Source organism: Paenibacillus albidus (genome assembly GCF_014644435.1).
GTDB classification, from domain to species: Bacteria; Bacillota; Bacilli; order Paenibacillales; family Paenibacillaceae; genus Paenibacillus_AQ; species Paenibacillus_AQ albidus.
This window is the reverse complement of record NZ_BMKR01000025.1, coordinates 1-57,671: the sequence shown is the minus strand read 5'-3', so window position 1 is coordinate 57,671 and position 57,671 is coordinate 1. Positions and strand designations below refer to the sequence as shown.

Here is a 57,671-nt window from a genome sequence, read left to right as displayed (position 1 = left end):
CACAATATCCGGCTGGATGATTTGTATCTTCTTCGGATCTCCATATTCCTTGCGAATGTGTTCTGCGCTATCCCCATTAAGAATCCCTTCAGCGATAAGGGTGTCCAGACATTCGTCCGACCAATCCAGGCCCGCAAGATGAGCCAGCATGCCTGCGGTTCCGCTATGGGCAACCGCAGGCAAATTCCAGCCGGACATCCCGAAGCTGTGGTCCCAATGCCAATGGGTTAATGCCAGAAGATCCGGCTGCCGGTAGCCGCGCCTGGATAATTCTTCGCGAAACAGCGCGGCATGGGCAGGCGAATTGCCTGCATCCATCAGAAGCGTACGCCGCTCCCCCATAATAGCTGCCACAATCGGCCGGTCTGTCTCATGTGTGGCATGCATCAGCAGAATATGCGGGCTCAGCTGCTCAAATTCAGGTTTCATCTCTAACTCCCTTTCCATAATGTTGGAGAACGGGCTCACTCCCCGCCCACGTTTGTTTGATTTTTCATGACAGGGGTAAGTTCTTGATAAGACATCATGACAACTATTCTACTGTAGAGACCCGTACAACCGGACAGTTGTTCCGCCTCTCTTTTTGATCCAAACGGCTCCCAGACGGTATAATCGGTTTGGGAGTCTTTGCTGCGTTTCCCGTTATATACATGCTCAAGTATATCAGATTCATAATGTTTAACTAAGGCTCATTAATCGTGCAGAACAGGAGGGAGATGCTATGATAAAGATTGGGCTCACCGGCTTCGGCGACCACGAGGAGCTGTATGGCAAAATCAAAGCACAGGACCGTCTGCCCACCTACAGCGGACATTTTTCCATTGTGGAAATCGACAGCTCCTTTTATGCCGTGCAGCCGGTCAAAAACTATGCCAAGTGGGTCAGCCAGACCCCGGACGGATTTGAATTCATCGTTAAAGCCTATCAAGGCATGACAGGACATCTCCGCGGCAAAAAAAATTATTTTAAGACCACAGATGAAATGTTCCAGGCCTTTCATACTTCCATCCAGCCGGTTAGGGAAGCGGGCAAGCTGGCGATGGCCTTGTTTCAATTCCCGCCCTGGTTCGCCTGCACCAAGGAGAATGTGGAGCTGCTCCGGGAGACCAAAGAGCGGATGCTTGATGTGCCCTGCGCCCTCGAATTCCGCAACGAATCCTGGTACAATCCCGAGTTCCGGGAACGGACCCTGCAGTTCATGGAACGGGAGGGCTGGATTCATACAGTCGTGGATGAACCCCAAGCGGGCTCGGGCTCCATTCCCATTGTAGCGGTTGCCACTTCACCGGAACGAACCTATGTGCGTCTGCATGGCCGCAATGTCGGCGGCTGGCATCAGAGCAGCCATCCGGACTGGCGCAAGCTGCGCTACCTCTACCGGTACAGCACCGAAGAGCTGACTGAGTGGAAAGATCGGCTGCTGGAACTGGAAAAGAGCTGCCGCGAGCTGTACGTGGTCTTCAATAATAACTCCGGCGGTGACGCAACGGACAATGCCAAAGAGCTTCAGACACTGCTCGGAGTAGACGGTGGACTGGCTCCGCGTCAGATGGATCTATTCTGAATTATAGCCTGTATTCGGCGGACAACCCCCCACTATCGCAGTCGGCCAATAACGCAAAACAGCGATTCTCCGGGTAACGTGAGAATCGCTGTTTTGCTGACTACGGTTTCCAAAATGACGAAGGTTATTTTCCCGGCTGCTAGTATAGATATGATTTTCCTTGCAGGGCTTGGCGGAGTAAATATTTTTCCAGATATTGCAGCTCCTTTTGGATATAATACTCTTGTCTGTGCGAGCCTTCCACTTCGGCGCCAACACCAGCTGCCAGGACCACTTCGCGTACTTCCAGAAATTTATACAGATTCCCATGCAGATCTCCTTAATAGACGCACTTCCTTTTATTGTAGCCCAATTCCATAAGAGCACATCCTTGAGCGTACCCAAGCTAAAGATGCAACAATATTCGCGGCAGATGATTAAAAACCGGTTCTGCAAGGGTATTAGTAGGTTAGGAATCGCTCTTGCTTCGGCGAGTGCCTGTCCGCTCTTCATATTCCTTATCCAACAAAACAGCTTTTATAGATTAGAACGATACAAGGAGGCATGGCATATGAAGAGAAATCATACAATGATGCAGTTCTTTGAGTGGCATGTGGCCGCAGACGGAAAACACTGGAAGCGTCTGGCTGAAATGGCGCCTGAACTAAAGGCCATAGGCATCGATTCGGTATGGGTCCCTCCGGTTACGAAGGCCATCTCGGCCGAGGATACAGGTTATGGCGTGTATGACCTGTACGATCTGGGCGAATTCAATCAAAAGGGGACTGTGCGCACCAAATACGGTACCAAGCAGGAACTGGTTGAAGCCATAGCCGAATGCCAAAAAAACGGCATCGCCGTTTATGTAGATTTGGTGATGAATCACAAAGCAGGAGCCGATGAGACGGAAGTTTTTAAAGTAATCGAGGTGGACCCGCAGAATCGGCTCAAGGAAATCTCGAAACCGTTTGAGATAGATGGCTGGACCAAGTTCACATTTCCCGGCCGGGGAGATACCTATTCCGCATTTAAATGGAACTTCAAGCATTTCAACGGTACCGATTTCGATGCCCGTGAAGGGCGGAGAGGGGTATTCCGCATTGCCGCCGAGAACAAGACCTGGAACGAAAATGTCGATGATGAGTTCGGCAATTACGATTACCTGATGTTCGCCAATATTGATTACAGCCACCCGGATGTCAACAAAGAGATGAAGGAATGGGGCAAATGGCTGGTCGATACCCTGCAGTGCAGCGGTTACCGTCTTGACGCCATCAAACACATCAACCATGAATTCATTAAAGAATTTGCTGCGGAAATGATTGAAAAGCGCGGTAAGGACTTCTACATTGTAGGCGAATTCTGGAACTCCAATCTGGATGCCTGCCGCGAATTCCTTGATACAATCGATTATCAGATTGATCTGTTTGATGTGTCTCTTCATTACAAGCTGCATGAAGCTTCCCTGGCGGGCAGAGACTTTGATCTATCCAAGATTTTTGAGGACACACTGGTACAGACTCACCCCACCCACGCTGTAACCTTTGTGGATAATCATGATTCACAGCCGCATGAAGCGCTGGAATCCTGGATTGACGACTGGTTCAAGCCAAGCGCGTATGCTCTGACCCTGCTGCGGCGTGACGGATATCCGGTTGTCTTCTACGGAGATTATTTCGGTATTGGCGGCCCCATGCCGATAGAGGGCAAACAAGACGCCCTGAATCCTCTATTGTATGCCCGCCGCCACAAGGCCTACGGGGAACAGGATGATTACTTCGACCATGCCAATACGATTGGCTGGGTCCGCCATGGCGCTCCGGAATTCGAGGGCTCCGGCTGCGCCGTAGTCATCTCAAACGGGGCTGACGGCGAGAAAAGAATGTTCGTCGGGGAGCAGCGTGCCGGTGAAGTCTGGATCGATCTGACCCATAACCGTGAAGAGGGCATATCCATTGAGGAAAACGGATGGGCCACCTTCCATGTCAATGGGGGGAGCGTCTCCGTATGGGCTTTGCCCGATGAGGAAGAAGCATAGGACAGCCCAGAGGCCCGGAAACAATAATAAAGAGGGGTGCCCCCACGGCCATGAATGAAGTGGCTGTGGGAACATCCCTCTTTGTGCCGCACCGGAACCGCATGGTTCCAGCCGCTTTAGTGCCCGGGTTTAACGGATAACCCGTGCTTTCTCCTCATCCAGCCAGACGCCGTGGCTGCTGTCCAGGATACGCTCGATCGGATATACCTTCCAGACGGCCGATACGACAGAGGCACAGAGCAGTGCCTTCACGGTATCACCCGGCAGAAACGGCCACATGCCCGCAGTCAGAGCTTTGCCCCAGCTATCCATTCCGGTAGAATACGCAAGCCAGGACACTCCCCCCGGGTAGACCAGCAGAGCTCCAAAGATAAAATTAACGAAGGCCAATTTGACGAATGTAAGGTTGTTCTGCTTCATGCGCTGGGCCAACAGACCAATCAGGAAGGCTGCGAACGGCCAGGAGAAAATATAACCGCCCGTCGGACCCGCAAGCACGGCCAAGCCTCCTCTTCCGCCCAGCACCGGGAACCCCGCAGCGGCAAGTCCTATAACTATAAGGACCGCCAGCGTACCGTAACGCGCGCCCAGAATCGAACCGGCCAGCATTACCGCCAGTGTCTGAAGCGTGATGGGTACGGCGGAGAAGGGCAATGCGAATTTGATATAGCTCATGGCTATCATCACCCCGGCGAATAAAGCACTGAATATTAAACCCCGTGTCGACCATTTGTTCATGTCAGGAATCTCTCCATTGTACAGTAAATTTAAGATGAATCCGCTGAAGGAGGGTACCTCTGCTTCTTCTAGGGACCAATATATCACCCTGCTCCATATACATCAATCTTTATATATTTGCTATAATCTATATCAAATATGGAGACTACAGTTATGAAGAGAGCAGGCTGAAGATGATTGAAGCACACAACTTGAGCTTATCCTTCCCAGACGGGCAGCAAAGGCTGGCGGTATTGCAGGGGATTTCTATACGGATCGGCCGGGGAGAGTGGGTTGCGCTCACAGGCGGGAACGGCAGCGGCAAATCATCTTTGATCCGCATCTTCAACGGCCTGAACCGGCCTTCCGGAGGCAGCCTTACAGCTGCCGGACTGGACCTGCGAACTCCGGCAGCCAGAACCGCAGTTAAACAGAAGATCCAACTGGTCTTTCAGAATCCCGAAGCCCAGACGGTCGGCTCTACGCCATTTGAGGATGTCGCGTTTGGATTGGAGAACCGCGGTCTGGCCTATGGTGAGATGAAAGAACGGATCGAGCGGGTCCTGCAGCAGGTGGGGTTATCCCATAAATCGGCGCACAAGGTGTCCACACTCTCCGGGGGGGAGCGGCAGCGGCTGGCCATAGCAAGCTGCATCGCGCTGGAGGCGGAGATGATTGTCTTTGACGAGGCCACCTCAATGCTGGACCCTGGCGGAAGACAGGATATTCTGGACCTGGCCCGGCAACTATGGCACCAGGGCACCACGGTGCTTTGGGTGACCCAGCAGATGGAGGAGCTCGCTGACAGCCCGCGTATCGCTGTCATGGAAACCGGCAGACTCGTCTATGACGGTGACCCCCGCACTCTGTTCTACGGCAGTGAAATTCCCGACAGGCTGAACTGGACACCGTCCCCGGTCATCACCATCGGGCGTCTGCTGCAGACACAGGGCTGGCCTCTTCGGCACTTGCCGCTGACCGAGGCGGATCTGGAGGGTATTCTATGAGAATTCAGCTGGAGAATGTCTTCTATCAATACGACCGCAAGCCTGCCTTGCACGGGATCTGCCTGAATATCGAACAAGGAAGCCTTACCGTCCTGTGCGGGGTCACCGGCAGCGGCAAATCCACCCTGCTGCGTTTAATTGCGGGGCTGGAGCAGCCGGACTCGGGCAGCATCAGCTGCGGGGAGAATGATGAAGAGTCTGCCCGGCCGATCGCCTCAATGGTGTTCCAGCAGCCGGAAACCCAGTTGTTTGCAAGCACTGTCTATAAAGATATAGAATACGGGCTGGAGCAGCACAGAGTACCCAAGCCGCTATGGCAAGAACGGGTTCGCAGCGCCTTGGCACAGGTGGGACTGCCCTATGAATCCTACAGCCGCCGCTCTCCCTTCCTGCTCAGCGGCGGGGAGAAGCGGCGCGTCTGTATTGCCGGAGCCATCGCTGCCCACCCGGGGCTGCTGGTTCTTGATGAACCTACAGCCGGGCTTGACCCTCCAGCTGCTGCGGCATTACTGGACAAGGTGCAGCAGCTTAGAGCAGACGGACTTACGATTGTGATCGGCACTCACGATCTGGACAGCTTCCTGCCCCTTGCTGATCAGGTTGTTCTGCTATCACAGGGTGCAGTCTGCTATAGCGGCTCTGTGGACCCGCTGAACGCTGATCCGGGCCCGCTGTACGCTGCAGGCCTTACGGCCCCTGCCTACATCAGAATCGGGCGAACGCTCCGGGAGCGGGGCCGGCTTGAACCGCAACACAAGCCGCGCAGCCTGGACGAGCTGCTGAGCGGGCTCCGCAGCCATCCGCTGCCGATCCCGGGCAGCAGCAGGGAACCAGGAACAACAATCAGTGCCGGACACCTGCTTTCTGGGGAAAAACGGCAGCTGCCCCCCATTCCGCCCAAAGCTCCGGAACCCGAAACAGCCGCCCGTACAGACCGCTGGCTTTCGCTCGATCCGCGCGTCAAATGGCTGGGCATGGCTCTGGGCTCCATCGTCATTTTAAGGATGGGGGCACTTCTTCCACTGCTCCTGGCCACTGCCATGATAGGGGGACTGCTTCTCTCAGCAGAAATCCCCTGGAAGCGGATGCTCCGGTTCTTCCGTCCGTTTCTTGTGATGTTCCTCTTTCTATGGCTGCTGTCGGCGTTATCCTGGGATTCTCCGGACTTTACACTTGGCCCTCTGGGCTTCTCCGGTGAAGGGTTCCTACAAGGAGGCCTTGCTGTGCTCCGCTTCCTGTTGCTGATCGCCATAGGTTTCCTGTTCACAGAGACGACTACAGGCGCTCCGCTGCGCGAAGGGCTTGAGTGGGCCATCGCCCCTCTGGAGCGCCTGGGCATTCGCACACGTAACTGGTCGCTGGCGATATCCATTACGCTCCAGTTCGTTCCCTGGATACTCGAAAGACTGGCCCAGCTGCAGCTGGCGCTTCGCTCGCGCGGGAGGCAAAAGGGCCGACTGGCACACTGGACTCCCCGTCAGATCTCGCTGCTGATCGTACCGCTGCTGATCCTGGTCATCAGCATGGGCGACGAGCTGGCAACAGCCATTGATTCACGCGGTTATGACCCCAGGAAGAAACGGACCCCGTCCTATGTTCTCGTCTGGCTTACCCGCGATACAATCGCCTTGGTCTGTATTGTACTAAGCGCCGCCGTTCTATGGGTATGCTCCTGAATGGACCACGCTCCGCGGGATGGGCGCCTCCCTTAGTCCCTGCGCCGGAAAAACTTCCGCCCTTGCAGCCCAATCTCCAATGCGGCCAGTACAAGTCCGATGAGCCAAGGAACGATATAATAGAACATCCGGTAAATGACAAGCACCGCCACCGCCTGATCGGGTTCATAGCCCATCTGAGTAAGCCCAAGCAGCGCAATCAGATCAAATGCGCCGATGCCGCCAGGCGCCATGCTCAGCATACCGGCGATGGCGGCAACAATAAAAATACCGAAAATAGGTATGAAGGGTACACCACCGAGCAAACAGTTTCCAATGGTCCAGAAGGTCACACCGGCAAAGGCCCATTCCAGAAGTGAAGCGCCTAAAGATGCGGCCACTGTCACCCAAGGGGTTCTTTGCCGATCCTTGTTCATCCATTTGGCAAAAAGCGATGAACGCTGCACTAGCACAAACAAAGGCAAATAAAGCGCCATTCCCCATACGGCAAATCCAAGCCAATAATGCTCTTTGAATAACATGCCAGCCGGAAGAAGCCCGATGAGATTGCCCCAGGCGAGCAAGGACAAGCCCGAGACCATAAGCGGCGACAGAAATACTATGGCTGGCGTCAGCACCGACAGAGGCACACCACTTTTTCTGTACAGCAGTGTCCGCAGACCCACGCCGGCCACCCCGGCGAAGCCGATCAAATTATTAAATGTATTGGCAATCCACGCATAATGGAAGGTACGCCACAGCCCTATTTTTATCCGGAATTGGGCCCTGATTAAATAATCATAGGCACTCATCACAGCCACTGCGAGCAGGCCCATGCCCATCATCTGCATAATCAACGGGGCAGGCACCAGCTTCAGTTCATACAACGTACGCCCCAGATGAACCCGCTTCAGTTCATGCTGCCCTTGCAAATATACCAATGCTATGATGGAGAGCGGAAAAAGAACCTTGAACGCCCTCATCCGGTAGATAGATAACATCAGTTTCACTATTCTGAACCGCTTTAATGTCAGTCTTTCAGATTGCATGCTTTCACCCAACCTCACTGCCGGGGAACCCCGGATTTGTCCATTATAACAAGATCCGTTATAAAAAACCCCATTTAAATGACACTATTAGGTTAGACAGCCGTGGCGGACAAACCCCTGCAAGTTTCCTGAAAAAAATGACAAATTTCAAAAAACAGCAAAACATCCTTCATCTTGGACTGAATGGCGGAAGCTCCCTGTAAGGTTATCTACGCGGATCATACTCGGACAGAGCCTGTTCGATAGCCGTTATATCCAGCTCACGGTCCTCGATAATTGCTTTGCGTTTGGCCTTCAGCACAATCTGCTCCAGATCGGCAAAGCTGCATCCATCCAGCAGCTCCGCCGCCTTGGCCGCCAGCCCGGTATCAGTCAGCTCCGGTCCGATCAGCAGCCCAATATACTGAAGCCGCTCGGCCCGGGTGGGAAGAGCGTAAGTCATTTTGGTATCGAACCGGCGCCAGATCGCCGGGTCCAGCTCTTCCTCCAAATTCGTGGCGGCGACAAATATACTGTCTCCCCCGAACTCATCCAGGCATTGCAGCAGCGTATTCACGACCCGGGCCATCTCCTTCACCTCATCGCTCGAATCACGCATCCGTCCCAGAGCATCGAATTCATCGAGAAACAGCACACAAGGCGTAGCCTTGGCAAAATCAAAAATCTTCCGCACGTTGCTGCCCGTCTCCCCCAGATGGCTGTGAATAATCGCGTCCAGACGGACCAGCACAAGCGGAAGCTCGAGAAGATGCGCTATATAAAAAGCGGTTAAGGTTTTGCCGGTTCCCGGAGGTCCAAACATAACAACTTTATTCGGCAGCGGCACATCCTGCGCTTCAAACTTCTCTTTCATACCCAAAATGGTAATGAACTCCTGGACAATCGTCCGGTTCATATCGCTCAGTACGATACGCTTCACTTTGCGTGCGCATTCCTTGGGGGCATATACAGTAGCCATATCAATGCCTTTGGCGCGGGGAAGCCGGGCAGCCGCATTGGTTTTGGATTTGCTGTTCACGTGTAGGCCAGCTCCTTGTTTTTATTTAATAGTAACATTTACGATTAACAGTGTACCAAGGATCCGGAGCATTCGCCACTTTTAATTATCGAGCCGAGCTCCCGGAAGGCTTCGCGGTGATTAGTACAGGCTAAATGACCTGCATTCTGCAAAAAAAAACCGCCTGCAGGAGCTATTTCCGGGCATTGTCATGCCTGACCCTAGCGATTCCTGCAAGCGGTGCTTTTCCTTAGTTGTGCTGTGACGCCATTTTTTGCTCCAGCCAATGCCTTGCGGCTTCGGCTTCGGCCGCACTCAGGCGGTGCCCCTGGTTGCCCCAATGTGCTGTTACCTCTGCGCCCGCTCCCTGCAGCAGGCTTTCCAGCTCCCGTGTCTCGGTCGATGGAATAATCGGATCGTTGGTACCTGCTCCGATGAAGACCGACACGCCTTCCAAGGAAGGGAGCTTAAGCCCCCGCAGCGGCACCATCGGATGCAGCAGCACTGCGAAGCGGAAAATGTCCTTGTAGTGGAACAGCAGGCTGCCGGCAATATTCGCACCGTTCGAATAGCCTACGGCCACCAGGTTGCCGGCATCGAAGCCGTACCGGCCCGCAGCCTCCTCCAGAAATCCCTTTGTTTCCCGGGTACGGAAGATCAAATCCTCTTCATCGAATATGCCTTCAGCAAGCCGCCGGAAGAAACGGGGCATCCCGTTCTCCAGCACATTGCCCCGGACGCCCAGTACCGAAGAACCGGGGGACAGCATTTCAGCAAGCGGAAGCAAATCGTGCTCATTGCCGCCGGTGCCATGGAATAACACAAGCGTCGGTTTGGACAGGTCTGTGCCCTTTTTAAAAATATGAATCATCCTTGCTTCACCTCAATTTCACGAATGGTAAACGGGCTCAGGTTCTCTTCAATCACCGCACGGTGCGGCTCAAACCAAGTAGGGAGCATCAATTTCTCGCCCAGCTTGTCAGGGTCCTCATCACGGGCAAAGCCCGGAGGGTCAGTCGCAATCTCGAACAGGATACCGCCTTCTTCACGGAAGTAGATGGCATTGAAGTATTGCCGGTCCTGCACCGGTGTCGGCTGATATCCATGGCTTTGGACCCGGCGGCCCCATTCCAGCTGCTGCGAATCATCGACAGCACGCCAGGCAATGTGATGGACCGTACCCGAACCTCCTGCTCCGTGTGGCATAGCTTCGGCTCTCAGATCGATAATGTTGCCGATGTCGGCTGTAGATTGGTAACGGATATATCCATCCCCCTCTGCAATACGCGTCAGGCCCAGTGTGCGGCTAAGGGTATCTGCGGTTTTGTCCGGATCGGTACTGTAAAGAACGGCCCCTCCGAAACCCTTGATCGCATGTTCCACAGGAATTCCGGCGAACGACCAGGTGCTCAGTGCCCCTTGTTCCCGTTCCACAAGCTCAATACGCAAGCCGTCATAGTCGGCAAAGGAGAGATAGTTCTCGTTAATCCGGCTGACCTTGGTCACCGGAATCCGGTAAGCGGCCAGGCGCTGCTCCCAGAATGCCAGTGATCCCGCCGGCACGGCGTAAGTTGTTACACCAACCTGCCCGCCGCCGATTCTGCCCTTACGGCCGCCGGCAAAAGGGAAAAACGTAATAATCGTTCCCGGTGTACCGGATTCGTCCCCGAAGTACAGATGATAAACTTCCGGCGCATCAAAGTTAATGGTCTTCTTGACCAGACGCAGCCCCAGGATACCGGCATAAAAGTCAGCATTGCGTTGTGGATCGCCTACAAAGGCAGTAATGTGGTGAATTCCGGCAGTTTGCATAGTCATGATTATATTCCTCCTAAAGTTGGGTAAATTCAAGTTTCGTATAAGTTGAACAAAAGAAATGCACAATCAGCATAAGTGTAACTACGGTGAATGTTTGGACTTCCGGCCGCTGTTGTCCCCCGATTTCTTCAATCTAACCGCTTCTAGCGGTTGAAATCCGGGGACAAAGGCGGACGCTACCGCTCCTACAGTTCCAAAATCCCCCTCCGTTACTTTCTCCTTGTTATTGTATTTTTTAGTTCAAGATCAGTTGAACAGCAGGGCATCCAGCGAGATTGAACCCGGACCGGCCAGTGCCACTCCGATAGCCACTACCAGCAGAATCAGCGGAAACTCAATTCCGTTGGCTGTAGACCAGAACCCGTTGGGTGCATGCACCTTCACGATCGCCCCCAGCATCGCAGCGGCAATCAGCACGGCGGCAACCGGAGTCAGAAGTCCAAGGGTGAACAGCAATCCGCCCACCAGCTCCATCAACCCCGCCAGCACAGCCATGACAACCCCGGGTTTAATGCCGATAGATTCCATCCAGCCGCCGGTCCCTTTGGGGCCATAACCTCCGAACCAGCCAAACAATTTCTGGGCTCCGTGCCCTATGAATACTACCCCAATAACCAATCTCATCAATAACAATCCTAATCCTACACTAACCATCTTGAATCCTCTCCATTCTCTTTGTTTTAAGTATCTTAACCTTAAGATATTAGCAAAAAAATTTTTGGTTTTTCTATTTATGAAATAAGGCCGGCAAAGGGCTGGACGCACTGTTCTATCGCTGCAAAACCATCCTATACGCCTTTGCCGAGTTTCTTGAGCAGCGTGATTGCCTGATCCTTCTCTTCCTTGTTCAGTCCGCCCATCAGTTGATGAATGGAAGACACATGCTGCGGAAAAATATCATCGAACAGCTCACGCCCCGCTTCTGTGATCTCCGCAAACGTCACACGCCGGTCCTCACTGCAAGGGACACGTTTCAACAGCCCTTTATTCTCCAGCTTGTCGATATTATACGTAATGCTGCCGCTGGTCACCAGAATCTTCTCGCCGATCTGCTGGAGCGGAATTCGCGTTCTGTGATACAGTACTTCAAGTACCATGAATTCTGCGGAAGATAAACCATGGCTCTTCATATCCTTCACCGCGTTGTCCATCAGGCTCTTGTAAGCCTTCGACAATACCACGAACAATTTGAGCGATGAGGCCTGATCCAGATCCCCGGCACCGACTGTACCTGCTGTTTCCTTAGCTTTACCCATTGCCGCCACCTCCTTATCTTTCTGTGCTTTATCTTTAAGTTAATTATCTTTAAGTTAAGATAAATATAACCTGTGTAATCTTCTTTGTCAACACCCTTTTATAAAAACATGCAGCGTTTGACCTGACCTTCAAAACGGCGTATCCTTTTCTATGCAAAGCGTTGCCTGTAATTTGGCTCCTATAGATGAAGCAAACTTATTGGACGATCCGGAAAGCCGCAACATAATTCATTTTTTTGATCTGGAGGCTGAGAAGATTGAACTCAATACATCCCCGCGGCGAGGCCGCAGAAGGACAAGCCGCTCTTCCGCGCGTTCTGATCGTGACTGCTGTCGCGGCGGAGCGTGATGCGGTCCTGCGCGGCCTGGGCGGCAGCGACAGGTTCCATGTAATCGCTGCGGGTGCCGGGCCCGCAGCTGCGGCGGCGGGTACCGCCGCAGCTCTGGCTGCCGGCGACTACGGCTGCGTGGTGAACGCCGGCATCGGCGGCGGGTTCCCGGAGGTGGCGCCCCTGGGCTCGCTGGTCGTCGCCAGCGAGATCATTGCCGCCGACCTCGGGGCGGAGACGCCCGAGGGCTTCCGGTCCGCTGCCGAGCTCGGCTTCGGCAGCGTCTCCGTGCCGGTGGACTCCGGCACGGCGCATGCCCTTGCGGCCGCGCTGGCAGCGGCCGGGCTTGTGGTAAGCACGGGACCCGTGCTTACGGTCTCGACGGCGACCGGCACCGCGGAGACGGCCGCCGCTCTGGCCGCGCGCCATCCGGGCGCGGCCGGCGAAGCCATGGAAGGCCACGGGGTTGCCGTGGCCGCCCGGGCGCTCGGGCTCCCGGTACTGGAGCTCCGCGCGGTCTCGAACCCGGTCGGCCCGCGCGACCGGGCGGCCTGGCAAATCCCTGCGGCGCTGAACGCCCTGACGGAAGCCGCAGCAATATTACTGGAGGTGCTGTAATGACAACGGAGCTGAATATCGCTTTTTCACCATGCCCTAATGATACTTTTGTATTCCATGCCTGGGCGCACGGTCTTGTACCGGACGCGCCTCAGCTGAGCGTCACTTATGCCGACATTGATATTACGAACACGCTCGCTGCGGACGGAGCCGGGCCCGAAGTGCTCAAAATCTCCTACGCTGCCCTCCCCTGGGTGCTCGACCGCTACAGACTGCTGCCTTGCGGCGGTGCGCTTGGCCGGGGCTGCGGCCCGCTGCTGCTGACCGCCGGAGGCCCAGGGTCTGTCCAGCGGGCAAGCGATTTAGCCGGCCGCCGGATTGCCGTGCCGAGCGAACGTTCAACGGCTTATCTGCTGTTCCGGCTCTGGGCGGCGCAGCAGGTAAGCGGCGGAATCGGCGAGATAGTCGTCATGCCGTTTGACGAGATCATGCCTGCGGTGCGGGATGGCCGAATCGATGCGGGTCTGGTAATCCATGAGGCCCGGTTCACATACCCTTCCTATGGTCTTGGGCTGCTGACCGATTTGGGCAGCTGGTGGGAGAGCGACACGGGTCTGCCGATTCCGCTCGGTGCAATTATTGCACGCCGTGATCTGGACGCGGAAGCCGTCAGCGGCTGGATTCGCAGCTCGCTGCAATATGCCTGGGACCATCCTACGGATTCGAGGGAGTATGTGCTCAGCCATGCCCAAGAGCTGTCCCCGGAAGTGGCCAAGTCGCACATCGACCTTTATGTGAATGATTTTTCCATGAATCTCGGAGAAGACGGATATGCTGCCATTACCGCGCTGCTGGGCCGGGCCGCTGCTGAAGGGCTTGTTCCGGCAATAGATCCTGCGCTGCTGGGATAAACCTGATTATTCAATCGCCACATCACCCTTATGGTGCACTTGATGAACAAGGAGGAATGACATGATACCCGCAGGCAACAGCAAAAAGAACATTGACCGCTTCCTGGGGTTTCAGGATGAGTACGACCGCTACCGTCCCGAAGCACCTGCCATGGTGATCAAGCTGCTGACCCAATATCTGGGTCACTCCCCCGCACTGGTTGCAGACATCGGCTGCGGAACCGGCTTATCTACTTTTTTGTGGAAAGATTCCGCCGGTTCCGTGGTTGGCATTGAACCCAACCCGGACATGCTGGGAAAAGCACTCGACAAACTCCGCAGTGATCCGGATGCCGCTGCCATTTCGTTTGTGCAGGGCTTTTCCAACCAGCTCCCCCTGGATTCCGGCAGTGCGGATATTATTACCTGTTCACAGTCGTTCCACTGGATGGAGCCGGTTAGCACACTTCGGGACATTGCCCGCTGTCTGCGGAAGGGCGGCGTGTTCGCCGCTTACGACTGTGACTGGCCGCTTGTATTGCAGCCGGAGATCGAGGATCAGTACAATCATCTGATCCACGCGGCTGATGCGCACCTTGCCTCCCTTCTCCCGGACGCAGAAAGAGCGCATAAATGGGATAAAGAAGGTCATTTGGCCCGGATTCAGGCCAGCGGAGCCTTTTCATTCACCCGGGAGATTGTCTTTCACAACCTGGAGTCCTGCGATGCAGAGCGATATGTCGGCTTGACCCTCAGCCAAGGAGGTATTCAGGCGGTACTGAAGCTTGGTTCCCCGGCGCTGAATGAGGACATTACAGCGTTTACGGCGGCGGTGGAGCAGTATTTTCAGGGCCGTACACTGGAAGTCCTCATTAGTTACAGAATGCGCCTGGGCGTCAAATAATCGGCGGATCATATTCAATACACCGACAAAGAACGTCCCAATTGCCCTTATTTATGAGGGCAATTGGGACGTTCTCTTTACAAGGGAATGAGAGGAAGCGGTTGACTTGGGCCCGGCAACCACTCGTCACCGGGAGCGGCTGGGCAAGGAAGCGGACTCAGATGCTCTTATTTGGGGTAACGAAAGGTGTTGTCCTTTTATACGGACTCAGGTGCTCTTATTGTATGATCTCTAGCCCAAAACGAGGGTCAATGGATCATTTAGCGGCTCCTGAGTCCGTTTGACCAGAAAAATGAGCTTTTTTCGCGAAATAACGTTTCTCCGGTCCGTCAAGTCTGTCAACAGCTTATTTTGAGGGAATATATGAATTAAGCGTTCGCATTAAGCGCATTTTGCGTTTTAAGTTGTGTACGGTATACGAATTTCGAAATCGTAATACTAATTTCATACAGCAAGAAAAGAGGTACGATCACTATAATATCTGATAATATATCCGGAGGCGTAATGGTGACTGCAATAATGACAAGAATGAAATAGGCTAGTTTACGCCCCTTTGCCAATTTATTCGGGTTCACAATTCCAAGTTTGGTAAGAAACATCACAATCGCCGGCATTTCAAACAATAGGCCAAACGGGACAGTCATATGAATCATAAAGGTAAAATATTTTTCGGCTGTATACATAGTGGCAAAATCATCCGCAGCGATCTCATTCATAAAATGAAGAACCATCGGAAATAAAATAAAATATCCAAAACCTATCCCCAGCAGAAACAAAAATGTGATGCTGGGTATGAACAGCAATGTTGCCCGTTGAGCTTGTTCCGGTACTGCGGGCTGTACAAATTTCCATGTTTGATAAGCGGCAACCGGCAGTGTTACTGCGATAGCACCCACACCCGCAATCATAAAATACACCCACATGACATCGGAGGGGCCAAGTACGACCAGCTTTTGATCGATATCTCTTACCAGCCATTGATAAATATCACGAACATAGATGAATACCGCTACCATGGATACCAAAAAAGCAATGAGGGTACGTATGATACGAGCCCTCATCTCCTCCAAATGTCCAAATAAGTTTTGATCGTTTTGATTTTTCATATTACTTATTGGGAACGACGCTTTCCTGTCCCGCCGCCGGTTTCTCCTTCTCCTCGTCCTCGCTATTAACAAGATCGCGTGTAGCGCCTTTAAATTCACTTAACGTACGCCCAAAAGCTCTACCGAGTTCCGGCAGCTTAGAAGGTCCGAAGATAATCAGGGCAATGATAAGAATCAGAACCAAACCACCAATTCCAATATTTCCGAATGGCATAAGCTATCATCTCCTAGAGAATAGTATTCAGCCACGAAGATCATCCGTGGCTGATAATAAAGAGTAAGTTACCACTTAGCCAAGTTTAAATCCGGTAATCGCAACTACTCCACAGCGCGCTTTTTTATCACCAGAACGATGTGGCCAAGTACTGGTTGGTTTGCTTAGGTCTGTTGTCATTTCACCAGGGTGCTGTACGGAAAGAAAAAGGGTTTGTTCATCCGGCGTGAAGAATGGACCCGTCAGCTCAGACTCTATCGGGCCAGAGGCGAATTGTAACGCTGTTCCTTTTGCTTCTCCACTGGTAGGAATAACAAACAGTCCGTTATTCATGAACGGCTTATAAACACCCTTATTATGGCTGCTTGATGAAATATCGGTCACCACCCATAGATTCCCATTTGAATCAAAGGCCAAGTTATCTGGTGAACTAAATCCCGATTGTCTGCCACCGGCAGCAAAAATCTCGAAATCGAATTCAAGCGAACCTAAATCGTTGCCGGATTCAAAGATCCTTGTAATATGACCATGGATATTCCCATGAATATCGTTATTGGTATGACAGATAAAAACCGTATTATCAAATGGTGAAATTTCAATATCTTCCGGTCGGTCCGTCGGAGTACCTCCTACCAGCAACGCTGCTTCATGGCAGAATGTAACGACATCCCCTTGTGATTTGAACTTTTTAAGAAGATCTTCTTTTGTTCCTGAAATTCCATAAGGATTTTTGTACTTTTCATTGGATAGTACCTTTTTCACTTCTTCGATCGTAACAGGCAGCCATTTGCCCGATTTAAGGTTTGCAACATAAAGTGTTCCTTCTTCCAGCAAGCTTGAATTGCTGCGCCCTTTAAGTTTGTCGAATTTACCCTTACTTATAAATTTATAAACACAAGCATCTTTCTTATCATCGCCCATATATACAACTACTCGACCATCAGCGGCTATCCCCATAGCCGTATTTTCATGATTGAACCGACCCAACGCAGTATGTTTTTTACGATAAGATTGGTCAAAAGGGTCAATTTCGACAACCCAGCCGTAATGGGTTTCAGGAAGCTTTGCACTAACGGCCGTTTCAGTAAAGTTCTCTTCGCAGGAGAGAACGGTATTCCAGAACGTTACACCGCCGGAACAGTTCGCAAAAGTACCCACTGCTGTTGTTGCATTCCCAAGTGCAGCGCTGCCTTTTGCTGGCCCGGTAATATCAAATTTCGTTGTTCCATTGATCCGCCGGGCATATTTTGAAGAAGTATCCATTTTCCAGGTACCCTTCTCATCACGGAATACTTCGATGACAGACATCCCTTGATAGTAGAGATTTTGTTTTATTTGTTCTGCAGTCATTTTATCGTCGGCTACAGGGCCTAATAAAAAAATATTAGTATATTCATGGTTTGTTACTAGCAACCCGCGCGTATTGGATCCATTGATAGGAAAAAAAGCATTATAGTCAGCACCCTGGCCAAACTTTTCTCCAGCTGTGTTTATAACGTCATCAAATACGGCGACAACATCATATTTAAAGTTTTTAGGAACAAGTAGAGTGTCTTCTTTGGAGGGTTGAATGGGTTCAAAATACCCGCTGACTTTATTCGTTTTAAATCCAAACAAGTGGTCAGCAGTCGATGACATTGCGGATGCTTTTCCATCTAAAGCACCTAGCCCCGCCGATGCCGCAGCCAAAGCGGCTGCTCCGGTTCCAAGAAAAGAAAGAAACGTTTTACGATCCATATTTTTATTCAACCTGTTCACTCCCCGAGATTTATAGTCTTCGAGGACAAGCATACTCAACGAGTGTAACCCCTATGTCATGCCAGATTAGAATAATTGTAAATTGAAATAGTTTTATTACGCACAAACGCCCTGCTCCAACAACAGGAGACAGGGCGTTTCATTCATTCAGATTACTTTTTGTTCATCTTAAACATCAGGAACAGCTCGTTGTAATGGGCCAGCATCCGCTTGCCCAGGTTGTCGTACACTTCCAGCCGGTCGGTGATTTCGGCGGGCGGATAGAAGCGCGTATCCTCCGCAATCTCCGGCGGCAGCAGCTTCATAGCTCCATCATTAGGCGTGGAATAGCCTACGTATTCCGCATTTTGGGCCGCCACTTCCGGACGAAGCATGAAATCAATGAACCGGTGCGCCCCTTCCACATTGGCGGCAGTGCGCGGAATCACCATGTTGTCGAACCAGATGTTCGAACCTTCCTCGGGAACGATGTAATCCAGCTTGTCGTTCTCATCCATGATCTCCGAAGCATCGCCGGACCAGACAATACCGACGGCGGCTTCTTCGCCTGCAAGCAGCATTTTGATCTCATCCCCCACAATCGCCTTTACGTTAGGGGACAACCGGTTCAGCTTGCTGAGCGCATCCTGCAAATGAGCTTCATTCTGGTCATTGACGGAATAGTTCAGACTGTTCAGCGCCATGCCCATTACTTCACGTGCTCCGTCCACCAGGAAGATATTGTTCTTCAGCCGGCTGTCCCACAGGGAGTTCCAACTGCTGAAGTCCATACCCTTGGTCAGCTCGGGGTTGTATATGATCCCGACGGTTCCCCAGAAATAAGGGACCGAAAACTGGTTGCCCGGATCAAACGACAGGTTCAGGAACCGCGGATTCAGATGGGCCAGGTTCGGAAGCTTGCTATGATCGAGCGGCAGCAGCAGCTTCTCCTCCCTCATCTTGGCAATCGCATAGTCAGAGGGAATGACCACATCAAAAGTTGTCCCCCCCTGCTGCACCTTGGTCAACATGGCCTCATTGGAATCGAAGGTCTGGTAAATCACCGTTATGCCGGTCTCTGCTTCGAACTGCTCCAGAAGCTCGGGATCCACGTAGTCTCCCCAGTTGTAGATAGTCAGCGTATTGCCGCCGGAGTAACCTTCGTTAGAATTCATCCATGCACCCAGATACATCAGGGCCAACGCGGTGACGACAATCGCCAGAAATGCATTCACCAATGGTTTCATCTAGGCACCCCCGCTTCTGCCGCAGGTTCGGCAATAGCCACCGCTGTACGGCTCTTGCGGCGTGTCAGGAAATAGTAGCCGATGACCAGCAAGATGGTGAACAGGAAAATCAGCGTTGAGAGTGCATTAATCGACAGCGATACACCCTGCCGGGCCCGGGAGTAGATTTCTACAGACAGCGTAGAGTATCCGTTGCCCGTAACAAAAAAGGTCACGGCAAAGTCATCCAGGGAATACGTCAGTGCCATGAAGAACCCGCTGAAAATTCCCGGCTTGATAATCGGCAGAATTACTTTGGTCAGCACATCGCGGCGGCTGGCCCCCAGATCACGTGCCGCATCGGTTAAAGTCGGGCTCATGTCCTGCAGATGCGGCAGAATCATCAGCACGGCAATCGGCACGCTGAAGGCCACATGCGAGAGCAGGACAGAAACGAAGCCGAGCTTGATGCCTGCGATGGTGAACAGGATCAGAAACGAAGCTCCGATAATGACGTCCGGACTGACGATAAGCACATTGTTCAGTGACAATAAAGTATTCTTGGCCCGGCGGTTCCGAACATACTGGATCGCCAGCGCCCCCAGGATCGCGATCAGGGTAGCAATGGCCGAGGACAGCAGCGCGATGACCAGGGTATTAATCACAATAATCATCAGCCGCGTATCCTGGACCACCTCGCGGTAATACTCGAGGGTGAAGCCCTCAAACCCATGCATCGTGCCGCCGCTGTTGAATGAATAGTACATTAGATAAAAGATCGGTGCGTACAGCACGGCAAACAGCAGAACCAGATACAGATTGGAGAAACCGTTGTTCTTCCTCATTTCTGCACCCCTTTCCGTGAGCCGCCCGTGAGCATCATGAATAGTGCCATAATGGCAATCAGGAATACCGCAACCGTAGAGCCCATTCCCCAATCCTGCGTAACCAGGAAATGCTGCTCAATCGCCGTCCCCAGTGTGATGACCCGGTTGCCTGCAATCAGGCGGGTAATCATGAACAGCGACAAAGCGGGAATAAATACCGCCATGCAGCCTGAGCGCACTCCTGAAATGGTCAGCGGAAATACTACCCTGCGGAAGGTTGTCCAGCCCGAGGCCCCCAGATCGCGTGCCGCATCCAGCAGCGACAAATTCAGCTCTTCCAGAGCGCTGAAGATCGGCAGAATCATGAACGGGATAAAGATATAGACCGATACAAACACAAAGCTGAAGCCCGTAAAGAGAATCTGCTGCTCCCCGATTCCAAACACATCGAACAAGTTATTCACCGGTCCGAAGGTGCCAAAGATTCCGATGAAGGCATAGGTTTTGAGCAGGAGATTAATCCAGGTCGGCAGAATGATCAGCAGCAGCCAAAGCTGCTTATGTTTGGTTCGCGTGAGCAGATAAGCCGCCGGATAGGCGACCAGCAGCGAGAAGGCCGTAATCAGGAACGCGTACCAGAAGGAGGTCAGCGTCATTTTTAGATAGACCGGTGTAAAAAAGTTCACGTAATTGCCCAGCGTAAAATGTCCGTCCAAGTCAAAAAGCGAATAGTAGAGGATCAGCAGCACCGGAGCAATAACGAACAAAGCGATCCAGAGATAATAAGGGATGAGATAATACGACCTGCCCTTATTGGTCATGGCTCTCCACCTCGGAGTAGGCTTCCAGACGTCTGTCGAACTCTTCCTCCGTTTCGCCGAAACGCATGACATGGATCGCTTCCGGGTCAAAATAGAGACCGATTTCACTGCCTACCGTCGCCTTGCGCGTGGAATGGACCAGCCACTCATGGCCGGAGTCATCGTAGCAGCTGATTTCATAATGTACGCCGCGGAACAGCTGGGAATCGACACGTACACGCAGTTTGCCCTGCTCCACCGTGGAAATCTCCAGATCCTCGGGGCGGATGACAATCTCAACCGACTCATTTGGCTTCAGGCCGGCATCCACACATTCAAAGCGGTGGCCATTAAATTCCACCAGAAAGTCATCAATCATGGTCCCGGGCACAATGTTGGACTCGCCGATAAAGTCGGCCACGAACCGGTTAATGGGCTCATCATAGATATCATTCGGCGTTCCGCTTTGTTCAATCCGCCCTTTGTTCATGACAAAGATCCAGTCGGACATAGCCAGCGCTTCCTCCTGGTCATGAGTCACGAAGATGAAGGTGATACCCAGGCGCTGCTGCATCTCCCGCAGAATATACTGCATTTCTGTGCGCAGCTTCAAATCCAGCGCCGACAACGGCTCGTCCAGCAGCAGCACCTGCGGCTCGTTGACGATTGCACGGGCAATAGCCACACGCTGACGCTGGCCGCCGGACATTTCGGTAATCGCACGCTGCTCATAACCCGCCAGGTTCACAAAACGCAGCGCTTCCAGCACCTTCTCCCTGATGACATCCTTCTTCAGCTTCTTGATGCGCAGGCCAAAGGCGATATTCTCGAATACGTTCAGATGCGGGAACAACGCATAGTCCTGAAAAACAGTATTGACCTGCCGTTCGTTGGCCGGAATGTGGTTGATAACCTTCCCATTTAAGTAGATCGAGCCGCCTGTCGGTTCGGCGAACCCGGCAATCAGGCGCAGAATCGTGGTTTTGCCACAGCCCGACGGTCCCAGCAGCGTATAGAATTTACCCCGTTCAATCTCAAAGCTGACCCCTTTCAGCACAGCTTCCTCATCATCATATTGCTTAGTAACTCCGTCAAAAGAAATAATCGTCTCTTCCAAGGCAGCTATAACTAACGACCTCCCTTACCTTATGTAGTCCTAACTATTTTACCCGCTTATGGCAGGCAGCAATCGAATAAGGCTGGACCCCCCGCCCTCAGGCGACAATTCCAGCTCTCATTCGACATATATGCATCTCTTATAGCATATAGGATTGCTCCATTATATACGATAGCTTATTTTGTTAAAATGGGGCGCAGAAACTTAACAACTTCGTAAAAACTACAGCCTTCGGTCTGCAAATTGAGGTGTTATAATGAAAACGGCTGAAAATGAAATGATTTTTCCTATATTTGCGAAAGAAGATGAAGCACATGCAAGAAGGATTACAAGACCGTCTGGAAAAATACGGTTTATCTCTTTATATGATACGTATTACACTCGCAGCCTCCCTGTCCTGGATAGCTGTCCATAGCCTGTACGGCGACCAATATCTCTACTTTGCCCCGCTGGCTGCCATTCTCGTGACTCAGGGGAGCGTTAAAGCTTCATTTGAAAAAGGTATTTACCGCCTGATCGGGATTATTCTCGGGGGGATTGTCAGTCTTGTGGTAGGCCAATTCCTGGATGTAGGCGCATTGTCCATTCTGCTGATTATGCTGATCGGGATCGGAATTGCCACCGCCTGCCGCATTAATATCCAGGCTGTGTCCCAGGTCGGCGTTACCTCCGTGCTGGCGCTTACCTTTTATCAGGAGCATTATGTACTGTGGAGAGTAGCCGAGACATTTATTGGCGTATTGATCGCCCTGCTCATCCATATGATCATCGTTCCTCCCAAAGGATTCGCCAAGGCCAAAGGATTGGCACTGCAAGCCAGCCTGCAGCTGGCTGATGCTTTGAGCGGCCTGTCCGCCGCCGGACGGGGCAAGCTCCAGTCCTCAGACGCACTTGCCCTGGCGGGAGAACGGCTCAAGCACAGCAGCCAACAGCAGAAAGAGCTGCATTATACTTTGTCACATGTACAATGCCGCGGGGAGCTGGGTGCATTGTCCCAAGCCACGGCGCATTTGAAGGTTATTCATACCTATGTCAAGCAAATTGCCGAAGAAGTCCGGCTGCTGCCCTCGCATTACGCCGCAGCGGACTGGATGGCAGAGGTGGTGGACGCTACGGCCGAGTGCATAGCTCTATACGGGACCATAACTCTCTCGGATGCCGAAGGCGGGCGCTCCTTGCCGCAAAGCCTGCGCCGGGCCCGTGACCTGCAGCTCGCTTCATTCTCTGAGCTGCAAGCCAATTGCTCTCTTACCATCATCCGCGATCTCGGTGCCGTCTTCTACCACTTGAACCGCGTGCTTGAAGAAGTCGAGCAGGCTTGCTACGCTGCCCGCTCTGCTGCGCCGCAGCAAGCCACGGCCGAAAGTGCGCGCGCATTCGCTTCTTGAAGAAAGGGCTATCCCAGAAGGTATAAGGGGATGGCCTTTAAGGCTCGAATCTCGGCCGCTCCATGTCGAACGTCTTGCCTACCTCCGCATAAGCGGCACCGGCCAGACGGCTCAGAGGCTTCAGCCTGCCGATGTTAATGCGTCCATTCTCATACACCTCATCCTCGATATAGAACCCCAGCACCTCGCCGATGAACATATCACAATGCCCCAGCTCCACATGCTGCACAAGGCGGCACTCCATGGCGATTTTACACTCCCGTACCCGCGGCACTGTCACCCGTTGTCCCGGAACTGCGGTCAGTCCCGCCAGCTCAAGTTCACTTATCCCGCTGGGCGCATTGATCGAAGTATGATGGATGGCTGTGATATTGTCCTCGTCCACCACATGCACCACGAACTCCTTAAGCCTCGCTACATTGCGGGCGGTGTCCTTCATCTCTCCATCCGGCTTCCGCACACAGGAGAACATTACCATTGCCGGGTCATCATTGACGATGTTAAAAAAACTGAACGGCGCGGCATTGACCACCCCTTCTTCATCCAGCGACGTTACAAAAGCGATCGGCCGCGGCACAACGCTGCCGATCAGCAGCCGGTAGTTGTCATACGCGGACTGCTCATCCGTACGAATATACACTAAAGTCTCCTCCTTATTGTCCATCCGGCATTTCTTTGACTGCATAACGCCGGAATTTCACATTTACCAGAATAATGCTGGTTACGATCAGCACCATCCCCAGCACCAGATTCAAGGTGATCTGTTCTTTTAACCATACCACACTGGTACCGATGGAGATAAGCGGAATCAAAAAGGTGAACGAGCCCACTTTGCCCGCCTCTCCTTCATTTATCAGCTTGAAATATACCAGCCAGCCGAGGGCAATCACAAACACAGCGATGAACAGTGTATCGGCAATAAACGTGGAGTTCCAGACAATATCGGACCACCGTTCTACCGCCGAGCCCGAGACCAGCAGAATAACGCCGCCAATCGTAATCTGCATGGCTGTCATCCATAACATGTCCACGCGTGCGGATTTTCTCTTGAGATACACAGTACCGAGTGCCCAGCTTAGTGCACTGGCCAACCCCAGCAGAATGCCCCAGAGTGATACACTTCCGGTGAAGCCGCCGAGACTCAGCGTGGCCACACCGACAAACCCGAGCAGCAGGCCGGCAATCTTGAGTCCGTACATGGATTCGCCCAGCCACAGCCAGGAGAATACCCCAAGCAGCACCGGCTGCAGGAAAACAATGGACGAGAATAGCCCTGCCGGTACATATTGCAAGCCAATCGTCTGAAAGCCATAGTAGAAGACAATGCTTAATATGGCGGAGGTCAGATAGACCGGCCACAATTGCCTGAAATGAAGCGCCTTAAGCCTTGGCAGAGCGATCAGAATAAGGATAATCCCGCCGATAACGGTACGGATTCCCGCAAATAACAACGGAGGCGCGTAAGCTAACGCTATTTTGGATATCGGCCAGTTGATGCCCCAGACGAGTATGAGGAAGATAAGTAGAATCATTGTTTTTTTCTGCGGCTGCATAGGCTCACTCCTTGTCTGGTGTTTCTACCAAATGATACAATAAATATTTGCTGCTGTGCGAATTAACGCCCCATCTCTTGAAAGATCAAAACCATTCACTACAGGAGGGATTGACATGAAATTTAACCGGCTGGGAAATAGCGGGCTCCAAGTGTCCGCTTTAGGACTTGGAACCAATGCTTTTGGTAAACGGGCGGACCCGCAGACATCCATCGATATTGTCCATGCTGCCCTTGACCACGGCATCAACTTCATAGATACCGCCAATATTTATGCCGGCACAGAGTCGGAGCGGATTATTGGCCTGGCGCTCGAAGGCAGACGGCAAACAGCCGTCCTGGCGACGAAGGCCGGCCTGATCCGCAGCGAAGGCCCCAATGGAAGCGGATCTTCACGCCATCATCTGCTGCAGGAGCTGGAAGGAAGTCTGCGCCGCCTGAAGACAGATTATGTTGATCTGTTCCAGATCCATACCTTTGATCCGAATACACCACTGGAAGAAACGCTGCGCACACTCGATGATATGGTATCCTCCGGCAAGGTGCGCTACATCGGCGCATCCAACTATGCAGCCTGGGAGCTGATGAAAGCGCTCGGAATCAGTGAAGCGCGAAACTGGGCAAGGTATGTCTCCATCCAGTGCAGTTATTCACTGGCCGACCGTACGCCCGAGACCGAGCTGCTGCCGCTGTGTCTCGACCAAGGCATCGGCATCATCCCTTATTTCCCATTGGCCGGCGGGATTCTTACCGGCAAATATCAGAACGGCGGCACAGCGCCGGCAGGCTCCAGAGCAGACACCGATCCCTCTTTCACCCGCTTCCTGAGCCAGGAACGGATTGGGCTTGGCAGTAAAGTGGGAGGCATCGCCGAAGAGCTGGGCACCTCTTCTACCATGCTGTCACTGGCCTGGCTAATGCAGCAGCCTGCTGTGTCCACGGTGATCGTCGGCGCTACACAAACTGCCCAGCTGCAGGAGAATCTCCGCAGCGCAGCGCTGACGCTGGACGAGCGCAGCTTGAAGCAGCTGGATGAAGCCAGCCGCCCCTTCCGCCATGGCGAACCCTTCGCCAGCTACCGGCTGCCCTAGAGGCGCCTAGGCCAGGATGATCTGATCCGGCCTGGTCCTTCTTTATACAGTAAGCAAAGCAGCGATTCTCCCATTACTCGGAAAATCGCTGCTTTGCATTTGTGTCATACTGGCGCTTAACGGCAATCAGCATTCCGCCCCCGCAGCAGTCTTCACTGCAGCGGCCGCTTGCCGGGCTCCCCGCCCTATCCAGAGCTGCACGACAATCATCAAGACGATGGCAACGGACATCAAGATTAACGCCGGTTGAAACGAACCGGAACCGTCATAGATTTGCCCTATGGCCAGTGGGCCCAAAGCCCCGAGGATATAGCCCCCGCCTTGGTTCATGGCGGACCAGGAACTGACTTCCTCCGGCTGCTTTGTCTCAAGAAGCGGGAGAAGAAGCGCCAGCGGGAATAATCCCCCTGCACCGATGCCAAGCAGCAGGGCACTGAACAATGGCGATCCCGAACTTAGCAGCAGCAGCATTCCGCTTAATTCAAACACGCTGCACAACACCAGCCAGAAAGTCCGCCGCTGAAATTTAGCTACGAGCACCGGTATTGCAATGCTCACAGGGATCTGAATCAGCGTGAACAACGTGAGTATCATTCCCGCTTCCTGTTGGGTATAGCCCATGGATTCGGCCATCGGAGCCAGCCATGCGGTAAGGGAATAGAACACACTGGCCATGAGCCCAAAGAATAAGGTCAGCAGCCAGGCCCGCGAATTGGCAACGGGCAGCTTATATTGCGCGGCCCGCTCCCTGGTCTGCGGCGGTGCCGGCCGGACGGCAATCTTCCACCAGCTGGCAAGAGCTGCTATAGACAACAACGACCACACGGCAAGGGAGTTCTGCCATGAGCCACCCAGCCAGTTGTACAGCGGAACCGATAATCCGGCTGCAAGCGAAGCTCCAAAAACAAGCGAAGCCGAATACACACTGACCAGGGCCGAGCCCTTGGGAAAATACTGCTTGATGAAGCCGGACAACAGGGGCCCGGCAATCCCGATCCCTACACCGGACAACAAAGCGGTCAGGATTAACCCTGAAGAGGAGGCCAGAACTCCCCTTGCAGCCGTAGCCGCACCGATCAGCACCAGCGATCCGAATATAGTGCGTTCCAGACCGAATCTTCGGCTGATCTGTACCGCAACGGGTGCGAAGATACCCATACATAAGACCGGCAATGTGGTCAGCAGGCTTGCAGTCATCCCGTTCATTGCCAAATCCCCCTTAATGTTGCTAAGCAACGGGGCGACCGATGTAATCACGGGACGCATATTCAGCGACGCAAAAAATAATGCGGCCAATAACAATACAACAGGCAATTTAATCCACTCCAAACCAGATAATTGGTGCTTCTAGAGTATAGGTTCATGAAACTTATTGTTCAATACTATTGTTTGAATTATTATAATAGAAACTAACTATAATAATAGGAGAGCTTGCTTATGGAAACCCGCCATCTTCATTACTTCCTGGCCGTCTGTGAGGAGCTTCATTTTACCAGAGCCGCAGAGAAACTGGGCATCAGCCAGCCTACTCTAAGCCAGCAAATCCGCGTACTCGAAGGGGAGCTGAATATGCCCCTGTTCGACCGCATCGGTAAAAAAACAGCGCTGACCGAAGCAGGCAGACTCCTAAAGGCCTACGCGTCCCGAATGATCCAAGATGAACGTAATGCCAAAAGTGCCATTGATGAGCTCCGCTCCGATTGCCGGGGAACGATCCGTCTGGGCGTGCTGCCCTCCGATCTGGATTACCGTCTAACCCCGCTGCTGATTCAATTTCATGCTGATTTTCCAAATATACGCCTGCAGGTCTTCGCTTCCACCCAGATCCAGCAGGAGGTGCTGGATAATAAGCTGGATATAGGCATCACCCTTCAGGGGCCGCGTGATATCCTGTTGATTGAAGAAGATCTGGGACGGGAGCCGTATCATTTCATCATCCGCAAGGATCATCCGTATGCCTCTCTTCAGACAATGGAGCTGTCCGCATTGCAGCATACACCGCTGGTAATGTATCCGCGCCATTTTTTGGGCAGAGAGCTGGTGGAGAATGTCTGCCGGGAAGCCGGTTTTACCCTGGAGCCCATTATGGAGACCGGCTCAGCCACCTCGCTCCTGCAATTGGTTCGGAGCGGGATTGGCGGAACGGTTCAGCCCCGCAGCCTGGTTGAACATATGGAGAACAGCGGCTTAAGCTCCATTCCGATCGTGAACACTGCGCCTTACCGCGAACTCAAGCTCATCTACCGGGGGGACCGCTACATCAGCCGGGCCACCCACACTTTTATCGACTGCCTGCGCAAATTCCTCAGGGATGACCTGCTGACTGCCAGGAACAGTGAGAATCAGGAATTGGAGGAAACATGATGACACAGCTGACTTCCCCGGATGTCGATCACATGCTGCGGGAACATAAACAGTTTATGGAGAGCGGCACGGCCGCTTCAGCAGCTTTCCGTATCCGGCAACTGCAGAACCTGAAGGAGAGCATCCGCCGCCATGAACAACGGATTATTGCCGCTTTGCATGAAGACCTGCACAAAAGCGAATTTGAAGCTTATGCAACAGAAATTGGTATTACGCTGAAAAGTATCAGCCATACGATTAAGCATTTAAGAAAGTGGATGAAACCGCTGAAGAGCGGTTCGCCGCTGCATTTATTTCCGTCCAAAAACTACGTCATCCACGAGCCTTACGGAACGGTGCTGATCATCGGCCCTTTTAATTATCCTTTCCAGCTGCTGATTGAACCGCTCATCGGAGCTATGGCTGCCGGGAACAGCGCTGTCCTGAAGCCCTCGGAGAATACACCTGCGGTATCGGCTGTAATAGAAGCGATTATTCAGGAGACCTTTGAGCCGCAATACATCCGTGTGGTACAGGGGGAAAAGGAAGTTACACAGCTGCTGATCCATGCCAGGTTCGATTATATTTTTTTCACAGGCAGTGTGCCGGTCGGCAAAATTGTGATGGAGGCGGCCGCCCGGAATCTGGTGCCCGTCACCCTGGAGCTGGGCGGGAAAAGCCCGGTCATCGTCGATAAGAGCGCAGATCTGGAGATGGCCGCCAAACGTATAACCTGGGGGAAACTAATCAATGCAGGGCAGACCTGTATTGCCCCTGATTATGTGCTGGTCCACCGGGATATCGCCGCTGAGCTGATCGTGAGACTCAAGCAGAATATACTCGGTTTCTATGGAACGGACGCCCGGCAGAGCCCCGACTATGGGCGGATTATAAACGAGCGGCAGCTGCACAGACTTGCGGATATACTAACGCGGGACGGGGAGAAGATCATAGCGGGCGGCAAGGTATGTCAGGAAGAGCGATATCTTGAACCTACGCTGCTCTACCCGTCCACCTGGGCTGATGCTGCCATGGAAGATGAGATTTTTGGTCCGATTCTGCCTATTTTGGAGTACGGAGAACTGGACGAAGCGATCCGCAGCATCAATGAGCGCCCCAAGCCGCTGGCCTTGTATCTGTTCACCCAGGACCAACTTGTGGAACAAGAGGTACTGGACCGGATTTCCTTTGGAGGCGGCTGCATCAATGACACGATCTCGCATGTATCCAGCACCGGACTGCCGTTCGGAGGCGTAGGGAATTCCGGGATCGGAGCCTATCACGGCAAGCACAGCTTCTCCTTGTTCTCCCACCGCAAAAGTATCGTGAAAAGAAGCACCCGGTTTGATCTCGGCATTGTCTATCCGCCCTATGGCGACAAGGTGAAATGGGCACGCAAGCTGCTCAAATAAAGACCGGAAATATAGACAGGGCTATGCTTTCCACGTTAGAATGAAGCTGAAAATACCAGAAATATCCGGATAACAGGAGACCCCTTACCATGCCTACCATAAAAGACGTTGCGCTGAGAGCCGGAGTATCGGTGACAACCGTATCCAGAGTTCTGAACAACCGGGGGTATTTGAGCGAAGAGCTGAAGCTTAAAGTAACCCGGGCCATGGATGAGCTGAATTATCGGCCAAATGAGCTGGCCCGTTCACTCAGCCGCTCCAAGTCCAATATTATCGGCCTGATTATCCCTCATGTGTCGCATCCATTCTTCGGGGAACTAACCAGCCATATTGAAGACTACGCCTACCGCAACGGGTATAAGCTCCTGCTCTGCAATTCCCAACTCGATAAACACAAGGAACTTCCTGTTGAATTAGAAGAAGGGGCGACCACCTGATAGGAGATCGCCCGGATTGGTAGATAGGCCAAAATGAGGAGGTTAGTTGATTATGTCTACGGTTTCTTGTTTGCAGACGTTGCTGCAGGAGGTTCCGCATGCTTTCCGCAGCTTATCCCCTGCCGAAGCGGTCCAGCCCCGGTCTGAAGGCAAATGGTCGCCTGTGCAAATTCTCGGTCATTTATGCGACTCCGCCCTCAACAATATATCCCGTTTCATCAATGTTCAGATTGAACCGCAGCCTCTGCGCCTTACCGTCTATGACCAGAACGAGTGGGCGGAAGCCCAGCACTACGGCAGCACTTCTCCCGAAGAGGTATTGCGGTTCTGGTTAAGTCTGAATGAGTCGGTGCTGCGGATCATTTCCAGCCTGAAGTCTGACCAATTAGCCCTGGTCTTCCTGCTCCCCGAAGGAGATACAATTACCCTGGAAGGGCTGATTAAGGATTATCTGGAGCATCTGGAGCATCATCTGGGGCAGATTTTCCCGGATCTCAGCTTCATTTAGCGGTCCTTGACCTCCGCTTAGTCGGGGACGGCCTTTATGGGCCGAACCCTTCCAGCAGCAGTTCCACGCTCAGCTCGGCCGTCGAAGACAGAACCCTGTCGGCCGCGCCAAGCAACCGGGCATCCCCAATACCTACCGCCAGCATGCCTGCTGCCTTGATCGCCGCTACACCGGCCGCCGCATCTTCCACACCCACGCAGCTTCGCGGGGAAACGCCCAGCAGCTCGGCTGCCTTCAGGAAGATTTCCGGGTCGGGCTTGCCCTTGCGGACACTTCCCGGATCAACAACGGCCTGGAACCAGCTCCCTGCTTCCAGACGCTCCAGGATGTAGGCAGCGTTCCGGCTGGCCGAAGCCAGCCCGGCGGCAATGCCGCGCTCCCGCAGTCCATGCAGCAGCTCACCGATTCCCGGCAGCAGATCTGCCGGGGTAATCCGTTTGATCTGCTGCAGATAGAGCTCATTCTTCTTGCGTGCAAGTGCCGCCTTGTCGGCTTCAGAGAAGTGCAGGCCGCTGTCCTCCAGCACTATTTCCAAAGATTCCATCCGGCTGATGCCTTTCAGCCTTTCATTCTTGCTGCGGTCAAAGGGAATACCCAGCTCGTCCGCCACCGCTTTCCAGGCCAAATAATGATATTCGGCGGAATCGGTAATGACACCATCCAGATCAAAAATCACCGCCTTGAGCTGCTTCGCCAGCGAAATCCGGACCGGCGTGAATGGAGACAGCTTGACACTGTGTCCTCTGTGCCGGATCTCCAGCCCCTCTCCTTCCAGCAGTGTATACGTAACCTCCTCCGGCTCCACGAAGATGTCCACCAGCTGGCCACGGTTCGTGACCTTGAAGCGGAAGCTGTCCCACTGCGGCGGCAGAGCCGGATTAAAGCACAATAATCCGTCATACAGCCGCATCCCGCCAAAACCGTTCACAATCGACATCCAGGAGCCTGCCATGGCTGCCGTATGCAGCCCGTCTTTGGCATTGCAGTTAATATCGTCCAGATCCATACGCACGGTGCGCCCAAAATAGGCGTTGGCCGCTTCCAAATCTCCAATTTCAGCCGCAACAATGCTGTGGATGCATGGGGACAACGAAGAATCATGTGTCGTCAGCGGTTCATAATAATTATAATTGCGGATCTTGTCGGCCAAAGAGAACTGTTCCCCTAGCAGGAACATCGCCATAACGAGGTCAGCCTGCTTCAGTACCTGATGACGGTAAATGACCAGGGGATGGAAGTTCAGCAGCAGCGGATATTTATCCTCCGGCGTATGCTCGAAATCCCATTTTTTCTTGGTCAAAAAGGTGTCATCCTGAGCGTATATGCCGAGCTCCCCGTCAAACGGAATAAACATCTTCTCCGCCGCTTCCTGCCAGCCTGCAATCTCTTCTTCCGTCAGGCCAATTCCGCGCTGCAGGCGTTCATAATGCCGGGGATAGGCACGCCGCAGCCAGCTTGCGGTCTCCACAGCATAGTGGAGCTGGTCCTGCACCATAAGGTTGGTGTAGGCGTTATTGTTGACAATCGCCGTATACTCATCGGGACCCGTGACGGCATCAATGCAGAAGGCACCACCCCGCGCCGGGTTGAAATGGCCCAGATCGGCCCAGAAGCGGGAGGTTTCAAACAGAATTTCCGCACCTTTGTCCGCCAGGAAATCATAGTCTCCCGTAGCCAGCACATATTGTTTGATCCCGTAAGCGATATCGGCGTTAATATGCATCTGCGCGGTCCCGGCCGGAAAATAAGCCGAATTCTCCTCCCCGTCAATAGTCCGCCAAGGATATAGCGCCCCCCGCTGCGACATGACGGCCGCCCGCTCCCGCGCCTTGCCCAGTGTGGCATAGCGGAATTCCAGCAAGGACCGGGCGATTCCCGGCTGGGTATAGGTAAAAAAAGGCAGCATGTACATTTCGGTGTCCCAGAAATAATGCCCTTCGTACCCTTCCCCAGTCAAGCCTTTGGCTCCGATATTCGTCACCCCGTCGCGGCCTGCCGATTGCAGCAGCTGAAACGCATTGAAGCGGATACCTTGCTGAAGTGCGGGATCGCCCATGATTTCTACATCGGTATGAGTCCAGAACCGGTCCAGATAAGCCCGCTGTTCCCCAAGCAGGCCGGCAAAGCCACGCGCTTCGGCGAGCTGCAGTACCTCCTCTGCCTTGGTCATCAATTCCTCTTCCGCATAGTCCCTGGATGTGTGGTAAGAGATGTATTTGCTGAGCGAGGCACTTTCACCGTTCTGCAGCCGCACAGTGAACTCCACGGAAAGCCGCTCTCCTTCGAGCTGCTCCCGGGTTTCATAATCCGAGCTGGCAGCCAGCTTGTGGCTCATCGCCGTCAGCAGGGCAAACCGGGTATGGCGCGTCCGCTGCTTCATCCACAGGAAAGGCTGACCCTCCCCGTATCCGGCAGCTTCCGGCAGCAGGCTCGGCTCCGCGCTGCCCGCCCCCAGACGCGGATCATCCGTAACCTCCGGTCTGGCGATGGTGCCGTCCATAGCAGATGTAAATGCCACGGTCCCGCTGAAATTGAGCGCGGTAACCTCGTAATGGATGGCCGCCAGATGTTTATGCTGCAAAGCCACCATACGCCGGATCTTCAGCAGCACCCGCTGTCCGGCAGGCGCCTCCCATTCCAGTTCCCGGAGCAGAATTCCGCTGCGCATATCCAGCGTCCGCTTATACCGGTGCACCTGCCCGCTGCTTAGCCGGAAAGGCTGGCCATCGATGCTAAGTTCAATAATTTTGGCATCGGTGACGTTGAGCATGGCCTGATTACGTGCAGGATAGCCATAAGCTCCCTCAGGATAAACAATCGGTTCGGAATCATAGAAGCCGTTCAAATAGTTCCCGGTTACAGATGTCCCTTTATCGCCATGGTATCCTTCCTCGAAATTACCGCGTATTCCAATATAACCATTGCCCAGAGCAAACACACTCTCGCTCCGCTGATTGTTCTCTTCCTGATAGGTTTCCTCCTCCAGGCTCCACTCCCGGTAAGGATATAATGCAGCAGGGTGTTTGTATGGTTTCATCTTCATGTCTATACCGCTCCTCTCAACCTTTGACGGATCCGCCCATCAGCCCTCTGACGAAATACTTTTGCAGCAGGAAGAAAATGGCCAGCGGCATCAGCATCGAGATAAAGGCGGCGGAAGTCAGCAAATGCCAGTCGTTCCCGCGCGAACCGACGAGGTCGGCAATCTTCATCGACATGACCTGCACAGAAGGCTGGTTCCCGATGAAGATCAGCGAGACCAGGTAGTCATTCCATACCCACAGGAACTGAAAAATACCGATGGAAGCCAGCGCGGGTACGGACAAAGGTAATATCAACCGGCTGAATATCGTGAAATGGCTGGCGCCGTCGATAAAGGCCGATTCAAACAGATCCTTGGGCAGCTGACTGATAAAGTTGTACATAAAATAAGTGACCAGCGGCAATCCAAAAGCGGTATGGGCCAGCCAAATGCCCAGATAGCTGCCGTTCAGTCCCAGCGAGGTGTAATCCTTAAGCACCGGGATCAGCGCAACCTGAATCGGGATAACCAGCATCGCAATAATAATGACGAACAGCGTACGCCGTCCGGGAAACCGCAGCCAGGCAAAGGCGTAAGCGGCAAAAGAAGCGATCAGCACCGGAATGACCGTAGCCGGAACGGCAATGGTCAAGGTGTTCCAGAAGGCTTGGGACAAGCCGGTCCCTTTTTGCACCGTCTCACTGCCATCGGCTTCCTTCAGCTTGTATTCCTTGCCTGAGAGAACATTATTGTAATTGTCCAGCGTAAGATCAGGTTTTATCTTCCAGCCCTGTTCCTGCTGATTAACTGTGCGTGCACGGCGGTTCTCCCACAGCAAGCGGCTGCCGTCCGCCATAACTCCGGCTTTGAGCTGCTCATCCGTGTAGGTCTTGCCGCCGACTTCAATCGGCTGTCGCAGATCGGTCTCCTTGTCCAGCTGAATCGTCTCGCCGGCAGTCCATTCCTGGTGCGGGAAAACTTTCCACCAGCCTGTCTGCAGAATATCTGCCGCCGGACGGAAGGACGAGATGAACAAGCCTAGCGTTGGCAGCAGCCAAATGAGGCAGATCACCCCCAGCACAATATTGACAACCGTTTTGCTCCCTTTTTTCTTCTTTTTCCCTACCATTAGAATCCCCCCTGCTTGCGGAACTGACGCAGATTAATGAAGATTACGGGCAATACTGCGATCAGCAGTACAATGGCCAGGGTCGAACCATAGCCGAAATTACGGTACATGAAGAACTGCCGGTAGAACTGTGTTGCTACAACTTCTGTATCGTATTGACCACCCGTCATCACCATGACGACGTCAAATATTTTCAGGGTAAAGACAATAATAGTTGTGGTGACAGTCAGGATCGTAGCTGAAATATAAGGGATCATGATTCCGAAAAAGATCTTCACCTCGTTCGCCCCGTCAACCCGGGCAGCCTCCAGTATATCCTCCGGCACCCCTTTGATGGCTGCGGAGAAAATGACCATGGCAAATCCCGTCTGCATCCAGATCAGAATCACAATGAGAAAAAAGTTGTTCCACGGCTGCAGCATACTCGTCCAAGCCTGCGGTTCGCCGCCAAAATAAGTCACAATGGCATTCAAGAGTCCAATTTGTTCATCGCCCGGCTGATAATAGTATACAAATTTCCAGATTACACCTGCGGCGACAAAGGAAATCGCCATCGGCATGAAGATGATGGACTTGGCGATTTTTTCATAGCTGCTGCGGTCCGCCAAAATGGCGATGAGCAGCCCAAAAGCCACGCAGGCCAATGTCCCGACGAATACCCAGAGCAGATTGTTGCGCAGTGCCGTCGCCATAAGCCGGTCGCTGAAGATTGCGGCATAATTTCCGAGTCCGATGAACTTCTCCGAGGAAGCATCAAAAAAGCTTAAATACAACGTGCGCAGCGCGGGCAATATGAGCAGCCAGCCCAGAAGGATTACCGCCGGCCCAACGAAAACAAAGGGAAGAACCTTGCGGCGGATAGCATCCGGATACTGCTCTACTGCCCATGTCAGGGTATAGTAGATCAAATAGACGCCCAGCACGCCCCACAGAACGGCAAGCACCGCGGTCAGCAGCGGATGAAGCGTCGAATCCCGAAAAAAGAGAAAGATCAGGCCATTCACCACAATATTGGCTAACAATACGCCAAGGGATAAAAGCACCGCCCTGATGCTGATGCCTTGCTTTGCTGGTGTACCCATATTAGCTCCTCCTAAAAGTTCTGCCTGTACCGCTTCGTACAACAAAAAAGAGGGGCGGATGAATCGCGCTCTTCGCTGCCCCTCTTCATGTTGTAGTTCTATACAGGACGACTAGTTATTCCAGCCTGATTGGATCTGCTCCAGAGCCTGATCCAGTGTTGCCGTTCCACTGACGTAATCGGTCATGCCTTTCCAGAAGGTACCTGCGCCTACTTTGCCGGGCATCAAGTCCGATCCGTCAAAACGGAGGGTGGAGGCATCTTGAACCAGCTTTGCCATGCGGCGGTCAGATTCCGAGGTGTACCAGTCCAGGGAGGCATCGTTCATCGGAGCAATCACTCCGCCCGACTCTACCCAGCTCTTGATGGATTCGCCTGTCGTAAAGAACTCCATCACCGCGCGCACTTCCGGGCGATCATTGAACATAGCGTAGATATCGCCTGCTACAAGTACCGGTTTGCCGTATTGAGGGTCAATCGGCGGCAGGTAGAACCAGTCGTAATCTTCGTCAACCTTGGCTGTTTCAGGGAAAAAGCTGGTGATGAAGTTGCCCAGCATATTGAACCAGGCTTTAGGCGGGTTCTCGAACATCGGTTTAGGCGCATCGCCAAAAGCTGTGGTTACGATAGATTTCGCACCGCCATAGACGTAGTCTTCGTTCAGCCAGATCTTGGACATGATTTCTACCGCATTCTTCACTTCTGGTGAAGTAAATGCCAGTTCCCCGCTTACCCACTTGTCATAATTCTCAGGGGTAGTGGTCCGGAGCAGGATATTCTCCACCCAGTCCGTTGCCGGCCAGCCAGTTGCCGCTCCGCTTTCAATGCCGATGGCCCAGGCAGGATCGCCGTCCTTGGCGATCTGTTCGGTCAGAGCCATCATGTCGTCCCAAGTCTCAGGCACCTTGTAGCCGGCTTCCTCGAATTGCTTCTTTGGATACCAGACCAGACTCTTCACGTTGCTGCGATTCCAGATCCCGGCCATAATCTTGCCGTCTTTCCCGTCCATAGTGGACATATCCAGCCAGCTTTTGTTATAGTTGGCGGTTAGTTTGGCTTGATCCAGCACATTCGTCAGATCGACTACTTTTCCGGTCTTGGCGATGGAGGCGAGCAGTCCCGGCTGCGGGAAGTCAGCGATATCCGGTGCATTCCCCCCGTCTACGCGGATGTTGATGGTGGCTTCGAACTCCTTGGAGCCCTCATACTGGATATCAATCCCTGTTTTTTCTTCAAACGCTTTGATGCTGTTCTCGAATTTCACCTGGTCTGCATCGACGAAAGGCCCGAACATCGTTACTTTTGTTCCCTTATAGTCACCATTCATCGCCATTTCCAGTGGTGATCCCTTTGCAGTACCTCCTGCATCAGTCGATTCCGGGGTGTTGGTCGCAGCCGCGCTGTTTGTTTCTGCCGGTGCTTCTGTAGGTGCTGCATTGTTGGTGTTGCCTCCGCATCCGCTAAGCAATACTGTAAAGGAAAGGCCCACCGTTAATGCGAGTGACATTTTACGTCCCGAGGTTTTCTTCATCTTCTCAAACATCCCCTTTAAATGATTTAGAGATTACCGCTTCCTCCTAACACCGCCATCCATCCGGACCGCTGTGGGATCACCTCCTTGCAAAGCTTTTCAAATGGTAAACTTCAGAACTATCATTTATTTACTTTTAATCAAATCATAAGGTAATAACGCTTACATTTCCATGCTATCACAAGACTTCTCCTTTTATCAATAACGATAAACCACTTTGCTTCATCTCTCCCGGGACGACTCCCGGACAATCAGCTTATGCTCCATGATTTCCCTCAGCGTTGCTACATTGCCTGTTGTGAGCAGTTCATGCAGTTTCTCGGCGGCACGGTAACCCAATTCGTAGATCGGCTGGGCGACGGTGGTCAGCTTTGGAATGAACATCGACGACATCCGCAGATTGTCAAAACCCACTACCGATACCTGGCCAGGCACAAGAATATTACAGTCTTTGAGATAGGAAATCGCCCCCATGGCAAACTCATCAGCGACACAAAAAACGGCGGTTAATTCAGGATGTGCATGAAACAGCTCGTGTGCGGCTTGATAGGCATGCTCGAAACGGTGGTTGGCATAACGGATCTTATCCTTATTGTGGCGGAGGCCGGATTCTGACAAGGCTCTTACAAATCCGTCGTAACGCGGCGGACCGGAGACCGAATTATCATGATCAAAACCGATCATGCCTATCTCCCTGTGGCCCAGCTCAATAAGAAACCTTACAGCATCATAGGCGGCTGCTTCATCATCAATCTCTACGGAAGGAATGTCATATTCATCAGAGTGCGATGAAACGAGCACAAAGGGAATGCTGCAGCCCGCCAGCTTGTCGTAATATTCGGGATACAGCCTGTCGCTGGCTAAAACAATACCGTCAACCTGCTTCTCATGAAAATTATCAATGTACGACAAAAGCCGTTCCTTGTCGCGGTCCGTATTGCAGATCATCAGGCTGTACCCCAATGAAATGCAGGCATCTTGCATGCCCCGTATCACCCCGGCAAAATAAAGATTCTCGATGTCGGGTATAAGCAGGCCCAGTGTAAAGGATTTCTTGTAGATCAGACCGCGCGCAAATGCATTCGGCTGATACTGCAGCTTCTGGATCGCCTCCATCACGCGGATGCGTTTGCTCTCTACCACGGTATTCGGCGCGTTCATCACACGGGAGACCGTACTGATAGAGACATGAGCCATTCTGGCAACATCTCGTATAGTTGGCTTCATAGGTATACTTCCTTTTTTTTAGAAAACCTTTTCAACAGGATTATAGCAAGGCCTTAGCCAATTGACAAGAGTTTTATTGAAGCGCTTACAATTAATCTGAAAAGCTTCTCAAATGCCCGTTTCCAAGCATCATCAACTTACTTAAAGTGTGTAAATTATTTAAGATATGTTATAATGAACAGGTTAGTTCTGATAAGGGCTGCAAATACTGTTTATAGATGCCTAGGCATCATTACGGGAGGGATTCATTGTGAAGCAACTGAAGGACATTCCTATCTCTGTCCTGGACCTGGCCCCGATTATCCAGGGGGGCACAGCAGCTGATTCTTTTCATAATTCATTAGATCTGGCCCGTCACGCCGAGGCGTGGGGGTATCACCGTTATTGGCTGGCAGAACATCATAATATGCCCGGCATAGCCAGCTCCGCCACTTCACTCGTCATCGGGCATATTGCCGCCGGCACCAAGAGCATCCGCGTCGGCTCCGGCGGAATTATGCTTCCCAACCACGCACCGCTCGTCATTGCCGAGCAGTTCGGCACGCTGGAGTCCCTGTACCCGGGACGCATCGATCTCGGTCTGGGCAGAGCGCCAGGCTCCGACCAGCCGGCTGCCCGCGCACTCCGCCGGGGTCTCGGCAGTGACGGGAGTGATTTCCCGGAGCAGCTCAGCGAGCTCAGAGCCTATTTCGATCCGGATGGCGCAGGTTCCCGTCCGCCGGGAGTACGCGCCGTACCCGGCGAAGGGTTGAATGTTCCGATCTGGCTGCTCGGCTCCAGCGGTTTCAGCGCACGTCTGGCAGGCCAGCTGGGCTTGCCGTTTGCTTTTGCCAGCCACTTCGCACCGGAATATGTGCTGCCGGCCCTGCACCTGTACCGCAGCAACTTCCAGCCTTCCGAAGCTCTGGATAAACCGCATGTGATGATAGGACTGGGAATCACGGCCGCCGATACTGTGGAAGAGGCAAGAAGACTGGCTACTTCGCAGCAGCAGCAATTCCTTAATATCATCCGCGGACGTTCCGGCATGCTTCAGCCGCCGGTAGACAGCATGGATGGACTATGGTCCGTGCAGGAGCGGGCCATCCTGCTGGAGAAGCAGCATTACTCCATTGCGGGAGACAAGGCTGCCGTGACAGCAAGGCTGCAGCAAATTCTTGAAGAAACAGAGGCCGATGAATGGATCATCGCTTCGCAAATTTATGATCACAAGGCCCGTCTGCATTCGTATGAGCTTGTAGCCGAGGCCATTCTTAACAGCTAGAAGCGGATGTAGCGGAAAAAGCACAGATGAAAGGCATAAATGCCTTTGGATCCGCGGTTGTACCGGAAAAAGCTCGATTGAAAGGCATAAATGCCTTTGGATTCGCGGCTGTACCGGAAACAGCTCGATTGGAAGGCATAAATGCCTCTGGATCCACGGCTGTACCGGAAAAAGCTCAGATGGAAGGCATAAATGCCTTTGGATTCGCAGCTGTACCGGAAACAGCTCAGATAGAAGGCATAAATGCCTTTGGATTCGCGGCTGCAACGGAAAAAGCTCGATTGGAAGGCATAAATGCCTTTGGATCAGCGACTGCAACGGAAAAAGCTCGATTGGAAGGCATAAATGCCTCTGGATCCGCGGCTGTACCGGAAAAAGCTCGATTGGAAGGCATAAATGCCTTTGGATTCGCGGCTATACCGAAAACAGCTCGATTGGAAGGCATAAATGCCTTTGGATTCACGGCTGTACCGGAAAAAGCTCGATTGGAAGGCATAAATGCCTTTGGATTCGCGGCTGTACCGGAAAAAGCTCGATTGAAAGGCATAAATGCCTTTGGATTCGCGGCTGTAGCGGAAACAGCTCGATTGAAAGGCATAAATGCCTTTGGATTCGCGGCTGTAGCGGAAACAGCTCGATTGGAAGGCATTTATGCCTTTGGATTCACGGCTGTGCGAAAGAAGAACAAGCGAAACTCCCACTTTAAGTTTGTCTGAACGTGTGCACCAGAACCAACAGATCAAACCGGCTACCGGCCGGATAACCTAAAGAGCAAAGCGACCCGAAACGGACCCTGCCTTTCACTCCGTATCGGGTCGCTTTGCTTTTTTATCTTTGTAATAAAAGACGTTCTTTATAAAACACAAAATCGGATATAGCAATTCAAAGAAATAAAGAGTTATACCGAGAAATCGCATCTAAAATAACACTAACCTATAATTAACGACGCATTTCCATTGTCTTTTAAGCGAATATAGTGTTTTTCTTTAAATCAGAAATTGACTATACTTTACTTATTCGTTATAACGAACAACAAGCGTGATCTCTGCCGCTATCCGTATCAAGCTGTTCGCCCCTCTTTTTACATAATAAATGAATTTTCGATTTTAGTAGTTCTTTGAAGAACTACCATTCGACACTATCCATGAAAATTCGAGTTAAACCTGCCGGACATTGCCGAAAGATCGCAGCTCAGGTCCGGGTGCTTGATGAGACGTTAGAAAAAGGGGCGAGAAACGTGAGGAACAAGTACCGCTCAGCCGTTATAGCTGTATATGCCTTGATCGTACTGGCAGGAGTGATATGGCATGCCGGCGGGGTTAGCGCAGAGGATACAATCAAGCTGACTGTAAATTCGCATACGGCAAGCACGGTTGCCATGAACAACATGAAGCCGGGGGATGAGAGCCGCACGGAATACACAGTGATTAATGCAGGAGACGAAGGCTTCCACTATGACGTAGACTTCAAATTCCGTTCCGGAGACGAGAAATTGTACAATATTCTGCAAATGACCCTCGAAAAAGAGGGAGTAATCCTCTACTCGGGGGTAATGAGCGAGGCAGAAGGCCGTGTGGCCATCGGTTCATTGGCCGGCGGTGAGCAAGATGTTCTGCGGATGGCTGTGACCTTCCCGTGGGATGCAGGGAATGAATATCAGGGGATGAAAGCTACCGTGGCGTTTGAATTCTCCGCCTCGGGTGAAGCCGTACCTTCAGCCGAGCCCAGCACACCCCCGGCCGCAACTGCTTCGCCGGGTGCATCCGCAGAGCCGGGCGGGGGAGCTACCGCGCCCCCTTCGCCGGATCCTTCCACGAGGCCGGGTTCAGAGCCAACCGCCGCAGCTTCACCCGGTATCCCGGGAACCATCGTGACACCAGGTCCGGCCGCAACGCCTGGGCAAGAAAACATCAGCGTAACCGAAGCCCCGGTTCCGCTCGGAGGCGGGGAAACGATCAGCGGTGTTGCACCAACGCCTTCACCGGGTGCGGAGGGCAGCGGCACACCAGGCAGCCAGCCTTCAGCCACACCTGCGCCGGATGACGGACCTATCCTCACCGATGAAGAGCTCCCGCTGGCAGGACCGGACGGCGGAGACGAATTGCCGGAGACCGCCGAACCTTGGTTTAACCTGATTCTCTTGAGCCTCGCTGTCGCCATAATTAGCATCATTGTTCTGCGCACAATGAAATCCCGCAAATAAATTCATGCAAGGTATGGAGGAGAGCGTATGAAGAGACGTCCCGGTATGGTTCTTGCCGTAAGACTAATCTTTGTACTCTCTTTGTCTGTTCTGGTCTACTCTGTAGTCCAGGTGGTGAAAGCCCCCCTCGAAGCCCGCCAGGCCCTTAAGGATTGGGACAAAAAGAGGGAGGAAGCCTCAGCACGTCCACCCGGGGCTGAAGAACATCCCCTGCCCGCTGACATGATGGCTGAATATCCCGGACAAACGACTACACCCTCCTATGTGGAGGGTGAAATCATCGGCAAGATTTTTTTCCCGTCGTTGAATAAAAAGGCGGCCATTCTTGAAGGCACGGAAAGTCCGCAGTTAAAGAAAGGGGCTGGCCATTCCATAGGAAGCGCAGCAATAGGGACCAGCGGCAACAGTGTGCTGGCTGGACACCGCGACACGGTATTCCGCCGCTTGGGAGAACTCCGCGCAAAAGACCGGATTGAACTGGAGACTGCAAACGGAAGATTTGTATACGAGGTCACCGGCAGCACCATTGTAGACGCCAAGGAACGGGGAGCCATTCAAGCCAGCCGTGAAGCCACACTTACCCTGATTACCTGCTACCCTTTTTCCTATGTCGGTTCGGCACCTGACCGCTATCTGCTCTCCGCAACTTTAATTAGCCGGGACTCCCCGGAAGAGAAGTCCGAATAGTCCGCCTCCCCTATATTCCCTTTGTAGGGATGAGACCTCGCAAGGATCGTGATACTATAGGTACATGACGTTAAAGAGGAGCTGAGGCACGTTGAAGCAAGAAGTTATAGAGCGTTTTATATCCTATGCCCGTATGGATACTCAATCGAATGAGAGCAATGAGGACTGTCCCTCCACACCCGGCCAGATGGTGCTGGCCCGCAAGCTTGCCGAAGAACTGGGCAGCATAGGGATGGAAGAGATTACAGTGGACAAGCACGGATACGTTATGGCTACCCTGCCATCCAACTCGGAGAAGGACGTGCCCACCATCGGATTCCTGGCGCATCTGGATACCGCAACCGATTTTACCGGCAAGGATGTCAAGCCGCAGATTGTAGAGAACTATGGGGGCGGCGATATTCTTTTGAACAAAGAATTAAATATAGTATTGTCTGTCCAAAACTTCCCTGAGCTCGAGAACTACCGGGGGCACACGCTGATTACCACCGACGGCACCACCTTGCTCGGGGCGGACAACAAAGCCGGTATTGCCGAGATTATGACAGCCATGAACTATTTGCTTCAGCATCCCGAAATCAAACACGGCAGAATCAGAGTGGCCTTTACTCCCGACGAGGAGATCGGACGTGGCCCCCATAAATTCGATGTGGCCGCATTCGGGGCGTCCTATGCCTATACCGTAGACGGAGGTCCGCTTGGTGAACTGGAATATGAAAGCTTCAATGCTGCCGCAGCCAAAATCATAGTTCATGGGGTAAATGTGCACCCCGGCACAGCCAAAGACAAAATGGTTCACTCCGCCAAAATTGCCATGGCTCTGCATCAAAGGCTCCCCGCAGGGGAGGCTCCGGAATTTACAGAAGGCTATGAAGGTTTCTACCATCTGATCTCCATGCAGGGTACGGCCGAGCAGAGCACGCTGCAATATATTATCCGCGATTTCGACCGCACGCAGTTCGAACAACGCAAAGCTCATCTAACTGCGATTGTAGAGGAATTCAAACTGACCTACGGTAAAGAGAACATTGTGCTTGAGCTCAAAGACCAATATTACAACATGCGCGAAAAAATCGAACCCGTCCGCCACATCGTCGACATTGCCCATGAGGCGATGTCGGGCCTGGGGATCACGCCTGTTATCCGCCCGATCCGCGGCGGCACCGACGGGTCGCAGCTGTCATATATGGGACTGCCAACACCGAATATATTTACCGGAGGCGAGAATTTTCACGGCAAATTCGAATATGCCTCGGCCGACAACATGGTGAAATCTGTTCAGGTCATTACGGAGATTGCCAAGCTGTTCGAACAGAAGGCTTAATCTGTAGTTCTAGCTAAATTCAATAAAGAACCCTGATGGATATTTCCTTTCCATCAGGGTTCTTTAGGATGGTTAAAACCTTCTCCAGATCAGGCGGCTAAAGAGAGATCAGGCTTTTATCGGCACCCAACCCGGCGTATGAGTCAGCGCACCCCAGAGATAGTCGGGGATCACAAGTCTTTCCTGCGCCGCAGGGTCCAGCTCAGTATCAATCTCCGCTGCACGGTCTTCCGCCACCTTTTGCACCCAGTCGGGGTCAATCAGCAGCGGACGCCCCAGGGCAATCAGATCTACGCCGCTGTCCAGCGCCTTGAGTGCATCCTCCGCGCTGTAGAGTGAACCCACACCAATGACTGGCAGCCTGCCCGCAACCCGGTCTACAATCTGCTCAATCCGCGGCCGGGTGTCTTCGGTTCCCCGGCGCGGCAGCGACCAGAACTCCTGCAGGGATACGTGCAAATAATCCAGCCGTCCTCCGGAACTGAGCGCATCTATTAGCGCAAGAGTCTCAGCCATGGTTATGCCCGGTGTTTCCGGCTCTTCCGGCGAGAAGCGGTAGCCGACGAGGAACGAAGGAGCGGCATGCTCCTTGACGGCCCGGTTCACTTCTTCTACAACTGCAAGCGGGAAGGTCAGGCGTTTCTCCAGGCTTCCGCCCCAGCGGTCTTCGCGGATATTGGAATGGGGCGAGAAAAACTGCTGCAACAGATATCCGTTGGCGCCATGAATTTCAACACCGTCGAAACCCGCCTCGATAGCCCGGCGGGTCGCACTGCCGAAATCCGCGATAATAGCAGTGATTTCCGCTTCATCCAGAGCACGCGGCACCGGGCCCCGGCCCCCGTTCGGCAGCTCAGCCGGAACGGCACTGGCACTAACCGTCTGACCGTCCGGCAGCAGCTCCGGCGGACACTGGCGGCCGCCATGAAAGATTTGCAGGATGGCTTTGGCTCCCTGTGCCTTGATCGCTTCGGCCAACTGGCGCAAGCTGGGAATCAGTTCATCCTTGTCCGCGCCAAATTCACCCTGGAACCCTTTGCCGCCGGCCGTCACATACACGCAGGCTGTAATAACCATTCCCGCACCGCCGGAACGGCGGGTATAATAGGCCAGCTCTGCATCCGATACCGTTCCATCCGGGTTTGAGGCAAAGTTGGTCATCGGAGCCATCACCACACGGTTCTTCAAAGCGGTCCCGTTAGCAAAACGGAAAGTCTCCAGTAATGAGCTATAATCTTGTTTGGACATATCGGCAAAACCCTCCACATTCTTTATATTTATGCTTATCTTACGGAGCTGTCCTCGCAGATCTGGACTTGCTCTTGATTCTTCCAGATGACCTTTTCCCCATAATTTTTGCCCCAATCATACATCATGCGCAGGACAGGCAGCAGACTCTGGCCATATTCGGTCAACGAATATTCCACTTTGGGCGGAACCTCGGCATACACCTTGCGGAGTACAAGCTGATCCTCTTCCAGTTCACGCAGCTGGTTGGTCAGCATCTTTTGTGTGATGTGGGGAATCAGCTTCTTCAGCTCACTGAAGCGTTTGGTCCCTTCCAGGCCGAGATGCCAGAGAATAATCAACTTCCATTTCCCGCCGATTACGGCAAGGGTAAGCTCCTTCTCGCAGTTGATTTCTTTCAGGTTAATGCGGTCCTTAATCTCTGTCGCCATACTTGAACGGCCCCCTCTCACCCTTTATGATACTACACAATACACCCGGGCCGCACATCAAGCCAGGCAGCAGATGGCTCGCATGTTTTACTACTATTTGCAATTCTCCCTGATATAAACCGTAAAACCGCCGCAACGTGGTGAAGTTGGGCGGTCTTGTTCGGCTTATGATTATTTGGCAACCAGAGAACCTTGCAGAGCCCCGGCATTGAAATCAGGCTGCGCTTCAATGGCGGTATCTCCCGCAGCTTTGGCTTTATCCAGTGCAGCATTGTAACGTGTATTCAGATCGGCAATCTCCTTGTCCAAATCTCCGCCGTCAAAAATATAGCGGTTGAATACGTCCACCTTCTTTGTCCCTTCCAGTCGACCTTCGGTAATCACCAGCGGTGTGGCCGGATAAATACCGTCATCCGCCGTTGGCAGGAAGTGCTCAATGCCGGGAATGTCCGGAGCTTTGGCTACAGCGGCAACCGACGGAATAACCGACACGCCATAACCGCCTTCCTGATAGGCAGTCTGTATCTCATCACTGTACATCCATTCAATAAACTTCCAGGCCTGTTCCTTTTGAGCCGAATCCTTGCTCATCGCCAGGTAGCTGCCGGCAATAACCTGAATCGCACCATTTTTCTGTCCATCCACGGTTGGAGGCGTTGCCGCCGCCCAGCGGATTTCGGTCGGGAACTGGGTCTTGAACACACTCGGCTCCACAGAATGGTTGAAATACATGCCGATTTTACCTTGGGCAAACTGGGCTCTCAGCGGATCAATATCCAGCGATTCCGAACCCGGCAGCATACTTCCATCCGTTTTGATTTGGTGGAGAGCCTCGGCTACTTCCTTGTACATGCCAAAATCAAATTGTCCTGTCTGAAAATTAAAGCCTTCATTGCCCACATTTTTGCTCAGTGTAGTAATCGGATAAGCAATCCGTTCGAACCCGCTGGCACTTTTGAAGTTGCCGGCAAAACCGTAAGCGCCGGTTTCCTTGCCGACCTCGGTAATTTTTTTGGCGGCAGCGACCATTTCGTCGATCGTTTTCGGCGGCTCCTGAATGCCCGCTTTTTCAAACAGGTCGACATTATAGATCAGCCGCCAGAACTGGCCGATATTCGGGAGGGTGTACACTTTGCCGTCGACCATATTTTTTTCCTCGATCAGCACTTTTTTGAAATTCTCTTTCATTTCAGGTGTCATGTGGCTGTCGAAAGGCTCCAGATACCCTTTTTTGACCCAGGTAGGCACGTTGGACGCATCGACACGCAGGATGTCCGGAGCCTGATTGCTGGCAAAAGCAATATCAACAGATTGTGTATAATTGTCGGCCATCACCTTGAGCTCAATGTCGATATCCGTATGCTGTGCTTCATAGTCGCTGATCTTCTGCTCGATAAAATCAGAATCGTGACGATCAATGGTCCAGTACACCAGTTTTGTTTTCTCTGCGGCACCATTGCCTGCAGCGGTCTCCGTCTCTTCTCCGGTTGAGGAACAAGCCGCAAGCGACCCGACCAATAGCAGGGATGATCCCGCCAACAGCCATTTTTTTATTCTCATCAATATTGCCTCCCTTTTCTATCTTGTAATCGCCTTCATTTCCTATCAAAATTATAAAATGAAGGTTGTCCTTAAGGTGAAGGAGAAAACAACTATTCAGGGGAGAGGAAATCACTGTATCAACCTTGGGGCGGTGAAGTATATTTGGAACGGAAATCGGTCGGCGTCATACCCGTGTATTTTTTGAACAATTCGGTAAAATAGGGACGGTCCTCATACCCCAGGGAGACGGCAATATCCTGAACCTGCATGCCTTCCAGCACCAGTTCCTTGGCCTTCTCCATCCGTCTGCCGATAATATATTGGGCCAGTGTCATGCCTACCTCTTTCTTGAACAGGTTGGAAAAATAGCTGGGACTGAGGTGGACCGCCCGCGCGCAATCGGCGACGGACAGATTCTCGTGCAGATGGCTGTTGATATGCGTAATGGCCCGTTCCACCAAAACACGGGCGTCGCTAAACTGCCGGATCTGCAAATAATTGCAGCCTTGCCGGCAGAAATCGCGGATTCTGCCGCGCAGCTCTTCAAACGAAGCTGCATGGTTCATATCCGCCAGCTTTTTCTCCAGCTCCTGTACTTCCGGGTCCGATGCCTTCTCTGTAAATACACGGTGAATGGAATGGGCCAGCTCCAGACTCAACGTCCTCACCATCACAGGATCAGGACGCACATGGGATGCGAGCCATTCGCCCCAGATGCTCTCCAGCTGCTCCTCCGCCTTGGGCAGATTGGCCGACCGCAGACAATACAGCAACTCCTTCTCCTTCTCGTAGGAATACCGGGGCATCGCCGAATCCAGATGTCCGCCTTCCTCATAGCGATATACACTGTTGCCTCCGGTCAGAAAGGTATGGGCCAGCGCCGACAGCGCCTGGGCATAGGAAACTGCCAGCTGCGCCGTCTCTTTCACCTCTCCGCCAAGTCCGATGGAGACACTCTGATAGGAATATTTGCATACATTCTCCCTGCAGCGTTCCGCCAGCTGCTCTGCATCCATGTCCTTGGAGGGGTTGATAACCAGCACAAACTGATTCACATTCTCGCGGAATACGATGCCATGCGTATAACCTGATATTGTCTCCTGCAAAATGTTCTGCACAGCAAACCGGATCAGCTCCACTTCATTCACCGGGAGTTCAGCCGTCCGCTCTGCGAAGAAGTCCATTTCAGCAACCAGAACATAGAAATTCCGGCTCTCCATCTCAATGCCGAAGAAGTCCCACTGCTGCCCTTGCTTCTGCTGCTGGGTGCCGTAGCGGATCAGCAGCCGCATGTATTCCTGCCGCAGGAAGGGCAGGCTCTCCCGCAGCTTCTGCTCCATGCCCCGCGTGTACTCCGCTTGGCAGCGTTCCCGGATCAACACTTCCTTGGCCTTCAGAACGGATGCAAGCACCTGGTCCGGGGTGAACGGCTTCACAATAAAATCGAAGGCGCCCAGCTTCACGGCCTCCTGTGCATAAGCAAAGTCGGTATATCCGCTGAGAAAGATCAGCTTCATCCCCGGCTGTTCCTCCAGAATAGCCCGCATCATCTCCAGGCCGTCTACAAAAGGCATACGGATATCGGTCAAGACGAGATCAGGCTGATGCTGCCGGATGATCTCCAGCCCCTCTTCGCCATTGCTTGCTGTTCCGGCTACGACGATGCCGTGCTGCTCCCACGGGAGGCGCATAGACAACCCGCGGACGACCGCAGGGATATCATCGATGATACATATCTTGATAGCTTGTTCACTGATCATGGCTTATCCCTCTTTCGAGTGGGATGATTAGCGTTGCTTCCGCCCCTTCGCCGGGACGGCTGCGGAAAATCAAGGCAGCCTCGCTGCCGTAATACAACTGCAGACGGCTGCAAATATTGGACAAGGCGTAACCGCCGCTTCCCGCGGACTCCCTGAGCCTGGTGTTCAGCGCATCCGCATCCATACCTGTTCCGTTATCGGTTACACGGATCAGGAGCCGTTCCTCCTCCACTGCCGCAGCAATGCTGATGATCCCCCGCTCCCGTTTCTCTTTAAGTCCGTGCAGAATAGAGTTCTCTACCAAAGGCTGGATCAGAATCTTAAGCACCGGAAGCGGCAGCAGTCCGGGAGCAGCCGTAATGGTATATTCAAACAAACCTTCGTAACATTGCTGCTGGAGGTTCAAATACTGCCGGACATGCTCAAGCTCCTTTTCAAGCGTCGTAATCTCCTGCCCGTTGTTCAGGCCCAGCCGGAAAAGGGCCGATAAGGAAATCACCATTTCCTTCACATCCCCGTATTCATCCATCTCACATTTCCAGAAAATTGTATTAAGCGTGTTATATAAAAAGTGAGGATCGATTTGGGCCTGAAGCGCCTTAATCTCCGCTTTTCTTTTTTCCTTCTCCGTATCCTTGACTTCTCCGATCAGCTCTCCGATCCGGTCCAGCATCTGGTTGAACTTCCGGCCCGCCTCGCCAATCTCATCCTGAAACGGGCTTTCAAAACGCGCTTCCAGATCCTCCTGCTCCACCCGCTTCATCGTCTTCTGCAGCTTGAGCAGCGGACCCAGCAGAAGTATGGACAGAAATCTTGCCAGCAGCAGCGCAAGCACGATGCAGCCTGCCATAATCAGCAGCACCAGCCACTGGATATTGCGGACCGGCTGCAGCAGCCGCTCCTTGGACAGGTAGCTGACCAGCACCCAGTCCGAGGCATAGCTCGACTTGCCGTAGCTGACCAGCATGGGCCCTTCGCTGGTGGTGTATTCAAAATTCCCTGTTCCTTCTTCCAGCAGCTTTACAAATTCAGGCGAACGTGTCCACTCGGGACGTCTTTGGTCACCAAACACGCTAGCCCCGGACTTATTGATCAGCAGGAAACGCGCGGAGCCGTGGTCCGACCCGCCGCTGACGGTTTCCTCCAGCAGGTGTTCTTTGACGTTGACCGCCAGAAATACATCCGGGACATAATTCTCTGTCAAAGGCTCCAGCAGCAGGGAGATCACCTGATTATTGCCCACAAACAGCTCATCCCGGTGGCTCTCCACCCAGTTGGCTTCCGGATTCTCCTTGATGCGCTTGAACAGTGAGGTTTCATTAAAAGGGACACCGGTCTTGCGGATCTTGTCGATAGAGTAGAATTCCCCTGCCGGTGTACTGATCAGAATCGAATCTATGGAATTCTCTGTCAACGCCGCCTGTGTGAACGGAGTCTGCAGCAGAGAGAAATTGGCGAAGTAACGATCGCGGTTATCGGCCTGAATGTCACGGATCGTCTGCTTATAGGTTTCACTCAGCATCATTGTGGAGGACGCTACAATAATCTGCTTCAGCTTCTGGTCCAGCACATTGACCGATTGATGAAGCACATTCTGATTCAGCGTGATAGAATTGCGCTCCATAGCCCGCGAGGCAATCATATAAGCCCCTACGCCGGTAACAGCGATGCAAAATACGGTCAAAGCGGCAAAAGAAATCCATATTCTTTTCTTCAGCGAGGTCCGGTAAATCCACGATTTCAGCATAGCACAGCACCTTTCGTAAAGTAGCCGCCCGCCCCTTCTGCCATAACCGCCTGGGACTGGATCAGCCCTTCACCGAGCCGGCCGTCATCTGCATAAACGATTTATTGGCGAAAATATACACAATGAGCATCGGCAGAATCGACAGACAAGCCCCGGCCAGCATTAATTGAGGCTGCGCCGCATCCCCGACACCGTATTTCAATCCGGCCAAGCCGACCGTCAAGGTCTGCAGCGCCGGCTGCGTCATAGTGAATACCAGCGGCAAAATATATTCGTTCCATGCCCCGCGGAAAGTCCAGAGCGCCGTAACGCCCAGGGCCGGGGTCAACAGCGGCAAGATAACACGAAAGTATACGCTATAGAAGTTACAGCCGTCAATGAAGGCGGCTTCATCCAATTCCTTCGGAATGGCACGGACAAAGCCGATCAGCATAAAAAATGCCGTGGCATGGGCGCTGATCAGAATTATTATGACACCCCAGAGTGATTTTTGCAGGCCGAGGGCAACCATGAGATCAAATTGCGGTCTCAGCACCACAGCGCCGATAGAGATGAACAATGTGCAGGATTGAAGCACAACATAGAACCTTTTTCCGCGAAAATCAACCCGGGCTACTGCATAAGCGGCCATTGTGCCGATCAGCAGGGTACCAACTGTAGTAAAAAAGCTGATAAACACACTGTTCCACGTAAACCGGGCAAAGTTGGCTGAATTCCAGGCCTGGGTGTAGTTATCGAATTTCCACTCCTTGGGGAACAGGGTTGTTCCCGTGCTTAATTCCAAATTGCTCTTGAGCGATCCGAAAAAGGCCAGAATAATCGGGAATAGCGCCAAAGCTGCCACTGCCAGCAGAAAAATCCACAAAAGTGTCCGGGAAAGTCCTCTCCGCAGCTTGGCTGCTTGTCCGGCTGACGCAGCGGCTGTACCTGCTGCCTGATGCACCGTACTCATTCTGTCATTCTCCTCTCTTTTAATAAATTTCATTAAGCTTCTTGGACATATAGAAATAGATCAGCGTGATGAAGCCGACAATAACCGCCGTAGCAAAGCCCACTGCACTCCCGTAGCCAAACTGCTGGATGCTGGAACCGCCGCTGGATACCGGGAAGAACAGTTTATACAGATAGAGGTACATGACCTCCGTTTTGCCGTAAGGCCCACCTTCCGTAAGCACCATAATGCTCTCATATCCTTTCAGGGACACGGTAATTGCCAGCATAATAATCATTTGCAGCACGGGACCAAGCATGGGTACAGTGATATTCCACATCTTCCGGAAGGGGCCCGCTCCATCCAGGGAGGCCGCCTCATACAGATCCTCGGGGATATTCTGCAACCCGGCAATAAAGAGCAGCATATAGTTGCCCACCGCTCCCCATATGGCGATAATAATCGCCGTCAGCAGTGCGTATTTGGGACCCAGCCAATCGATGGGCGCGGATACGATGCCGTATTGTACCAGGAGCTGATTCACCATGCCGTTATAGGAGTTGAAAATGACATAGAACACAATCGCCATTACGGAAGCGCTGACAACGGTTGGCAGGAAATAAATCGCCCGTAAAAGCTGCCGACCCTTTAGGGCACGGTTGAGCACGACCGCCAGCAGGAACGACAGCGGCAAAGTCACCAGCAGCTTGCCTCCGGCGTAGACAAAGGTGTTGACCACCGAATGCCAAAATTCCTTGTCGCGGAACAGCCTTGCGAAATTATCCAGACCGACGAACAAGGGTTCACCGAAGCCTTGATAATCATAGAACATGTACTTCAAAGCCCACACAATGGGATAGACCCCAAAAATCAGCGTCAAAATCAAACTTGGGGCAATAAAGGCCCATGCATGGATCTGCCGTCTCTCATTATTCATCTGTGTGCCTCCTGTCTTTATTCTAAGCTTGCTTGTCTCTAATGATAGAACCGCCGGAAGGAATCCGTTAGGGAGAAACCGACTGAGCTGGGGGGGAGAAACTCACTTTTTCAGTTGCTTTGTCCCCTTTGCTTCAATCGTTTACCCATCCCTCCCCCGGGTGTGCCCGGGCTATACTTAGTGAAGAAAGAAACCATGCCCCCACCTCAGGTGAACAATAAGGAGGTTCGTGAAGCCTATGAATTTACCACACGGCGATGAACAGATCCGGCCTTTCGGCTGCTATAATCAGGAAGAGCTCGCAGCCATCCGCAGCCGGGTTCAGCGCACTCCCGCATTAATGAAGGAATATTCACGACAGCAGAAACTTGCAGAGCAATTTGCCGTGGATGAATTAAGCGCCCCGCTGGAAGCACTCGGCGCCTTCCGGGTCGACCCCTTTGTCTTTGAGACGCCGCCGGGTACCGCTTATGTACAGCTGAGGGTCCATATTCAGGGGGCCGGCGAGGCTAGAATTGGCTGGATCAAGCTCAGCCATTCGCAGCGGGGCCTGCCGGTTGTCCTGGAAGGCGCAAGCTTTGAGCAAGGCCTGGCAGGCCGGCTTCTGGAAGCGGATACACAAGCTAAGGTTCAGCTGTTGCCTTTAACGGCGGGGCTGGCAGCGCTGCAGCCTTCCGGAGCTACCCCTCCCGCTTCCGGCGGAGAGGCTCCGGCCGCCCAGTGCCTCTTGATCCGCCACCCTGCTGAAGCAGCCGGTACCCTGCTGCATTTCGGTGCAGCTGTGCCCGCCCGGGCCGGAGAGCATTACGCGGTGCAGACAGCCCTCAGTCTGGCAGCCCCTCTCTCCGGCGGAATCAGGGCCGGGGTGACCTTCCTGAATGAAGCGGAGCAGCCTTTGGGAGATGTTCTTTACTCTCCGCTCTTTAACCGGCCTACACCTACCAACTGGTCCTATCTGCTGGAGGCCGCCGGTGCGGATGCCAATGTATACATGATTTCAGGCGACCGAAGCTGCGCCGAACGCTGTGTACGCAAACTGGCCTATATCCTCGCAGATATGCGCCAGGGCATGGATCTGTTCAAACGGGATGGCTGGCATGACGACGATACCTATGGAGCGGTGCATATCGGCAGGGGGCTTGCGGTCACCTCGGTCATCTACGACCAAATCGCCGCTTCCGGGCAGTTGAACCCAGAGGAACAGGCGCTAATTCTGGAGAACTTCCGGTATATCGCCGCCATGATGATGGATACAGGCTATTACCGCTATGATCTGACCCAATTCCCCGATGAGAAGGGCGGCAAACGCAGCAATTGGAATGCGGACCGGGCTACAGGACTAGGCGTGTATGCGTTGCTGTTCCCGCAAGAAGCCCACGCGGCTGAATATTTGAAGCACGCCTGCTCTGTTATTGAATGGCAGCTTGAGCATGTGGTGGACGGGGATGGCGCCTGGCCGGAGAATATCCGGTATCACGGGGCGGTGCTGCATCGTTACTTCCTCTTTTTTGCGCTGCTGAAGCGATTGAAGGGGGTGGATTACTTCCAGCATAACAAGGTCAAAGGCATGTACCGGTTCCTGATCGGCACAGCCGTAACCCATGACCGCATTCAGGGCGGTGCTTCCGCCCCTCCCCGTCTCTTGACGCCGGCGGTTGGTGATGCCAACGTGCATGAGCTGTGGTTCCGCCTCCTGGCCTACGCCGCTCCCTTTTATTCAGGGCCGGACCCGCAGCTCACCGGAGAAATGATCTGGACCTGGCGGCGCGGCGGCGAGCCGATCCAGGATACCGGCGCCTACCCGTGTCCGCTGGTCGCGCTGCTGTATCCACGTGATGACTTGCCGGAGATTGAACCGGAGATGCGGTCCGCCTATTATCCGGAGGTGGGTTATGTTATTTTCCGCAGCGGCCAGGACCAGCCGGAGCACGCATACTATGCCATCTATGAGGCTTCGCCGCTCACCTATCATGCGCATCATGACGAGGGGCAGTTCTCCATCTGGGCCGATTCGGTTCCGCTGACGCTGGATTCCGGCACCGGAGGTTATTATAACGGAGACCGGCACTGGTTCGTATCCGGCGCGGCCCACAATGTGGTCCAGTTCGTTGACGCGGACGGACGGCTCCGGGACGGTCCGCTGTGCAGCAGCTGCGAGGAGGTATTCTTCTCTGAGGAGCTGGATTACACCAGAAGCTGGATACCGGATGAGTATGCCGCGGATTACCGCAGACATTTCGTATTCATCAAAGCCGGGTTCTCTGTTTATCTGGTCTGGGACCAGATCCGCAGCACAGCTGCCAGCGTATGGAATCTGCATACGCTCAGCACCGGTGCAGAGATGGATGCACAATCCATCTCCGCGCATTGTCTCGGCGGAATGCGCCTGAACGCGCTGATTGCCGAACCTACCGGGGCCGTCATCACCACCGGTGACGGCGCTGTGGGCGGGGCGTATCCGCTGGCCGCCCAGCAGCATTTCCGCATCCACGGCGGGCCGGGAAGCGATTATCTGGTGCTCCTGCATCCGCAGGGCGAAGACAGTTCGGGCGTGGAGCTTGCGCGGCTGGATGACGGAAGGAATGAAGCAGGCATTCGTCTGTACAAGGTGAGTCAGCAGGGAGGCGGCTGGTTCATCGTGGCTGTCAACGGCTCAGCCCGGGCGCAGCAGACGTCCCTGGCCGGGTTGGGCCCGCTTAGGGCATTAGGCGGACGCGGACAGATTGTTGCCGCAGATCCAGGAAAGGAAACCCTGATTATTGAAGCCGGTATGTTATATGTATTGGTGCCCAGATAAGGCAAATGTGAGTTTGGATTTTGACGTACAGCCTGACATGAACTAAGGGAGGAACAAGACAATGAGCAATATTGGAGTATGGGAAACGGCAGAGCCGGGAGTAAAGCGGTGCATTCTGAATGCAGCAGACAGTCTGATGATGATGGAGGTGCATTTTGCCAAAGGAGCCGAGGGCTATGAGCATAGCCACCCCCATGAACAGATGAGCTACTGCCTGCGCGGCAGCTTCATCTTCCGCATTGACGGGAAGGAATATGCCGTGGTTGCCGGAAACAGCATTGCTATACCCCGTAACGCCAAACACGGTGTTACCGCTCTGGAAGAAGACTCCGCTCTGCTGGATGTTTTTACGCCGATCCGGGAGGACCTGCTGCAACGGTAGCAACCCTCTTCTCCCTCTTATCAGCAAACGCCGCCGTCCCGGGGATTCTTCCCTGCGACGGCGGCGTTATTTATAGCTTCCGGATGCTACTCCAAATTCGCATGCTTCCCGAACATTTGCCCGGTCGTCTGGCCGGTCAACTCCATCATCCGCAGGATGACCGCATCATAGAAGAGAAGCAGCGTCTGTTCAAAGAGAGAGGCCATCGGCTGAATAGTGCCGCCGTCCCCCGCCTGATCTTTGGGGGAGCCCGGCAGCTTCACAGTATAATCGGCAAGTCTTCCAATCGTCGAATCCGGCGTAATCGTCACCGCCACAACGGCTGCATCCAGTGACTTGGCTTTCCTCGCCATGGAAATCAGGCTGCCGGTCTCTCCGGATCCGGAGCCAAGCACCAGCACATCGCCGTGTTCAATGCCAGGCGTTACAGTCTCGCCGACCACATAGGCATCCTTGCCTGCGTGCATCAGCCGCATGGCGAATGCCCGGCCCATCAGCCCCGATCTCCCCGCTCCCGCCACGAACACTTTGTTCGAGCGCAGCAGCAGCCCGGCCATCTGCTCCGCCTCCGCTGCATCTAACTGGGAGACCGAGCGCTGTAGCTCGTTCACAATCTCTTGCGCGTAATTGACCGTGTCCATACGCAGCTTACGCCTGACTTACAAGACGTTTCATTTCTGCGGCTGCTGCTTTTTGATCGGCTTCTCCGGTAATGCCGCCGCCCACGATTACAAGGTCGGGATGCGCTGCGATGACTTCAGGGAGCGTGCTCAGTTTAATGCCGCCTGCGATGGCTGTTTTCGCTTTTTTAACCACACTTTTGATCGCTCTCAGATCTTCGAAGGAGTTCTTGCCTTCCGCCTGATGGTCATAACCGGAGTGTACACAGACATAATCTACGCCCAGTGCGTCCACTTCAGCTGCTCTGGCCTTCAGATCCTTCACATTAATCAGATCGACCAGGATTTCCGCACCGGTCTTTTTGGCTTCTTCCACTGCACCACGGATCGTCGAATCATCGGACACTCCCAGCACAGTTACGATTCCCGCTCCTGCTTCTACAGCCTTCATCACTTCATATCCGCCTGCATCCATAATTTTCAGATCGGCGAGAACGGTCAGCGAAGGAAATGCTTCTTTGATGGCTTTTACCGCGTGCAAGCCTTCATTAATGACTACAGGTGTTCCGATTTCCACGATATCGATATATTCTGCCACTTGCGCCACCACTTCTTTGGCTCCGGCAATATCCACAAGGTCCAAGGCTAATTGTAATTTCATTATGATAAAGTCTCCTTTTTGTTCGTTGATTTTGGGAAGTGCTTGTGATCATTGTAGGGCCTTACTTTCCATATAGGAAGTAGGCACTTTCCCGTGTTGTAGTTACCGTGAGGATACTATTGTGCCAGGCAAGGCTTCCAGGTGAGACCCCGGTTTTTGGAGATCACGGCTATTAGGGTGAGGAGCATCTACATATATTCCCGCACTCTCCCCAAGGGATGGTTTACATCTTTTTCACGCGATTACAGAAAAACTGCTGCATTTTCATAAAACCTGTGCTAACATACTGATTGCTTGGAACATTACGGGTGTACAAGTATATATAAGAAGGTGCAAAATGGCGCAAGATAAACATCAGGATTTTAATCTTTTGAACCTCTCATGACTAAAGTCACGAGATTCTTGGGTAGTCCCTTCTATCGAAGAGAAATATACCAAGCTAACCCTGTCGTTCCGACAGTTCGTGTAAGGATTACACCCCAAGAAGTCTTTTGCCTTCGGCAAGAATGTTCAGGCTTGCGTTAAAGTCTCGGTCATGGTGTGCTCCACATTCCGGGCAGTCCCATTTACGCAACTTTAAGTCTTTTACCTCTTTGTGCTTATAGCCACAGCAGGAGCATAGCTGTGA

At 53.0% G+C, this 57,671-nt stretch carries 52 protein-coding genes and 1 pseudogene (1 of these 53 running past the window's edge); 20 read left to right on the top strand and 33 right to left on the bottom strand.

From position 1 onward, the window contains the following. Window positions 1-429 carry the 5' portion of an MBL fold metallo-hydrolase gene (locus IEY53_RS23525; protein ID WP_189029380.1) on the bottom strand. The gene continues 426 nt to the left of window position 1, outside the view, so the window shows 429 of its 855 coding nt (coding positions 1-429); the start codon lies at window positions 427-429; its stop codon lies off the left edge, out of view. Window positions 430-721: 292 nt separating this feature from the next. Here IEY53_RS23525 and IEY53_RS23520 point away from each other — a divergent pair, with 292 nt between their 5' ends. Together IEY53_RS23520 and IEY53_RS23515 are read left to right on the top strand one after the other, a co-directional pair. Continuing rightward, the gene (locus IEY53_RS23520) at window positions 722-1,564 is read left to right on the top strand and encodes a DUF72 domain-containing protein (protein ID WP_189029378.1); all 843 of its coding nucleotides are present in this window, start codon (window positions 722-724) and stop codon (window positions 1,562-1,564) included. Window positions 1,565-2,114: 550 nt separating this feature from the next. Beyond that, window positions 2,115-3,581 carry an alpha-amylase gene (locus tag IEY53_RS23515; protein ID WP_189029376.1) on the top strand — a complete coding sequence of 489 codons (1,467 nt, stop codon included), beginning with the start codon at window positions 2,115-2,117 and terminating at the stop codon, window positions 3,579-3,581. Window positions 3,582-3,710: 129 nt separating this feature from the next. Here IEY53_RS23515 and IEY53_RS23510 read toward each other — a convergent pair whose 3' ends face one another. Then, a complete protein-coding gene (locus IEY53_RS23510; RefSeq protein ID WP_189029374.1) occupies window positions 3,711-4,319 on the bottom strand; it encodes a biotin transporter BioY in 609 nt (202 codons plus the stop codon). 173 nt (window positions 4,320-4,492) lie between these two features. Here IEY53_RS23510 and IEY53_RS23505 point away from each other — a divergent pair, with 173 nt between their 5' ends. Continuing rightward, on the top strand, window positions 4,493-5,305 hold the full coding sequence (locus IEY53_RS23505; RefSeq protein WP_189029372.1) for an ATP-binding cassette domain-containing protein: 813 nt from the start codon (window positions 4,493-4,495) through the stop codon (window positions 5,303-5,305). Further along, window positions 5,302-6,981 (top strand): ATP-binding cassette domain-containing protein, encoded by a 1,680-nt coding sequence (locus IEY53_RS23500; protein WP_189029370.1) that lies wholly within the window; start codon window positions 5,302-5,304, stop codon window positions 6,979-6,981. Before IEY53_RS23505 ends, IEY53_RS23500 begins: the two co-directional genes overlap by 4 nt. 32 nt (window positions 6,982-7,013) lie before the next feature. Here IEY53_RS23500 and IEY53_RS23495 read toward each other — a convergent pair whose 3' ends face one another. From IEY53_RS23495 to IEY53_RS23470, 6 genes are all read right to left on the bottom strand, one after another. Further along, on the bottom strand, window positions 7,014-8,009 hold the full coding sequence (locus IEY53_RS23495) for a lysylphosphatidylglycerol synthase domain-containing protein (protein ID WP_189029368.1): 996 nt from the start codon (window positions 8,007-8,009) through the stop codon (window positions 7,014-7,016). Window positions 8,010-8,214: 205 nt separating this feature from the next. After that, complete coding sequence (locus IEY53_RS23490; protein ID WP_189029367.1) at window positions 8,215-9,027, bottom strand: AAA family ATPase; 813 nt, start codon at window positions 9,025-9,027, stop codon at window positions 8,215-8,217. Between the two features lie 229 nt (window positions 9,028-9,256). Next, window positions 9,257-9,877 carry an alpha/beta hydrolase gene (locus tag IEY53_RS23485; RefSeq protein ID WP_189029365.1) on the bottom strand — a complete coding sequence of 207 codons (621 nt, stop codon included), beginning with the start codon at window positions 9,875-9,877 and terminating at the stop codon, window positions 9,257-9,259. After that, window positions 9,874-10,824 carry a ring-cleaving dioxygenase gene (locus IEY53_RS23480; RefSeq protein WP_189029363.1) on the bottom strand — a complete coding sequence of 317 codons (951 nt, stop codon included), beginning with the start codon at window positions 10,822-10,824 and terminating at the stop codon, window positions 9,874-9,876. The genes IEY53_RS23485 and IEY53_RS23480 overlap by 4 nt, the downstream gene beginning before the upstream one ends. 246 nt (window positions 10,825-11,070) lie before the next feature. Further along, window positions 11,071-11,478, bottom strand: coding sequence for a DoxX family protein (locus IEY53_RS23475; protein ID WP_189029362.1), 408 nt, complete (start codon window positions 11,476-11,478; stop codon window positions 11,071-11,073). A gap of 134 nt (window positions 11,479-11,612) precedes the next feature. Beyond that, the gene (locus IEY53_RS23470) at window positions 11,613-12,080 is read right to left on the bottom strand and encodes a MarR family winged helix-turn-helix transcriptional regulator (RefSeq protein WP_189029360.1); all 468 of its coding nucleotides are present in this window, start codon (window positions 12,078-12,080) and stop codon (window positions 11,613-11,615) included. 257 nt (window positions 12,081-12,337) lie between these two features. Here IEY53_RS23470 and IEY53_RS23465 point away from each other — a divergent pair, with 257 nt between their 5' ends. From IEY53_RS23465 to IEY53_RS23455, 3 genes are all read left to right on the top strand, one after another. Then, window positions 12,338-13,027: a futalosine hydrolase gene (locus IEY53_RS23465; protein WP_229696304.1), complete on the top strand. Its 690-nt coding sequence runs from the start codon at window positions 12,338-12,340 to the stop codon at window positions 13,025-13,027. An 11-nt stretch (window positions 13,028-13,038) separates the two neighbouring features. Then, window positions 13,039-13,878, top strand: a complete 840-nt coding sequence (locus IEY53_RS23460; RefSeq protein ID WP_189029433.1) for a 1,4-dihydroxy-6-naphtoate synthase — start codon at window positions 13,039-13,041, stop codon at window positions 13,876-13,878. Window positions 13,879-13,939: 61 nt separating this feature from the next. Continuing rightward, window positions 13,940-14,761 carry a class I SAM-dependent methyltransferase gene (locus IEY53_RS23455; RefSeq protein ID WP_189029358.1) on the top strand — a complete coding sequence of 274 codons (822 nt, stop codon included), beginning with the start codon at window positions 13,940-13,942 and terminating at the stop codon, window positions 14,759-14,761. 368 nt (window positions 14,762-15,129) lie between these two features. Here the strand turns inward: IEY53_RS23455 and tatC are convergent, their stop codons facing one another. The 7 genes from tatC to IEY53_RS23420 all read right to left on the bottom strand — a co-directional run bounded on the left by tatC (window position 15,130) and on the right by IEY53_RS23420 (window position 21,788). After that, window positions 15,130-15,867 carry a twin-arginine translocase subunit TatC gene (gene tatC / locus IEY53_RS23450; RefSeq protein WP_189029356.1) on the bottom strand — a complete coding sequence of 246 codons (738 nt, stop codon included), beginning with the start codon at window positions 15,865-15,867 and terminating at the stop codon, window positions 15,130-15,132. Window position 15,868: 1 nt separating this feature from the next. Further along, complete coding sequence (gene tatA / locus IEY53_RS23445; protein WP_189029354.1) at window positions 15,869-16,081, bottom strand: twin-arginine translocase TatA/TatE family subunit; 213 nt, start codon at window positions 16,079-16,081, stop codon at window positions 15,869-15,871. A gap of 75 nt (window positions 16,082-16,156) precedes the next feature. Beyond that, a complete protein-coding gene (locus tag IEY53_RS23440; protein ID WP_189029431.1) occupies window positions 16,157-17,818 on the bottom strand; it encodes a PhoX family protein in 1,662 nt (553 codons plus the stop codon). Window positions 17,819-17,991: 173 nt separating this feature from the next. Continuing rightward, on the bottom strand, window positions 17,992-19,065 hold the full coding sequence (locus IEY53_RS23435) for an ABC transporter substrate-binding protein (protein WP_189029352.1): 1,074 nt from the start codon (window positions 19,063-19,065) through the stop codon (window positions 17,992-17,994). Then, entirely contained in the window at window positions 19,062-19,889 is an 828-nt protein-coding gene (locus IEY53_RS23430; protein ID WP_189029350.1) for an ABC transporter permease, read from the bottom strand. Before IEY53_RS23430 ends, IEY53_RS23435 begins: the two co-directional genes overlap by 4 nt. After that, window positions 19,886-20,692, bottom strand: coding sequence for an ABC transporter permease (locus tag IEY53_RS23425; RefSeq protein ID WP_189029348.1), 807 nt, complete (start codon window positions 20,690-20,692; stop codon window positions 19,886-19,888). Before IEY53_RS23425 ends, IEY53_RS23430 begins: the two co-directional genes overlap by 4 nt. Beyond that, on the bottom strand, window positions 20,682-21,788 hold the full coding sequence (locus IEY53_RS23420) for an ABC transporter ATP-binding protein (RefSeq protein ID WP_189029345.1): 1,107 nt from the start codon (window positions 21,786-21,788) through the stop codon (window positions 20,682-20,684). Before IEY53_RS23420 ends, IEY53_RS23425 begins: the two co-directional genes overlap by 11 nt. Before the next feature lie 314 nt (window positions 21,789-22,102). Between IEY53_RS23420 and IEY53_RS23415 the strand changes: the two genes are divergently transcribed. After that, on the top strand, window positions 22,103-23,176 hold the full coding sequence (locus IEY53_RS23415) for an FUSC family protein (protein WP_189029343.1): 1,074 nt from the start codon (window positions 22,103-22,105) through the stop codon (window positions 23,174-23,176). Between the two features lie 37 nt (window positions 23,177-23,213). Here the strand turns inward: IEY53_RS23415 and IEY53_RS23410 are convergent, their stop codons facing one another. Together IEY53_RS23410 and IEY53_RS23405 are read right to left on the bottom strand one after the other, a co-directional pair. Next, on the bottom strand, window positions 23,214-23,816 hold the full coding sequence (locus IEY53_RS23410) for a flavin reductase family protein (protein WP_229696303.1): 603 nt from the start codon (window positions 23,814-23,816) through the stop codon (window positions 23,214-23,216). Between the two features lie 13 nt (window positions 23,817-23,829). Next, window positions 23,830-24,729, bottom strand: coding sequence for a DMT family transporter (locus IEY53_RS23405; RefSeq protein WP_189029339.1), 900 nt, complete (start codon window positions 24,727-24,729; stop codon window positions 23,830-23,832). Window positions 24,730-24,844: 115 nt separating this feature from the next. On the opposite strand from IEY53_RS23405, the gene IEY53_RS23400 reads away from it, so the two are divergent. Then, the gene (locus IEY53_RS23400) at window positions 24,845-25,819 is read left to right on the top strand and encodes an aldo/keto reductase (protein ID WP_189029337.1); all 975 of its coding nucleotides are present in this window, start codon (window positions 24,845-24,847) and stop codon (window positions 25,817-25,819) included. 126 nt (window positions 25,820-25,945) lie between these two features. On the opposite strand, the gene IEY53_RS23395 is transcribed toward IEY53_RS23400, so the two are convergent. Continuing rightward, complete coding sequence (locus IEY53_RS23395; RefSeq protein ID WP_308424246.1) at window positions 25,946-27,115, bottom strand: MFS transporter; 1,170 nt, start codon at window positions 27,113-27,115, stop codon at window positions 25,946-25,948. 141 nt (window positions 27,116-27,256) lie between these two features. On the opposite strand from IEY53_RS23395, the gene IEY53_RS23390 reads away from it, so the two are divergent. The 4 genes and pseudogenes from IEY53_RS23390 to IEY53_RS23375 all read left to right on the top strand — a co-directional run bounded on the left by IEY53_RS23390 (window position 27,257) and on the right by IEY53_RS23375 (window position 30,519). Next, window positions 27,257-28,183, top strand: a complete 927-nt coding sequence (locus IEY53_RS23390; RefSeq protein WP_189029334.1) for a LysR family transcriptional regulator — start codon at window positions 27,257-27,259, stop codon at window positions 28,181-28,183. Further along, window positions 28,183-29,574: an aldehyde dehydrogenase gene (locus tag IEY53_RS23385; RefSeq protein ID WP_189029333.1), complete on the top strand. Its 1,392-nt coding sequence runs from the start codon at window positions 28,183-28,185 to the stop codon at window positions 29,572-29,574. Before IEY53_RS23390 ends, IEY53_RS23385 begins: the two co-directional genes overlap by 1 nt. 89 nt (window positions 29,575-29,663) lie before the next feature. Then, window positions 29,664-29,975 (top strand): annotated as a pseudogene (locus IEY53_RS23380) (LacI family DNA-binding transcriptional regulator); the annotation flags it as partial. A gap of 88 nt (window positions 29,976-30,063) precedes the next feature. Further along, complete coding sequence (locus IEY53_RS23375) at window positions 30,064-30,519, top strand: DinB family protein (protein WP_229696302.1); 456 nt, start codon at window positions 30,064-30,066, stop codon at window positions 30,517-30,519. Between the two features lie 34 nt (window positions 30,520-30,553). Here the strand turns inward: IEY53_RS23375 and pgmB are convergent, their stop codons facing one another. The 5 genes from pgmB to IEY53_RS23350 form a co-directional block, all read right to left on the bottom strand. Next, on the bottom strand, window positions 30,554-33,562 hold the full coding sequence (gene pgmB / locus IEY53_RS23370) for a beta-phosphoglucomutase (protein WP_229696301.1): 3,009 nt from the start codon (window positions 33,560-33,562) through the stop codon (window positions 30,554-30,556). Window positions 33,563-33,578: 16 nt separating this feature from the next. Then, window positions 33,579-34,670: a carbohydrate ABC transporter permease gene (locus IEY53_RS23365; protein ID WP_189029331.1), complete on the bottom strand. Its 1,092-nt coding sequence runs from the start codon at window positions 34,668-34,670 to the stop codon at window positions 33,579-33,581. After that, complete coding sequence (locus tag IEY53_RS23360) at window positions 34,670-35,752, bottom strand: carbohydrate ABC transporter permease (RefSeq protein WP_189029330.1); 1,083 nt, start codon at window positions 35,750-35,752, stop codon at window positions 34,670-34,672. The genes IEY53_RS23365 and IEY53_RS23360 overlap by 1 nt, the downstream gene beginning before the upstream one ends. Before the next feature lie 111 nt (window positions 35,753-35,863). Next, window positions 35,864-37,282, bottom strand: coding sequence for an ABC transporter substrate-binding protein (locus tag IEY53_RS23355; RefSeq protein ID WP_189029329.1), 1,419 nt, complete (start codon window positions 37,280-37,282; stop codon window positions 35,864-35,866). Between the two features lie 222 nt (window positions 37,283-37,504). Next, complete coding sequence (locus IEY53_RS23350; RefSeq protein WP_189029327.1) at window positions 37,505-38,509, bottom strand: LacI family DNA-binding transcriptional regulator; 1,005 nt, start codon at window positions 38,507-38,509, stop codon at window positions 37,505-37,507. A gap of 250 nt (window positions 38,510-38,759) precedes the next feature. Here IEY53_RS23350 and IEY53_RS23345 point away from each other — a divergent pair, with 250 nt between their 5' ends. The 5 genes from IEY53_RS23345 to pepT all read left to right on the top strand — a co-directional run bounded on the left by IEY53_RS23345 (window position 38,760) and on the right by pepT (window position 43,987). Next, the gene (locus tag IEY53_RS23345; RefSeq protein ID WP_189029325.1) at window positions 38,760-39,773 is read left to right on the top strand and encodes an LLM class flavin-dependent oxidoreductase; all 1,014 of its coding nucleotides are present in this window, start codon (window positions 38,760-38,762) and stop codon (window positions 39,771-39,773) included. Window positions 39,774-39,799: 26 nt separating this feature from the next. Beyond that, window positions 39,800-40,489, top strand: a complete 690-nt coding sequence (locus tag IEY53_RS23340; RefSeq protein ID WP_189029323.1) for a hypothetical protein — start codon at window positions 39,800-39,802, stop codon at window positions 40,487-40,489. A 428-nt stretch (window positions 40,490-40,917) separates the two neighbouring features. Next, window positions 40,918-41,976 (top strand): hypothetical protein, encoded by a 1,059-nt coding sequence (locus tag IEY53_RS23335; protein WP_189029321.1) that lies wholly within the window; start codon window positions 40,918-40,920, stop codon window positions 41,974-41,976. Window positions 41,977-42,003: 27 nt separating this feature from the next. After that, entirely contained in the window at window positions 42,004-42,663 is a 660-nt protein-coding gene (gene srtD / locus IEY53_RS23330; protein WP_189029319.1) for a class D sortase, LPxTATN-specific, read from the top strand. Window positions 42,664-42,754: 91 nt separating this feature from the next. Next, window positions 42,755-43,987 carry a peptidase T gene (gene pepT / locus IEY53_RS23325; RefSeq protein WP_189029317.1) on the top strand — a complete coding sequence of 411 codons (1,233 nt, stop codon included), beginning with the start codon at window positions 42,755-42,757 and terminating at the stop codon, window positions 43,985-43,987. Between the two features lie 108 nt (window positions 43,988-44,095). On the opposite strand, the gene IEY53_RS23320 is transcribed toward pepT, so the two are convergent. The 7 genes from IEY53_RS23320 to IEY53_RS23290 form a co-directional block, all read right to left on the bottom strand. Next, the gene (locus IEY53_RS23320; RefSeq protein ID WP_189029315.1) at window positions 44,096-45,235 is read right to left on the bottom strand and encodes an NADH-dependent flavin oxidoreductase; all 1,140 of its coding nucleotides are present in this window, start codon (window positions 45,233-45,235) and stop codon (window positions 44,096-44,098) included. Window positions 45,236-45,270: 35 nt separating this feature from the next. Next, window positions 45,271-45,666, bottom strand: a complete 396-nt coding sequence (locus IEY53_RS23315; protein WP_189029313.1) for a winged helix-turn-helix transcriptional regulator — start codon at window positions 45,664-45,666, stop codon at window positions 45,271-45,273. Window positions 45,667-45,837: 171 nt separating this feature from the next. Next, a complete protein-coding gene (locus IEY53_RS23310; RefSeq protein ID WP_189029311.1) occupies window positions 45,838-47,226 on the bottom strand; it encodes an ABC transporter substrate-binding protein in 1,389 nt (462 codons plus the stop codon). A gap of 119 nt (window positions 47,227-47,345) precedes the next feature. Beyond that, window positions 47,346-48,968 carry a response regulator gene (locus IEY53_RS23305; protein WP_189029309.1) on the bottom strand — a complete coding sequence of 541 codons (1,623 nt, stop codon included), beginning with the start codon at window positions 48,966-48,968 and terminating at the stop codon, window positions 47,346-47,348. After that, a complete protein-coding gene (locus IEY53_RS23300; RefSeq protein ID WP_189029307.1) occupies window positions 48,958-50,715 on the bottom strand; it encodes a sensor histidine kinase in 1,758 nt (585 codons plus the stop codon). Before IEY53_RS23300 ends, IEY53_RS23305 begins: the two co-directional genes overlap by 11 nt. A 61-nt stretch (window positions 50,716-50,776) precedes the next feature. Beyond that, window positions 50,777-51,667 (bottom strand): carbohydrate ABC transporter permease, encoded by an 891-nt coding sequence (locus IEY53_RS23295; protein WP_189029305.1) that lies wholly within the window; start codon window positions 51,665-51,667, stop codon window positions 50,777-50,779. A gap of 19 nt (window positions 51,668-51,686) precedes the next feature. Continuing rightward, complete coding sequence (locus IEY53_RS23290) at window positions 51,687-52,583, bottom strand: carbohydrate ABC transporter permease (protein WP_189029303.1); 897 nt, start codon at window positions 52,581-52,583, stop codon at window positions 51,687-51,689. Window positions 52,584-52,821: 238 nt separating this feature from the next. Here IEY53_RS23290 and IEY53_RS23285 point away from each other — a divergent pair, with 238 nt between their 5' ends. Together IEY53_RS23285 and IEY53_RS23280 are read left to right on the top strand one after the other, a co-directional pair. Next, the gene (locus IEY53_RS23285; RefSeq protein WP_189029301.1) at window positions 52,822-55,380 is read left to right on the top strand and encodes a heparinase II/III domain-containing protein; all 2,559 of its coding nucleotides are present in this window, start codon (window positions 52,822-52,824) and stop codon (window positions 55,378-55,380) included. A 61-nt stretch (window positions 55,381-55,441) separates the two neighbouring features. Beyond that, window positions 55,442-55,762, top strand: a complete 321-nt coding sequence (locus tag IEY53_RS23280; protein WP_189029299.1) for a cupin domain-containing protein — start codon at window positions 55,442-55,444, stop codon at window positions 55,760-55,762. An 86-nt stretch (window positions 55,763-55,848) separates the two neighbouring features. Here the strand turns inward: IEY53_RS23280 and hxlB are convergent, their stop codons facing one another. The 3 genes from hxlB to IEY53_RS23265 form a co-directional block, all read right to left on the bottom strand. Then, a complete protein-coding gene (hxlB, locus tag IEY53_RS23275; RefSeq protein ID WP_189029297.1) occupies window positions 55,849-56,403 on the bottom strand; it encodes a 6-phospho-3-hexuloisomerase in 555 nt (184 codons plus the stop codon). Window positions 56,404-56,410: 7 nt separating this feature from the next. After that, complete coding sequence (gene hxlA / locus IEY53_RS23270) at window positions 56,411-57,043, bottom strand: 3-hexulose-6-phosphate synthase (protein WP_189029295.1); 633 nt, start codon at window positions 57,041-57,043, stop codon at window positions 56,411-56,413. Window positions 57,044-57,515: 472 nt separating this feature from the next. Further along, window positions 57,516-57,671: zinc ribbon domain-containing protein (locus IEY53_RS23265; RefSeq protein ID WP_189029293.1), on the bottom strand; the 156-nt coding region annotated here is incomplete at its 5' end.

What these genes read in the sequence shown, in the direction of transcription:
- IEY53_RS23470 (WP_189029360.1), bottom strand. Translation starts at nt 12,080, where the DNA reads ATGGGTAAAGCTAAGGAAACAGCAGGTACAGTCGGTGCCGGGGATCTG.
- IEY53_RS23390 (WP_189029334.1), top strand. Translation starts at nt 27,257, where the DNA reads ATGGAAACCCGCCATCTTCATTACTTCCTGGCCGTCTGTGAGGAGCTT.
- IEY53_RS23520 (WP_189029378.1), top strand. Translation starts at nt 722, where the DNA reads ATGATAAAGATTGGGCTCACCGGCTTCGGCGACCACGAGGAGCTGTAT.
- IEY53_RS23435 (WP_189029352.1), bottom strand. Translation starts at nt 19,065, where the DNA reads ATGAAACCATTGGTGAATGCATTTCTGGCGATTGTCGTCACCGCGTTG.
- IEY53_RS23455 (WP_189029358.1), top strand. Translation starts at nt 13,940, where the DNA reads ATGATACCCGCAGGCAACAGCAAAAAGAACATTGACCGCTTCCTGGGG.
- hxlA (WP_189029295.1), bottom strand. Translation starts at nt 57,043, where the DNA reads ATGAAATTACAATTAGCCTTGGACCTTGTGGATATTGCCGGAGCCAAA.
- IEY53_RS23310 (WP_189029311.1), bottom strand. Translation starts at nt 47,226, where the DNA reads ATGAGAATAAAAAAATGGCTGTTGGCGGGATCATCCCTGCTATTGGTC.
- IEY53_RS23340 (WP_189029323.1), top strand. Translation starts at nt 39,800, where the DNA reads ATGAAAGGCATAAATGCCTTTGGATCCGCGGTTGTACCGGAAAAAGCT.
- IEY53_RS23515 (WP_189029376.1), top strand. Translation starts at nt 2,115, where the DNA reads ATGAAGAGAAATCATACAATGATGCAGTTCTTTGAGTGGCATGTGGCC.
- IEY53_RS23300 (WP_189029307.1), bottom strand. Translation starts at nt 50,715, where the DNA reads ATGCTGAAATCGTGGATTTACCGGACCTCGCTGAAGAAAAGAATATGG.
- IEY53_RS23385 (WP_189029333.1), top strand. Translation starts at nt 28,183, where the DNA reads ATGACACAGCTGACTTCCCCGGATGTCGATCACATGCTGCGGGAACAT.
- IEY53_RS23295 (WP_189029305.1), bottom strand. Translation starts at nt 51,667, where the DNA reads ATGAGTACGGTGCATCAGGCAGCAGGTACAGCCGCTGCGTCAGCCGGA.
- IEY53_RS23365 (WP_189029331.1), bottom strand. Translation starts at nt 34,670, where the DNA reads ATGGTAGGGAAAAAGAAGAAAAAAGGGAGCAAAACGGTTGTCAATATT.
- IEY53_RS23285 (WP_189029301.1), top strand. Translation starts at nt 52,822, where the DNA reads ATGAATTTACCACACGGCGATGAACAGATCCGGCCTTTCGGCTGCTAT.
- IEY53_RS23425 (WP_189029348.1), bottom strand. Translation starts at nt 20,692, where the DNA reads ATGACCAATAAGGGCAGGTCGTATTATCTCATCCCTTATTATCTCTGG.
- IEY53_RS23305 (WP_189029309.1), bottom strand. Translation starts at nt 48,968, where the DNA reads ATGATCAGTGAACAAGCTATCAAGATATGTATCATCGATGATATCCCT.
- IEY53_RS23440 (WP_189029431.1), bottom strand. Translation starts at nt 17,818, where the DNA reads ATGGATCGTAAAACGTTTCTTTCTTTTCTTGGAACCGGAGCAGCCGCT.
- IEY53_RS23400 (WP_189029337.1), top strand. Translation starts at nt 24,845, where the DNA reads ATGAAATTTAACCGGCTGGGAAATAGCGGGCTCCAAGTGTCCGCTTTA.
- pgmB (WP_229696301.1), bottom strand. Translation starts at nt 33,562, where the DNA reads ATGAAGATGAAACCATACAAACACCCTGCTGCATTATATCCTTACCGG.
- IEY53_RS23320 (WP_189029315.1), bottom strand. Translation starts at nt 45,235, where the DNA reads ATGTCCAAACAAGATTATAGCTCATTACTGGAGACTTTCCGTTTTGCT.
- IEY53_RS23315 (WP_189029313.1), bottom strand. Translation starts at nt 45,666, where the DNA reads ATGGCGACAGAGATTAAGGACCGCATTAACCTGAAAGAAATCAACTGC.
- tatA (WP_189029354.1), bottom strand. Translation starts at nt 16,081, where the DNA reads ATGCCATTCGGAAATATTGGAATTGGTGGTTTGGTTCTGATTCTTATC.
- tatC (WP_189029356.1), bottom strand. Translation starts at nt 15,867, where the DNA reads ATGAAAAATCAAAACGATCAAAACTTATTTGGACATTTGGAGGAGATG.
- IEY53_RS23355 (WP_189029329.1), bottom strand. Translation starts at nt 37,282, where the DNA reads ATGAAGAAAACCTCGGGACGTAAAATGTCACTCGCATTAACGGTGGGC.
- IEY53_RS23350 (WP_189029327.1), bottom strand. Translation starts at nt 38,509, where the DNA reads ATGAAGCCAACTATACGAGATGTTGCCAGAATGGCTCATGTCTCTATC.
- hxlB (WP_189029297.1), bottom strand. Translation starts at nt 56,403, where the DNA reads ATGGACACGGTCAATTACGCGCAAGAGATTGTGAACGAGCTACAGCGC.
- IEY53_RS23505 (WP_189029372.1), top strand. Translation starts at nt 4,493, where the DNA reads ATGATTGAAGCACACAACTTGAGCTTATCCTTCCCAGACGGGCAGCAA.
- IEY53_RS23500 (WP_189029370.1), top strand. Translation starts at nt 5,302, where the DNA reads ATGAGAATTCAGCTGGAGAATGTCTTCTATCAATACGACCGCAAGCCT.
- IEY53_RS23495 (WP_189029368.1), bottom strand. Translation starts at nt 8,009, where the DNA reads ATGCAATCTGAAAGACTGACATTAAAGCGGTTCAGAATAGTGAAACTG.
- IEY53_RS23290 (WP_189029303.1), bottom strand. Translation starts at nt 52,583, where the DNA reads ATGAATAATGAGAGACGGCAGATCCATGCATGGGCCTTTATTGCCCCA.
- IEY53_RS23510 (WP_189029374.1), bottom strand. Translation starts at nt 4,319, where the DNA reads ATGAACAAATGGTCGACACGGGGTTTAATATTCAGTGCTTTATTCGCC.
- srtD (WP_189029319.1), top strand. Translation starts at nt 42,004, where the DNA reads ATGAAGAGACGTCCCGGTATGGTTCTTGCCGTAAGACTAATCTTTGTA.
- IEY53_RS23485 (WP_189029365.1), bottom strand. Translation starts at nt 9,877, where the DNA reads ATGATTCATATTTTTAAAAAGGGCACAGACCTGTCCAAACCGACGCTT.
- IEY53_RS23375 (WP_229696302.1), top strand. Translation starts at nt 30,064, where the DNA reads ATGTCTACGGTTTCTTGTTTGCAGACGTTGCTGCAGGAGGTTCCGCAT.
- IEY53_RS23430 (WP_189029350.1), bottom strand. Translation starts at nt 19,889, where the DNA reads ATGAGGAAGAACAACGGTTTCTCCAATCTGTATCTGGTTCTGCTGTTT.
- IEY53_RS23360 (WP_189029330.1), bottom strand. Translation starts at nt 35,752, where the DNA reads ATGGGTACACCAGCAAAGCAAGGCATCAGCATCAGGGCGGTGCTTTTA.
- IEY53_RS23475 (WP_189029362.1), bottom strand. Translation starts at nt 11,478, where the DNA reads ATGGTTAGTGTAGGATTAGGATTGTTATTGATGAGATTGGTTATTGGG.
- IEY53_RS23335 (WP_189029321.1), top strand. Translation starts at nt 40,918, where the DNA reads ATGAAAATTCGAGTTAAACCTGCCGGACATTGCCGAAAGATCGCAGCT.
- IEY53_RS23415 (WP_189029343.1), top strand. Translation starts at nt 22,103, where the DNA reads ATGCAAGAAGGATTACAAGACCGTCTGGAAAAATACGGTTTATCTCTT.
- IEY53_RS23480 (WP_189029363.1), bottom strand. Translation starts at nt 10,824, where the DNA reads ATGACTATGCAAACTGCCGGAATTCACCACATTACTGCCTTTGTAGGC.
- IEY53_RS23405 (WP_189029339.1), bottom strand. Translation starts at nt 24,729, where the DNA reads ATGCAGCCGCAGAAAAAAACAATGATTCTACTTATCTTCCTCATACTC.
- IEY53_RS23280 (WP_189029299.1), top strand. Translation starts at nt 55,442, where the DNA reads ATGAGCAATATTGGAGTATGGGAAACGGCAGAGCCGGGAGTAAAGCGG.